Below are 40,790 nucleotides of genomic sequence, written 5' to 3'. Positions count from 1 at the left end.
GGCCGGGAGCCCGTGCGGCCGACCGGCCACCCGTGCGCGGTGGAGGGACGGGCGGTGCCCGTCCGCCGGCGGACGGGCACGACCCGCGGGCCTGGTGGGGCGGGCGGGTCCGCGCCGGCCGCCCCACCCGGTAGGAAGTCCGGCGGTGTTCCCCCGCCGGCCGGGACCGCGCCCCGCCGTGCGCCGCCGCCGTCCGCGGCCCGCCGTAGGCCGCTCGCGGCCGACGGCCGGAATCATCCGATTGTCCGGTTCGGGCGCTCTGATCACCTGATGATCACTCGCCCGCCGAAACTCCGACGCCCCCCGTACGGGGCGGGCCGGTCCAATCCCCTCCGTACACAGCCGGTGCCCCGCCGGTCCCGCCCAGCGTACGGAAGGCAGCCCAGATCCATGGCCCGCACAGACGACTTGGCCCCGCAGGACCGGCAGTTCCGGGAGGCCGCGACCCGGCTCGGGATCGGCCGCCGCCGCTTCCTGACCGTCACCTCGGCCGCCGCCGCACTGGCGTTCACCACCAACCTGCCGGGCGCCCACGCGGCCGACGCCGAGATCGCGCCCCGCACGCTGACCGAGAACCCGTTCACCCTCGGCGTCGCCTCCGGTGACGCGCTCAGCGACGCCGTGGTGCTCTGGACCCGCCTCGCCCCGCGTCCGCTGGAGCCCGGCAACGGCCTCCCGCCGGCCGGCGTGGTGAGGGTCGACTGGGAGATCGCCCGGGACGACCGGTTCCGCAAGGTGGCCCGGCGCGGCACCGCCAAGGCGTACGCCGAGTTCAACTACACGGTGCACGTCGACGCCGACGGCCTCGACGCGGACCGCGTGTACTGGTACCGCTTCAAGGTCGGCGACTGGGTCAGCCCGGCCGGCCGCACCCGCACCTCGCCGGCGCGCGGGCGCCGCGTCGACGACGTCCGCTTCGGCCTGGTCTCCTGCCAGGCCTACGAGGACGGCTACTTCACCGCCTACAAGCACCTCGCGGACGAGGAGCTCGACGCCGTCTTCCACGTCGGCGACTACATCTACGAGTACGGCGTCGACGCCGTCGGCGGCGACCGCCGGTACACCGACCGCACCCTGCCGTCGCTGTTCAACCACGAGACCACCACCCTGGAGGACTACCGCCTGCGGTACGCCCTCTACAAGGCCGACCCCGACCTCCAGGCCGCCCACGCCGCGCACGCCTGGTACGTCACCTGGGACGACCACGAGGTGGAGAACAACTACGCCGCCGGCATCCCCGAGAAGGGCCAGTCCCCGGAGGCGTTCGTCGCCCGGCGGGCCGCCGCCACCCGCGCGTACTGGGAGAACATGCCGCTGCGGATGCCCCGGCCGGAGGCCACCGACCTCAAGCTGTACCGCCGCCACCACTACGGCCGGCTGGCGCAGTTCGACATCCTCGACACCCGCCAGTACCGCTCCGACCAGGCCAACGGCGACGGCTGGCAGTTCCCCACCCCGGAGTCCCAGGACCCGGCGCGCACCCTGATGGGCGCCACCCAGGAGCGCTGGCTGATGGACGGCTTCCGCAAGTCGAAGGCGGTGTGGAACGTCGTCCCGCAGCAGGTGGTCTTCTCGCGCCGCAAGAACACCACCGCGGCGGCCTCCCGGCTGTCCATGGACGCCTGGGACGGCTACCCGGCCGCCCGCGAGCGCCTCCTGGCCGGCGCCGAGGACATCGGGGTCGAGAACCTCGTCATCCTCACCGGTGACGTGCACGTCGCCTACGCGATGGACGTCAAGCGGGACTTCGACGACCCGGACTCGCGCACCGTCGGTGTCGAGATCGTCGGCACCTCGATCGCGAGCGACGGCGACGGCGAGGAGCACCCGGGCAACTGGGCGACCCTGACCGCGGCCAACCCGCACATGAGGTTCTACGACGGGCGGCGCGGCTACACCGCGATCACGCTGAACGAGGAGCACGCGCGGGCCGACTACCGGGTGGTCTCGCACATCACCCGCCCGGGCGGCACGGTGAGCACCGCCGCCTCCTTCGTGAGCGAGGCCTACAACCCGGGCATGCAGCGCGTCTGACGCCCGGCTCCGTCCCGCCGTTCCGTCCGGCCGCTCCGTCCGGCCGTTCCCTCCCGCCGCTCCGTTTCGCCCCGCCCCCAGGCCCCCGGCCCGGTCGTACCGTTCCCCGATGCGGTGCGCCCGGGCCGGGTCGTTGCCGTTCCCGTGCCCGGCCCCCGGCCGTGCTGCCGCGCGCCCCGCTCCCCGGAGGGTGCACGGGCGGTGCGGAGCTGTCGTGAACCTGTGGTGATCGGCCGTTGATCGGCCGTAGAGCCGGGCCCTGGACCATCGGCGGCGAGGGGAACACGGTTCGAACGGTCACCACCGTCCGGCGCCGCCCGCGGCGCGCCGGACGGCCGCCCGAACCCCTGGTCCCCGGTAGTTGGCCAACCCACGGAAGGCGGACGGAGCATGGACGGCGGTCACACGCTGCAGTCGACGGCGGGCTTCGGAGAGCTGCTCAGGATCCGGCGCGAGCGCATCGGCCTGACCCAGCAGGTCCTCGCCGATCACGCGACCCTGAGCGTCCGGGCGATCCGTGACATGGAGAGCGGGCGCGTCCAGCGCCCCCGGCAGGAGACGGTCCGGCTGCTGGCCGACGCGCTGCGGCTGGACGGCCGCAGCCGCACGGTGTTCGAGGCGGCCGCGCGCCGCCAGGTGCTCGAAGGCGAGCCCCGCGACGAGCCGGCCGCCCCGCCGGTCGCCCGCGGGGCGATCGTCGGCCGGGAGGCGGAGACCGACGCGCTGACCGAGGCGCTCGCCGTGGACGGCGACCGGCTGGTCACCGTGGCCGGCCTGGGCGGGGTCGGCAAGACCCGGCTGGTGCTGGAGGTGGCCCGCCGGCTGCACCTGACCGCCCGCTGGTCGGTCCGCTGGACCGACTGGGCGTGCCGGCCCGGGATGGGCCCCGAACGCCGCACCGACCTGGTCCGGACGAGCGGCACCCACCCCACCCTGCTGGTCCTGGACGGTGCCGACGCGGGGATCGATCCGGCCCTGCTGGACGAGCTGTTCCAGCGCTGCCCCGGTCTGCGGGTGCTGATCACCGCCCGGGTGGCGCAACCGCTGCCCGGCGGCCAGGTGATCCCGCTCGCCCCGCTGCCCACCCCGGGGCCCGAACTCGACCACGACCCGGCGGCGCTCGCCGAGGTGGGGGCCGTCCGGCTGCTGCTGTCGCACCTGCGCCGGCTGCGCCCCGGCTACCGGCTGGAGCCCGAGGAGGCGCCCGCGGTGGCCGCGCTCTGCCGGCAGCTCGACGGCCTGCCGGGCGCCCTGGAGCTGGCGGCCGGCTGGTCGACGGTGCTCGCCCCGTGCCAGCTGGTGGCCCGGCTGGCGGACGGGCCGTTCCACCTGGGGCCGCCGCCGGCCGGCTCCGGCGGGCGCGGCGGCCTCGGCGAGGCGCTGGACGCCGCGCTCGACCGGCTGACGCTCGGCCAGCGGGACCTGCTGGAGCGGCTGGCGGCCGAGCCGGGGGACTGGTCGGGCGAGGACGCCGTCGAGCTGAGCGGGCGCCCGCTCCAGGAGTCGCTGGCCGCCGTGCACGAGCTGCTGGCGAGCGGGCTGATCCGCAGCGTCCCGGCCCGCGACGGCGTCCGGTTCACCGTGCTGAACCTCTGCCGGCGGCTGTTCGGCGCGGCCGGCGCCTACCCGGTGCTGGCGACGGCGAGCTGAGCGCCCCGCCCGGACGGGGGCGGGCCCGCCGATACTGCCCGTCACTTGCCGGGCGAGCTGCCGGTCCGTCCGCTGGAACCTCCCTAGCGTTCTGTCCGTCACCCACCGACCACACCGACAGCAGAGGGTTTGCGCCGTGGACCAGTTGGAGCAGCACCGCGCAGAGGCCGACCCGGCCGGGCTGGACGTCGTCGTGTCGACCATGGCCTCGGACTCGCACACCTGGAACCTGGTCTTCCTGCAACTGCTGCTGGAGGAGCTCGGCCACCGGGTCACCAACCTGGGCGCCTGCGTGCCGGACGGGCTGCTCATCTCCGAGTGCCGCCGGATCCGCCCGGACCTCATCGTGCTGAGCAGCGTCAACGGGCACGGCCACCTCGACGGTCTGCGGGTGATCGGCGCGCTGCGGGGCTGTCCCGAGCTGGCGGGCACGCCCACGGTGATCGGCGGCAAGCTCGGCATCGCGGGTGCCGGGGACCCGGGCCGGCAGCGGTCGCTGCTCGCCGCCGGGTTCGACGCGGTCTTCGAGGAGGGCCGGCCGGTCGCCGAGTTCCGCTCCTTCCTCCGGTCGCTGCCCGGGGCCGCCGCCACCGCCCTGCCGCCCGCGCCGCCGCCCGCCCGGACCGTGGCCCTCCCGCGGCCGGCTCCGCTGCCCGCCGTCCTGCCCGCGCCGGCCGCCGCGCTGCCCGTCCTGCCCGCGCCGGCCGCCGCCGGGGTGCCGCGGTGACCGGCCCCGCCGCCGTCCCGGGCGCGGACGTCCCGGCCAGAACCGGCTTCGGGTCCTTCGTGGCCCGGGCCCGGTCCGCCGGCGCCCTGGTGGTCCAGCCCCGGATGGGCATGGCCGACCCGCTGCGGATGCGCGACGGCCTGATCGCCACCCGGGACGCCGACGCCGTCACGGTCGGCACCATCACCCTGGACAGCTACACCCGCACCGGTGACCTCGCCGCCGCCCGCCGCGCCCTGACCCGGGGCGCCGGGCTGAACGGCTACCCGATCGCGGGCCACCCGGTCGACGTCACCCGGGCCGTGCTGCGCGGCGTCGCCCACCCGGGCTTCCCGGTGCAGGTCCGGCACGGCTCGGCCCAGCCGGAGCACATCGTCCGCGCGCTGCTCGCGGCCGGCCTGGACGCCACCGAGGGCGGCCCGGTCTCCTACTGCCTGCCGTACAGCCGCACCCCGCTGCGCGAGGCGGTCGAGAGCTGGCGGCGCAGCTGCGAACTGCTCGCCTCGATCCGGGAGTTCGGCGCCGAGCCGCACCTGGAGACGTTCGGCGGCTGTCTGATGGGCCAGCTCTGCCCGCCGAGCCTGCTGATCGCGGTGAGCGTGCTGGAGGCGCTGTTCTTCCGCCAGCACGGGCTGCGCAGCATCTCGCTCAGCTACGCCCAGCAGCCCGACCCCCGGCAGGACGAGGAGGCGCTGACGGTGCTCGGACGGCTCGCCGGGGAGCTGCTGCCCGACGTCGACCGGCACCTCGTGCTGTACGCCTACATGGGGGTGTTCCCGCGCACGCCCGGCGGCGCCCGGCTGCTGCTGGAGGACGCCGCCCGGCTGGCGGTGCGCACCGGGGCGGCCCGGCTGATCGTGAAGACCACCGCCGAGGCGCACCGGATCCCGACCGTCGCCGAGAACGTCCGCGCGCTGGAGACCGCCGCGGCCGCCGCCGCCGCCGAACGCACCGGCCCGCCGCCGCCCGCCGTCGCCGTCTCCGCCGCCGACACCGGCATCGAGGCGGAGGCCCGGGCGCTGATCGGCGCCGTCCTGGAGCTGGACGACGACCTCGGCCGGGCCCTCGTCCGGGCCTTCGCGGCCGGCTACCTGGACGTGCCGTACTGCCTGCACCCCGACAACGCCGGACGGGCCCGCAGCTCGCTCGGGCCGGACGGGCGGCTGCACTGGTCGGACGTCGGCTCGATGCCGATCGCCGGCCTCTCCGGCGGCCCGCGCCCGCCGATCCTCGGCTCGGCCGACCTCATCGGCGCGCTCTCGCACGTCCAGTGGACCTACGACGGCCGCGCCGCGCACGCCCCGGACCCCGACCGAACACCCGCCGCACCACGAGAGTTGGGACTCACCACGCCATGACCACCGACGGGACCACCCCCGCGACCGCCGTAGCGAAGCTCCCGGACCCCGGCCGCCACCTGACCTCCCCGAGCACCCGCGCCGCGCTGCGGATCCAGCACCACCTGCTCTCCGCCGCCCGCGAGCACCTGCGCGGCCGGGGTTTCACCGAGCTGCTCCCGCCGATCATCGGCCCGGTCACCGACCCGGGGTCGCGCGGTTCCAAGCAGGTCGACATCGACTTCTACGGTCACCGCTACAAGCTGATGACCAGCGCGATCCTCTACAAGCAGGCCTCGCTGCTGGCCTTCGACAAGATCTTCTGCATCGCCCCGAACGTGCGGCTGGAGCCGCTGGAGACCGCCGGGACCAGCCGCCACCTGGCCGAGTTCCACCAGCTGGACGTCGAGGTGGCCGGCGCCACCCGGGACGACGCCGTGCAGCTGGTCGAGGAGCTGGTGGTGCACATGGTCGGCAGCGCGGCCCGCGAACTGCCCAAGGAGTTCGCCGAACTCGGCCGGGACGTCGAGGCGTTCACCGAACTGCTGAAGGGTTCCTTCGGCCGGATGCGGCACGCCGGGGCGGTCGCCGAGCTCCAGGGGCTCGGGCACCCGCAGAGCCCCGACGCCGAACTCGACTGGGCCGGCGAGGCGCTGCTCTCGGCGCGGCGCGACCGGCCGTTCTTCGTCACCGACTACCCCAAGGGCTCGCGCGGCTTCTACGACCGCGAGGACCCCGAGCACCCGGGTCTGCTGCGCAACTTCGACCTGATCGCCGCCGAGGGCTACGGCGAGCTGTGCAGCGGCAGCCAGCGCACCAACGACTACGCCGAGATCGTCACCCGGATGCGGGAGACCGGCGAGAACCCGCAGAAGTACCGCTGGTACCTGGACCTGGTCCGGGAGGGCGTGCCCGGCAGTGCCGGGTTCGGCATCGGCGTCGAGCGGCTGACCCGCTACGTGGCCGGGCTGGACGCCGTCTGGCAGGCCAGCGCCTTCCCGAAGCTGGCGGGGGTGGTGTCGCCGTGAGCGCCCGCGGGGAGCGGGGCTCCGGCGGCGCCCGGCGGAGCGGGGCGGGAGCATGAGCGACCTCACCGCGCCCGGGTTCCCGGAGGAGGAGGTCCGGCAGCGGGCCAGGACCGGGACGGCCGCGGCCTTCCCGCCGCCCGGCTCGTACGGGCAGGTGCTGTTCGGTGCGGAGCCGCAGGCCCGGTACGGTGCGCCGGACGCGCTGGACGCGCTGCGGATCGTGCCGCCGGTGTTCGTCCCGCAGCGGCTGGCCAAGCTGATCGACCTGGGCCGCGAGCCCGACTACCGCGACGTCGAACTCACCACCGCCATCGGCGGTTTCACCTCCGCGCTGCCGGTCTACGTGTCCGCGACCGGCTCCACCCGGGCGGCCGGCGGGGACCTCGGCCTCGCGCTGAGCCGGCAGGCGGGCGCGCTCGGCCTGCCGATGGTGATCGGCGAGAACGTCGTCCCGGTGAACGGTTACGGCCGGCTCGGCGAGGCCGCCGACCGGGCCCTACTCGGCCGGCTACGCGCCTACGCGGAACGGCTCCCCGACGGGCTGGGGGGCGTGGCCGTCCAGCAGTCCACCGAGGACGCCGACGCCGAGGTGTGGAACCTCCTCTACAGTGACCCGGCGGCCCTTCCGCTGCTCGAATCCGGGCGGCTGGCCTTCGAGTTGAAGGTCGGACAGGGCGCGAAGCCGGGGCTCGGCGGGATGACCGTGCTGGACGCCGCCGCCGCGGCCCGGCTCGGCGACCGCTACGGCCTCGACCCGGTCCTCGGCGAGGACGGCCGGGTGCTGCGCGCCAGTACGCCCGGCACCTTCACGGCGGAGATCCTGCGCCAGCAGGTCCGGCTGATGCGCAACAACTTCCCGCGGGCCCGGGTGTGGGTGAAGCTGCACCCCGGCCGGGACGTCGCCGAGGCCGCCCGGGTGGCCGCCGAGGCCGGGGCGGACGCCGTCACCGTGGACGGTGCCGAGGGCGGCACCGGATGGGCGCCGGGCGTCTTCCCGGCGCAGGTCGGCCTGCCGCTGGCGGAGTGCCTGCGCCGGCTCGCGGCGGCGGGGCCGCCGCCCTGCCTGCTGGTCTCCGGGCGGATGTGGGAGGGCGGCCGGGCGGTGAAGAGCCTGGCCCTGGGCGCCCGCGCGGTGGGTCTGGGCCGCGCGGCGCTGCTGGCCGCCGCCGAGGACCCGGAGGCCGGGCTGGTCCGGTTCGCCGACTGCCTGGCGCTGGAACTGCGGCTGCTGATCAGCGCCCTGGGGAAGTACGCGCCGGGTGCGCTGGACCGGGCCGATGTGTGGTCCCCCGATTTCCCGCCGGAATCCTGAGCGGATTCCGCGTCCCGTTCCGCGGTTCTTCCGTTCCCCCGTTCCACCGATTCCCCGTTCCGCCGCGCCCCCCGCCCTGCCGTCGCACCCCCCCGCCCTGCCGTCGCACCCACCGAGCCCGTCGAGGCGCCTCAGCGCGCCCCGGCGGGCCGGTTGCGTTCGGCCAACACCTGTGTTGCAAGCGGCAGTTGAAACTGCCGATGGTCTTCCGGGAATTCTGCCGATCGGCCCCGGAAAGCCGCCCTAGTGTCGAAACCACTGCCCGCAGCGTCGTCGATTCATCGGGGTTGGATGATGGAGTTTCGAGGTTTTCCCTTCCTGTCCGTCGCGCGCCGGTTCCCGGACCGGCCGGCCGTACGGCTCGGCGTCCGGACCGTCAGCTACCGGGAGCTGGACGAGCTGAGCGGCGCGCTCGCCGCCCGGATCACCCCCGGGCGGACGGTGGCCGTCACCGGCCGCGACCGGCTGGAGCACCTGGTCGGTCTGCTCGCCGCCCTCCGGGCCGGGGCCGTCTGCCTGCCGCTGGACCGGGAGGCCCCCGAGGAGCGCAACCGCTGGATCCGCGAGGACGCCGGCGCCGTGCTGGAGCTCACCGACGGCACGCTCACCACCGCCCCCGGCGGCGCGCCCGCCGACGGCCCGCCCACCGGCCACCGGGCCGCGGGGGAGGGCGCGGCGGCCCCCGGGTACCTCGTCTACACCTCCGGCACCACCGGCCGCCCCAAGGGCGTGCACGTCCCGCTGGCCGCGCTGACCGGCCACCTCGCCGCCGCCGTCGACCGCTTCGGCCTCACCGCCGACGACGTCGTCCTGCACCTCGCCCGCCCGACCGTCGACGTCTCCCTGGAGCAGACCCTCACCGCCCTGTCCGTCGGCGCCTGCCTGGTCGTCCCGGAGCGCCGGCTGCTGGCCCCGGAGGCCCTGCTGGAGCTGCTGGACACCGAGGGCGTCACCGTCGCCAACCTGCCGGCCGGCTACTTCCAGGAGCTGGTCCCGGCCCTGCGCGACCGCGGTCCGGGGCGGGCCCCGCGCACCCTGCGGCTGATGATCTCCGGCAGCGACCGGCTCCACCCCGGGGCCGCCGCCTCCTGGTGGGCCGCCACCGGTGTGCCGCTGCTCAACGCCTACGGGCCGACCGAGACCGTGATCACCGCCACCACGCACGAACTGGCCGGCCCGTCCGCCGGGGCGGCCGTCGTCCCGATCGGCACCCCGCTCGGCGACCGCCGCGCGTACGTGCTCGACGACCGCCTCCGCCCGGTCGCCCCCGGCGCGGCCGGCGAGCTCTACCTGGGCGGTTCGCTGCTCGCCTCCGGCTACCACGGCCGCCCCGGCGAGACCGCCGCCCGGTTCCTCGCCGACCCGTTCGCCCCCGGGCCCGGAGCCCGGATGTACCGCACCGGCGACGTGGTCCGCCAGGAGTCCGCCGGAGCCGCCCTGGAGTTCGTCGGCCGCGCCGACCACCAGGTGAAGATCCGCGGCTTCCGCGTCGAGCCCGGCGAGATCGAGCAGCTCCTCGCCGCCCGCCCCGGCGTCGCCGGCGCCGTGGTCGTCGCCCACGAGGGCCGGCTCGCCGCGTACGTCACGGGCGAGGCCCCCGATCCCGACGCGCTGCGCGCCCACCTCGCCGGGCAGCTGCCCGAGCACATGGTCCCGGCCACCGTCACCCCGCTGGCCGCCTTCCCGCTGACGGCCGGCGGCAAGGTCGACCGCGCCGCCCTGCCCGCACCGCAGGCCGCGCCCGCCGCCGCCCCGGCCGGCCGCCGCCCGCCGCGCACGCCCGCCGAGCAGCTGATCGCCGCCGTCTGGGCGGACGTGCTCGGTGTGCCCGAGGTCGGCGCCGACGACAACTTCTTCCACCTGGGCGGGGACTCGCTGACCGCCGTGCGGGTGGTCGGCCGGGTCTTCGACGTCTTCGGGATGATCTCCCCGTACCTGATCTTCGACGCCCCGACCCTCGCCGGGTTCGCCGCCGCCGTCACCGCCTCCGCCGAGGGCGAGCGCCCGCCGCTGACCCGGTCCGGGGCCGGCTCCGCGCCGCTGTCCAAGTACCAGCGCGGCCTCTGGTTCCTCGACCAGTGGAACCCGGGCGCGCCGACCTACGTGGTCCCCTGGGTGTTCCGCTTCGCCGGCCCGGTCGACCCGGAGCTGCTGCACCGCGCGCTGACCGGCGTGGCGGAGCGGCACGAGGCGCTGCGCACCACCTTCGAACTCACCGAGGACGGCCCCCGGCAGCTGATCCACCCCGCCGCCGACGTGCCGTTCACCGTCACGGACACCGACCCCGACCGGGTCGGCGCCCTGGTGGCCGAGGCCGCGCTGGTGCCCTTCGACCTGGAGACCGGGCCGTTGGTCCGCGCCCACCTCTACCGCACGGGCGGCACCGCCACCCTGCTGCTGCTCTGCCACCACATCGTCTGGGACGAGGGCTCGCTGCCCGTGCTGGAGGGCGAACTCGCCGCCCTGTACGAGGCGCTGGCCGAGGGCCGGGAGGCCGGCCTGCCCGAGCCGCCGGTCCAGTACGCCGACCACAGCGCCTGGCAGTACCGGGACGAGGCCGCCGCCGAACGCCGGCTGGCCCACTGGCGCGAGCACCTGGCCGGCGCCCCGACCGAGCCCGTGCTGCCCACCGACCGGCCCCGGCCCGAGGTCCAGCGCTTCCGCGGCGACTTCCACCGCTTCGCGATGCCGCGCCCGGTCGCCGAGGCCGTCCGCGCGCTGGCCCGCAGCGAGGACGCCACCCCGTTCATGGTGCTGCTGGCCGGGCTCGCACTCACCCTGCACCGCCGCACCGGCCGGCGCGACCTGGTGCTCGGCTCCCCGGTGAGCGTCCGAGGCCGGGCCGAACTCGACGCGCTGATCGGCTACTTCGTCAACCTGCTGCCGCTGCGGGTGCGGCTCGACGAGAGCATGGACTTCCGCGAGCTGGTCCGGCACGTCCGCGAGGTGGCGATCGCCGGCTACCGCCACCAGGAGGCGCCGTTCGACGACATCGCGGCCGCCGCCTTCGAGGACCACCCGGACGACCGGGCCGAGAACCGCAACCCGCTCTGCCAGGTGCTGCTGGAGCTGCACCCGCTGGACACCCGGCCGCTGCGCATCGGCGGCACCGAGGTGACCCGGGAGCTGCACTCCAACCCGGTCTCCCGCTTCGACCTGTCGATCTCGGTCGACGACCGGGGCACCGACTTCACCGGCCGCTTCGAGTACGACTGCGACCTGTTCGACGCCGCCACCATGGCCGAGCTCTGCGAGGCCTGGCTGGGCACCCTCGCCACCGCCGTCGGGGCGCCGGTGCACGCCCTGTTCGAGGCCCGGGCGGCCGGCTCGCCGGAGGCGCTCGCGGTGGTCTCCGGCGACCGGCGCCTCTCCTACGGCGAGCTGAACACCCGGGCCAACCGCCTCGCCCACCACCTGGCCGAGGCCGGCACCGGGCGCGGCGACACCGTCGCCGTGCTGGTCGAACGCGGCCCGGACCTGGTGGTCGCGCTGCTCGCCGCGCTCAAGACCGGCGCCGCCTACACCCTGCTCGACCCGGACTTCCCGGCCGACCGGCTGGCCGGCGCGGTCGCCGACAGCTCCGCCGCCCTGCTGGTCACCCACCGCCGGACGAGTCCGCCGTTCCCGGTCGCCCGCCACCTCGACCTGGACGCCGAGGCCGCCGCGATCGGCGCCCGCCCCGGCCACGACCCGGGCCTGCCGGTCACCGGCGAGGACCTCGCCTGCGTGATGTTCACCTCCGGCTCCACCGGCCGCCCCAAGGGCGTCGCGGTGCCGCACCGCGCGCTCACCGCCACCTACCTCGGCCAGGACTACGCCCGCTTCGGGCCCGGGGAGGTCTGGCTGCAGTGCTCCCCGGTCTCCTGGGACGCCTTCGCCCTGGAGCTGTACGGCGCGCTCGCCTTCGGCGGCGTCTGCGTGCTGCAGCCCGGCCAGCGGCCCGACCCGCAGGCCATCGCCGAACTCACCCGGCGCCACGGCGTCACCCAGCTCCAGCTCTCCGCCAGCCTGTTCAACTTCCTGCTGGAGGAGTTCCCGGAGACCTACGACGGGCTCCGGGTGGCCTTCACGGCGGGTGAGCGCGCCTCCGTCACCCACGTCGGCAAGGCGCTCGACCAGTACCCGCGGATGGTCGTCGCCAACGGCTACGGCCCGGTCGAGAGCCTCGGCCTCACCACCTGCCACCGGGCGACCCGGGAGGACGCCGCGGGCAGCACCATCCCGATCGGCCGGCCGCTGCACGGCAAGGCGGTGCACGTCCTCGACGAGCTGCTGCGCCCCGTGCCGGACGGCACCACCGGCGAGCTGTACGCGGCCGGCGGCGGCCTCGCCCACGGCTACCTCGGCAGGCCCGGGCTGACCGCCGAACGCTTCGTGGCCGCCCCCTTCGGCGCCCCCGGCGAACGGTTCTACCGCACCGGCGACCTCGGCCACCGGCGGCCCGACGGGCTGCTGGAGATCACCGGCCGGATCGACGACCAGGTGAAGATCCGCGGCTTCCGGGTCGAGCCCGGCGAGATCGAGGACGCGCTGACCCGCCACCCCGCCGTGCGGGAGGCCGCCGTCACCGTCCACGAGCCCGCGCCCGGGGACCACCGGTTGGCCGCCTACGTCACCCTGGACGCCGGGGCGGACGGCACCCGCCCGGAGGCGCTGCTGGACCACCTGGCGGCACTGCTGCCCGAGCACATGGTGCCGGCGACCGTCGACGTGCTCGCCGCGCTGCCGCTCAACCCCAACGGCAAGGTCGACCGCCGGGCCCTGCCGGCCCCCGCCGGGCCCCGCTCCGAGGCCCCGGCCGACCCGCTGACCCCGCACCAGCGGCTGGTCGCCGACGCGGTGCGGGCCGTCCTGGACCTGCCGGACGACCTCGGGCCGGACACCAACTTCTTCCGCATCGGCGGGAACTCGCTGGCCGCCGTCCGGGTCGCCATGAAGCTCTCGCAGCAGACCGGCACCCGGGTCCCGCCGCACGTGGTGTTCCGCGGCCGCACCGTGGAGGCCATCGCCGAACGGCTGGCCTCCTGATGGCGGCCCGCCCGGCCGCCGGTACCGCCGCCCGCCCCGCCGCCCGCCCCGCCACCGGACCCGCCACCGGCTCCGGCCCCCGTCCGCACCCCCGACCGTACGAAGGGAGCGAGGCCGTGCGCCCCGCCGACGCCCCCGCGGCCACCGAACCGGCGCGCAGCGCGCCCGTCTCCGGCCTCCAGCGCGGACTCTGGTTCCTCGACCGCCTCGACCCGCGGGCCACCACCTACACCACCCCCTGGACGTACGAGGTCACCGGCCCGCTCGACCCCGATCTGCTGGCCCGGGCGCTGGACGCCGTCACCGCCCGGCACGAGGCGCTGCGCACCACCTTCGCGCTGCACCCCGACGGCCCCCGCCAGCACGTCCACCCCGCCCTGCGGGTGCCGCTCGCCGTCACCGACCTGCGCGCCCTCCCGGAGTCCGAACGGGCCCGGCGCGCCGAGGAGCTGATCGCCGACCGGGCCGCCGAGCCGTTCGACCTCGCGGCCGGACCGCTGCTGCGCGCCGAGGCGTTCCGGCTCGACGAGGAGCGCACCACCCTGCTGTTCGTCGTCCACCACATCATCTGGGACGGCTGGTCGGCCGACCTCTTCGAACGCGAACTCGCCTATCACTACCGGGTGTTCGCCGAGGGGAGGGCGCCGGAACTGCCGGCCCTCGCCACCCAGTACGCCGACTGGGCCGAGGAGGAGCGGCACACCTCCTACGAGGAGCACCTCGCCTACTGGAAGGACCGTCTCGACGGCGCCCCCACCCTGCTCGAACTGCCCGGCGACCGGCCCCGGCCCGCCGAACGCGGCCGGCACGGCGCCACCGAGCACTTCGGTCTCGCCCCCGGCACCGCCGCCCGGGTCCGGGCCCTCGCCGAACAGGAGGGCGTCACCCCGTTCACCGTCCAGCTCGCGGCCTTCGCGCTGCTGCTCAACCGCTGGACCGGTGCCGACGACCTGCTCGTCGGCACCCCGGTCACCACCCGGAACCGTCCCGAACTCGCCGACCTGCTCGGCTACTTCGTCAACCTGCTGCCGCTGCGCATCCGGCTCGCCCCCGGCGTGCCGTTCCGCGGGCTGGTCGCCGACATCCAGGACGGCGCCTTCGACGCCTTCGGCTACCTCGACGTCCCGTTCGACCAGCTGGTCGACCACCTCGGCACCGCCCGCACCGCGCAGCACCCGCCGCTGGTCCAGGTGGTGTTCGGCGCCCACGGCGAGGACCGCGCCCCGCTCGCCCTCGGCCCGGCCACCGCCCGGCGCACCGTCCGCTCCAACGGAACCAGCAAGTTCGACCTCACCTGGTCCGTCTTCGAGCCCACCGGCGACGACGGCGACGGGAACGGCGACGGCGGCGAGCTGCGCGGCGAGGCCGAGTACAGCGCCGACCTCTTCGACGCCGCCACCGTCCGCCGCCTCGCCGCCGACTACGCGGCCCTGCTGGACGCCGCCCTCGCCGACCCGGACGCCACCGTCCGCCGGCTCACCGCCGCCCCCGCCGGCGGCACCCGCCCCGCCCGCCCGACCGCCGGGCACTGCCTGCACCACCTCTTCGAACGGGCCGCGGACGCCCACGGCGACCGGCCCGCCGTCAGCGACGGGCAGCAGACCCTCGACTACGCCGAACTCGACCGCCGCGCCAACCGCCTGGCCCACACCCTGCGGGCCCGCGGCGTCCGCCCCGGCGACCGGGTCGGCCTGCTGCTGGAACGCACCGCCGCCGTCCCCGTCGCGATCCTCGCCGTCCTCAAGACCGGCGCCGCCTACGTGCCGGTCGACCTCGCCGCCCCCGCCGACCGGGCCGCCCTGGTCTTCGGCGACACCGCCGTCACCGCCGTCCTCACCGACCGCCCCGACCGCGCCCCCGAAGGCCCCTGGCAGACCCTCGACCTGACCGCCCGCGCCGCCGAGATCGCCGCCCACCCCGACACCCGCCCGCCCGCCGCCGGCCGCCCCGGCGACCTCGCCTACCTCATCTTCACCTCCGGCTCCACCGGCCGCCCCAAGGGCGTCGCCGTCGCCCACGAACACGTCAGCCGCCTGCTGGACTCCGGCCGCGACCACTTCGGCTTCGGTCCCGGCACCACCTGGACGCTCTTCCACAGCTACGCCTTCGACTGGACGGTGTGGGAACTCTGGGGCGCGCTGCTGCACGGCGCCCGCCTGCTCGTGGTGCCCTACCTCACCAGCCGCTCGCCCGAGGAGTTCGCCGAACTCCTCGACGAGCAGCGCGTCACCCACCTCTGCCTCACCCCCTCCGCGCTGCGCCAGCTCGAACCGGCCCTGCGCCGCCGCCCCCGCGCGCTGCCCGCACTGCGCTGGATCATGCTCGGCGGCGAGGCCCTGGACCCCGGTGTCGTCCAGCGCTGGCACGAGCTGGACCCGCTGCCGCCCGCCCGGCTCTGCAACCTCTACGGCATCACCGAGACCACCGTGCACGTCACCGTCCACGACGTCGCCGGGGGCGGCGCCGGGTTCGAACGCAGCCTGATCGGCGAACCCATGGCGCACCTGAGCGCCGCCGTCCTCGACGACTGGCTGCGCCCCTGCCCGCCCGGCGTCCCCGGCGAGCTGTACATCGGCGGCGGCAGCCTCGCCCACGGCTACTGGGGCCGCCCCGGCCTCACCGCCGGCCGCTTCGTCGCCGACCCGGCCGGCCCGCCCGGCGCCCGCCTCTACCGCACCGGCGACGTCGCCCGGCGGCTCCCGGACGGCGGCCTGGAGTACGTCGGCCGGGCCGACCTCCAGGTCAAGCTGCGCGGCTTCCGGATCGAACTCGGCGAGATCGAGAACGCCCTGGCCGCCCATCCGGACGTCGACGCCTGCGTGGTCACCGTCCACGACGACCGGCTCGCCGCCTACGTCACCGGACGCGCCCCCGACGACCTGCGCGGCTTCCTCGGCCGCTCGCTGCCCGCGTACATGGTCCCGGCGAGCGTCACCGTCCTGGACGCCCTGCCGCTCACCGTCAACGGCAAGGTCGACCGGGCCGCGCTGCCCGACCCCGGGCGCGCCGCACCCGGGCGGACCGGCCGGCCCGTCGAACCGCGCACCCCGGAGGAGGAACTGTTCGCCGGCGTCTGGACGGAGGTGCTCGGGGTACCCGGGATCGGCGTCCACGACGACTTCTTCCACCTCGGCGGCGACTCCATCCGCGCCGTCCAGCTGGCCGGCGTCCTGCACGACCGCGGCTGGCAGGTCTCCCTGCGCGACGTCTTCAACGCGCCCACCGTCGCCGCCCTGCTGCCACTGGCCCGGCCCGCCGTGACCGACCCCCGGGCCGGCCGGCCGTTCGCCCTCCTCGACGAGGACGACCGGGCCGAGCTGCCGCCCGGCATCACCGACGCCTACCCGATGGTCTCCATGCAGCTCTCCATGGTCTTCCACATGGAGGTGGCCGGCGGCACCGACAGCTACCACAACGTCAACTCCTACCGGATCGCCGGCGACCTCGACACCACCGCGTTCCACCGCTCCGTCAACGAGGCGATGGCCCGGCACGCCGTGCTCCGCACCGGCCTCGACCTCTCCGGCTACGGCGAACCGCTCCAGCTGGTGCACGGCACCCTGCCCGCCCCGGTCGAGTTCGCCGACCTGCGCGGGCGCCCGGCCGGCGAACAGGACGACGCCGTCCGCGCCGTCTTCGAGCACCACCGCGACCGGCCGTTCGACCTGGCCGCGCCCCCGCTGTTCCGGATCACCGTGCAGCGCCTCGCCGACCACGCCTTCCAGCTCACGATCTCCGAGCACCACGCGATCCTCGACGGCTGGAGCTTCACCTCCCTGCTCACCGAGATCCTCGAACGGCACACCGAACTCGCCGCCGACCCGGCCTCCGCACCCGCCCCGCCGCCGCGCACCGCGTTCCGCGACTTCGTGGCCGTCGAACGGGACGCGGCCGCCGACCCGGACTCGCTCGCCTACTGGCACCGGCGCCTCGACGGCGCCACGGGCCAGCTCTGGCCCGGCAGCGAGGACGTCCACGAGCTGCCGCGCACCGTCGAACGGGTCCTGCCGGACGCCCCCGGACAGCTGCGCGCCGTCGCCGACGCGCTCGCCGTCCCGGTCAAGTCCGTCGCCCTCGCCGCCCACCTGCACGCCCTCGCCCGGATCACCGGACGGCGCCGGGTCACCACCGGGCTGGCGATGAACGGCCGGCTGGAACGGCTCGGCGGCACCGAGGTGTACGGGTTGTTCCTCAACACCGTCCCGCTGGTCGCCGAACCGGGGGAGGACCTGGCCGCGCTGGTGCGGCACGTCCACCGCGAGGAGCTCGACATGATGCCGCACCGCCGGGTGCCGTTCGCCCGGCTCGCCCGGATGATGGCCGACACCGCGCTCGACAGCCAGTTCGGCTACCTGCGCTTCCACGCCCTCGGCCGGCTCAGCTCGGCCCGCATCGAGGACGGCCGGATCGGCACCGAACCCACCTACCGGCACGAGCCCAACAGCTTCACCTTCGGGGCCTCGCTGATCCAGGACCCGGTCACCCGGCGGGTGCTGCTCGCCGTGGACCACCAGCGGGCGCTGGTGGACGACGCCACGGCGGAGGAGTTCATCGACACCTACGCGGCGGCCCTGGCCCGCCTGGCCGCCGGGGTCTGACGGGGCCGCCGGGGTCCGGCGGCGCGCGCCGGGCCCCGGCCCCCGCCGAGGCCCCCGTCCGGCATCGGGCAGCACCGTTCCACCCCGGCCCCCGCCCTCCTTCCCCCCGCTCGCTCCCGCTCCCTCCCCATCTTCTTCCTTCCGCCTTCACCGAGGAGTGCCCCGTCATGACCACCTTCGCGGAGCCGGCCACCGCCGCGCCCTCCACCGCCGCCGCGGACCTGCTGACCCGGCTGCGCGCCGCCGTCGCCGCCCACCCCGACCGCCCCGCCGTGCACGCCGCCGACGGCAGCCTCGACTTCGCCGCCCTGGACCGCCGCACCGCCGCCCTCGCCGCCGCCCTGCGCGCCCGCGGCGTACGGCGCGGCGACCGGGTCGGCGTCCACCTCGCCCGCACCCTCGACCTGCCGGTCGCGCTGCTCGCCGTCTGGCGGGCGGGCGCCGCGTACGTCCCCCTCGACCCCGCCTACCCCGCCGAGCGCACCGCCTCCACCGCCGCCGACGCCCGCCTCACCGCCGTGGTCAGCGCCGACCCGGCCCCGCCCGTCCCCGCCGGGGTCGAGGTGCTGCGCCCGGACGCCGCCGCACCCGGGGCACCCGCCGCCGACCCGGCCGCCCCGCACCCGCTGGACCCCGCCTACGTCATCTTCACCTCCGGCTCCACCGGCCGCCCCAAGGGCGTCGAGGTGCCGCACGGCGCCGTCGCCGACCTCGCCGCCGGTCTGGAGGCGATCGGCGTCTACCGGCCCGGACCGTCCGTCGTCGCCTGGAACGCCAGCGTCTCCTTCGACGCCTCCGTCCAGCAGTGGATCCGGATCTGCCGGGGCGACACCCTCGTCCTCGTCGACGACGCCCGGCGCGCCGACCCGGTCCGGCTGGCCGCGCTGCTCGCCGAGCACGCCGTCACCGACCTCGACCTGACGCCCTCCCACTGGCAGCTGCTGCGCGAGCCGCTGCTCGGCGCCGGCGCGGCCGTCCCGCGGCTCCTCATGGGCGGCGAGCCCGTCCCCGAGCGCACCTGGCGCGAGCTCGCCGACGGCGGCATCGACGCCTTCAACCTCTACGGGCCGACCGAGTGCACCGTCGACGCCGTCGCCACCCCGATCACCGGACCCGGCCCGCACCTGGGCGACCCGCTGCCCGGCATGCGCGTCCACCTCCTGGACGAGCGGCTCGCCCCGGTCACCGGACCCGGCACGGTCGGCGAGCTCTACCTCGCCGGCCCCCGGGTGGCGCACGGCTACGCCGGACAGCCCGGGCTGACGGCCGGCCGCTTCGTCGCCGACCCGTTCGCCCCGGAGCCCGGCACCCGGATGTACCGCACCGGCGACCAGGCCCGCCGCTCCCCGGAGGGCCTGCTGGAGTACGTCGGCCGGGTGGACCGGCAGGTCAAGCTGCGGGGCTTCCGGGTCGAACTCGGCGAGGTCGAGCACGCCGTGGCGGCACTCGACGGCGTCACCGCCGCCGCCGTGACCGTGCACGAGCCCGCGCCCGGGGACACCCGGCTGGCCGCCTACGTCACCGGCCCGGCGGCGACCGCCCCCGCCGACCTGCTGGCCGCCCTGCGCCGCACCCTGCCCGCGCACCTCGTCCCGGCCACGCTCACCGTCCTGGACGCGATGCCGCTCACCCCCAACGGCAAGACCGACCACCGCGCCCTGCCCGCACCCGCCGCCGGGGCGGCACCGGCCGACGCGGGCGGGGGAGTGGAGGAGCAGGTCGCCGAGGTGTGGCGCACCGTGCTCGGCGTCCCCGAGGTGCTGCCCACCGACGACTTCCTCACCCTCGGCGGCCACTCGCTCGCCGCCCTGCGCGTCGTCCACCTGCTGCGCCGCAAGCTCGACGTCGAACTCCAGCTGCGCCACCTGCTGGACGCCGCCGACCTGGCCGCGTTCACGGCGGCCGTCCGGCAGGCCGCGGCCGCCGGCCCGGCCGCCGCCCGCCCCGCCCTCACCGCCCGCCGCCCGGCCGTCCGATGACCGGCCGTTCGGTGGCCGGCCGTCCGGGGACCGGCCCGTTCCCGCGATCCGCGGGCCCCGGCGGCGGGGGTTCGACGCCGGCGGTGGCGGACTCCGCGGCCCGGTCGTCGGCCGCGCCGGCCGTGGACGTGGCTGTTCCGGTGGCGGCCGACGGGGTGTCCGGGGCCGCGGCCGCCCGGTCGCGGGCCGGTTCGTTCCCGCCCGTGCGCCCGCCGGCCTCCGCCCGGCCGTCGGCCGCGCCGGCGGTGGACGTCGCCCCGCACCGCTCGCCCGTCGCCCCGGTGGGCCGGGCGCCGGCCACCCGGGCCGGCGGGGCAGCCTCGGGCAGGCCGGAGAATCCGTCCGTCGGCGACGCCCCGCGTCCGCCGCTGCCGTCCGCCGCCGGTCCGGCGGTCGCCGGCGGCCCGGATGCGCCGGTGGCTCCGTTGGCTCCGGAGGAGGCCGGGTCGGTGGGTTCGTCCGGGGCCGTGCGGCCGGCCGTCACCGCCCGGACCCGCCCGGGCGCGACCGCGCCGGACCGGGCGCCCACCGGGGCCACCGCGGCCTCCCGTCCGCCGATCACCTCCCGTCCGCCGATCACCCCCCGGCCGCGTCCGGCCGCCGCGGAGGCCCCGCTCCGCAGCCCGGCCCCCGCCGCCGCTGCCTCCGTACCCGCCCCCGCCCCGGCCCGGGCCGTTCCCGTCACGCGGCCCCGGACCGAGGGCGACTGGTTCCTCCTCCCGGCCCCCCGGCCCGCCAGCCCCGTGCGGCTGTTCTGCTTCCCGCACGCCGGCGGTGACGCCACCGCCTTCACCCCGCTGGCGCGGGCGATCGCGCCCGCCGCCGAGGTGTGGGCGCTGCGCCCGCCCGCCCGGGGCGGTCGCAGCCGCGAGCCGATGCCGGCCGACTTCGACACCCTGACCGCCGCCGTCACCGAGGCCGTCGCCCCGCACCTGGGACCCGGCCGGCGGGCCGCCTTCTACGGGCAGAGCTTCGGTGCCCTGCTCGCCTACGAGGTGGCCCGGGCGCTGCCCGCCGACCGCCGGCCCGAGCTGGTGGTGGTGGCCGGAGCACCCTGCCCGGCGGAGTGGACCGAGCGCGAGTCCAAGGACCTCGACGCCGTCGAACTCCTGCGGATGACAGGCCTGGAGGAGCTGGTCCAGGCCGACCCGGAGCTCGTCGACCTCGTGCTCGGCGGCATCCGCACCGACCTCGCGGTGAGCGGCACCTACCGGTTCCGCCCGCACGCGCCGATCGGCTCCGCGATCCACGCCCTGGCCGGCGCGGAGGACCCGATGCTCGCCACCACCGACCTCACCGGCTGGGCGGCCCACACCCGGGGCACCTTCGGCCACCGTGTCCTGCCGGGCGGGCACCTGCTGGCCACCGTCGACCAGCCCGGCCCGGTGGACCTGCTGGCCTCGCTCCTGTCGGCGGGGGCGAGTACGCCCGCGGCGCCGGCGCCTGGCTCGGCGCCGGGGGACGGGCGCGGGAGGCCGTCGTGGTGAGTGCGGCGGGTGCGGCTGCGCGCCGCCGCCCGCCGGACGCGGAGCGGCACCGGCCTGCGGCCAGGAGCCGCGTTGGTGAGCGCCGTTCCGGTCCCGGGCCCCGTCCGGGACGCCGGCGCCCGACCGCCCTGCCGGGTGGCCGCCCGGATCCCCGTTCGTTCCCGCCTTCGTACGGCGGTCGCGGGCCCGCTCCGCCGGGTGGGCGGGGGACCGCCGCGGTGAGCGCCGTTCCGGTCCCGGGCTCCGTCCGGCTCGGCGAGGGGTCGGTGCGTCGCTTGCCAGGCTGCCCTGCTCCGGGCTGCCGCCAGGGTCTCCCGTCCGCCCGGCGGTCGCCGGCCGGATCCGCCCGGCGGGCGGACGGGTTCGCCGCCACGGGCGTCGTTCCCGCAGCACCACCGCGGGCGCCGGCCCGGCCGACGAGCCGCAGCGGCGGTCACCGGCCCGGTCGAGGGCCGTCCCCGGGGCGAGTGCCGGCCGGACGGACCTTCCCGTGGCGCGCCGGGCCTCGCGGCGCCCGGGCCCTCCGTCCCGCTCCGCCCGTCCGCGACGGAGGCCGGACCGTTCCGCTCCGCGCCTGACGCGGTCGTGGTGAGCGCCGTTCCCGTCGCTCCCGTCCTGCCGTTCCCGTCCTGTCGCCCCCGTCCCGGGCGCCGGCCCGGCCGGCGCGCCGAGCAGCCGTCACCGGCCCTCCCGGGCCCGCGCGGCAGGGGCCGTCGCCCGGGCCGCTGCCGAGGCCCGGCGCCCGGTCTCCCCGGCCGCGCATCCACCCCTGCACCACCCGGATCCGCCCGCCGCTGTGCGTCCGTCGGGGCGCACGTGGGTGTCCTTCTCCGTTCGTCCGCCCGATCTCCCGGCCGCCGAGCACCCGTCCGGACGCCCGGCCGCGCCCCGCCTCGCTCTCCCCCTTCCCTCCGCCCCCGAACGGCCGCCGACCGGCCGACCCCACCACCTCACCGAGGAGCAGCCGTCATGGTCACCACCACTTCCGTCGACCTCAGCGACCCCGCCCTGTGGGCCCGTCCGGACACCCCGGCGCTGGTCGCCGAGCTGCGGGCCGAGGCGCCCGTGCACCGCACCGACACCGTCGACGACGGGCCGATCTGGTCGGTGATGACCTACCGGGAGTCGGCCGACGTGCTGCGCAACGCGGCCGTCTTCAGCTCGGAGTCCGGCTCGCTGCTCGGCGCCGGCGTCGGCAACGTCCCGGTCGGCTCGGGCCGGATGATGGCCCTCACCGACCCGCCGCGCCACCGCGAACTGCGCGCCCCCGCGAACCCGTTCTTCTCCAAGGGCGGCGTGCGCGGCGCCTCCCGCTCGATCGCCGAGCGGGCCGGCGAGCTCTTCGACCGGGCCGTCGAGCAGGGCGAGGCGGACCTCGTCGACGTGGTCTCCGCGCTGCCGCTGGCCGTCATGTGCGACCTGCTGGACGTCCCGGAGGAGGACCGCGACATGGTGGTCCGGGTCTGCGACGTGGCGTTCCTCGGCGAGACCCCGGAGGAACGCCGGGCCGGGCACCAGCAGTTGATCCCCTACCTCCTGCACCAGGTGATGCTGCGCCGCACCGACCCGCGCGACGACCTGATCTCGATGATGGCCACCTACAGGGTGAACGGCCGGCTGCTGCCGGTCGAGGACGTCGTGCTCAACCTCGACAACATCGTGGTCGGCGGCGTCCAGACGGTCCGCCACACCGCCGCGATGGGGCTGCACACCCTGGTCCACCGGCCGGACCTGTGGCGGCAGTTGCAGCGCGGGGAGGTGGACATGGACTCCGCCGTGGACGAGCTGCTGCGCTGGACGTCGGTGGGGCTGCACACGCTGCGCACCGCCACCCGGGACATCGAGCTGGCCGGGCGGCGGATCCGCCGCGGGGACCGGGTCGCGGTCTGGGTGTGGTCGGCGAACCGGGACCCGGAGGCCTTCGAGGCGCCCGAGGAGATCCGTCTGGACCGCTCGCCCAACAAGCACCTGGCGCTCGGTCTGGGCGCCCACTACTGCATCGGTGCGCCGCTGGCCAAGGCCGAGCTGAGCGCGCTGTTCTCGGCGGCGCTGGAGCGGGCGGCGGTGATCGAGCCGACCGGTCCGGCGGAGTACAACCGCTCGATCATCAACTTCGGCCTGGACCGCTTCCCGGTCCGCCTGACGCCGCGCTGAAAGGCCCCCGGCCCGCGCGTTCGGCCCGCGCGTTCGACCCCCGCGCCCGCTCCACCCGTCACCCCCGCTCACCCCCGCTCACCCCCCTGCGCACCGAGGCCCGCGCAGGAGAACGGCAGTCCGTTAACTGCCGCTCTCCTGCCGGGCCTCGTGCCGCTTCCGGCGCCGGCCCGCCCCTACCTTCGAATCACCGCACCGCGCCACCACCTCACCGAGGAGAGCACCGTGAGCAACCCCTTCGAGGACGACAACGCCGGCTACCTGGTCCTGGTCAACGACGAGAACCAGCACTCGCTGTGGCCGGTCTGGATCGACGTGCCGGCCGGCTGGACCACCGTCCACGGCGAGGCGCCCCGCCAGGAGTGCCTGGACTGGATCGAGACCAACTGGACCGACATCCGCCCGGCCTCGCTGGTCGCCGGCCTCGACCGCCGGTGAGCGCCGACGTGATCACCTGGGAGCTGAACCCCGGCCGTCCGGCCCTCGTCCGGGTGCCGGCCTTCGCCGGCCTCGCCGAGGGCTGCGACTGGCTGCGCGCGCACGAGCGGGAGCTGACCGAGGCGCTGCACCGGCACGGCACGATCTTCCTGCGCGGGCTGCCGGTCGCGGCCGCCGAGGACGTCGCCGCCGTGCGCGACGTGCTGATCCCCGAGCCCACCCCGTACCGGGAGAAGGCCACCCCGCGCAGCGACTTCGGCAACGGCGTCTTCTCGTCGACCGACCTCGCCGCCGCCCTGCCGATCCGGATGCACAACGAGAACAGCTACACGCTGACCTTCCCCGGCCGGCTGCTGTTCGCGTGCCTGATCGCCCCGGAGGAGGGCGGCGCGACGCCGACCGCGGACGTCCGCAAGGTCCTCGCCGGACTGCCCGCCCACCTGGCCGAGCGCGGCCGGACCTCCGGCTGGACGCTCGGCCGCAGCTACTCGGACTACGTGTCGCTGCCGTGGCGGACCGCCTTCGCCACCGAGGACCCCGCCGAGGTCGAGCGGTACTGCCGGGAGAACGGCATCACCTGGGAGTGGCTGGAGGACGGCAACCTGCGCACCAGCCAGCTGCGCCCGGCGATCATCCGCCACCCGCACACCGGCGAGGAGGCCTGGTTCAACCACCTGGCCTTCTGGAGCGAGTGGTCGCTGGACCCGGACATCCGGGAGGCCATGGTCGACGAGTTCGGTCCGGACGGCCTGCCGTTCAGCACCGGGTTCGGCGACGGCGAGCCGCTCACCCGCGAGGACGTCGACGCGCTGAACACCGCCTACGAGGCCGCCACCGTCCGTGAGACCTGGCAGGCCGGCGACGTGATGCTGGTCGACAACGTGCTCTGCGCGCACGGCCGCGACCCGTACCGCGGCGACCGGAGGATCGCCGTCGCGATGGGCCGCCCGGTCGACGTCCTCGACTGCCGGCCGACCGTCCTGCCGACCACCGCCGTCGCCGCGTGACGGCGCCGCCCACCCGCCCGTGACGTGAGCAGAGGAAGCACCGTGATCCCGGTTTCGTACGCACAACAGCGTCTCTGGCTGATCGACCAGATCGAAGGGCCGACCGCGCTCTACAACCTGCCGTTCGCGGTCCGCCTGCGCGGCCCGCTCGACACCGCCGCGCTGCGCGCCGCGACGGCCGACGTGGTCGCCCGGCACGAGGCCCTGCGCACGGTGTTCCCGGTGGACGGGGAGGGCGTGCCGGTGCAGCACATCCTGCCGTCGGCGGAGGCGGGGATCGCCTTCGCGACGGTGGAGTGCGCGCCGGCCGACTACCCGGTCCTGCGGGACCGGGAGGCCGCGCACACCTTCGACCTGAGTGCCGAACCGCCCATCCGGGTCACGGTCTTCTCGCTCGCACCGCCCGCGGCGGGAACCCACGCGGACGCCCCCCGTACGGGCGCCCCGGTCACCGCCGAGGACGGCACCCCCGAGCACGTCCTGCTCGTGGTGCTCCACCACATCGCCGGCGACGGCTGGTCGCTCGGCCCGCTGCTGCGCGACCTCGCCGCCGCCTACACCGCCCGGCTCGCGGCCGCCGCGCCGGACTGGGAGCCGCTGCCCGTCCAGTACGCCGACTACGCCCTGTGGCAGCGCGACCTGCTCGGCGACGAGGCCGACCCGGACAGCCTGATGAGCCGCCAGCTCGACCACTGGAGAGGAGTCCTGTCCGGCCTGCCGGAGGAGCTGGAACTGCCGGCCGACCGCCCCCGCCCGGCCGCGCCGACCGGCGCCGCCGACGCCGTGCCGTTCACCCTCGCGCCCGGGCTGCACGCCGCGCTCGCGGACCTCGCCCGCCGGCACCGCTCGACCCTGTTCGCCGTGCTCCAGGCCGGTCTGGCCGCGTTGTTCACCCGGCTCGGCGCCGGCACCGACATCCCGCTCGGCACCGGTGTCGCCGGCCGCTCCGACGAGGCGCTGAACGACCTGGTCGGCTTCTTCGTCAACACCCTGGTGCTGCGCACCGACACCTCCGGCGACCCGTCCTTCGCCGAACTCCTGGGCCGGGTCCGGGAGTCCCAGCTGGACGCGTTCGCCCACCAGGACGTGCCGTTCGAGCGGCTGGTCGAGGAGGTCAACCCGGCCCGTGCGCTGGGCCGCCACCCGCTGTTCCAGACCCTGCTGGTGCTCCAGAACCACGAGGAGGGCGAACTCGGCCTCCCCGGGCTGGAGTCGGCGCCCGAGCCGCTCGGACTGCGGGTCGCCAAGTTCGACCTCAACATCGGGATCACCGAGCGCCACGCCCCGGACGGCGCCCCGGCCGGGCTGGAGGGCTCGGTCGAGTTCGCGGCCGACCTCTGGGACGGCGCCACCGTCCGCACCCTCTTCGAGCGCTTCGGCCGCCTGCTCGCCGCCGCGGCCGCCGACCCCGGGGCGCCGATCGGCACCCTGGAGCTGCTCGCGCCGGAGGAGCACGCCCGCCTCGCCGGGGACTGGAACGCCACCGCCGCGCCCGCGCGCACCGGTTCGCTGCCGGCCCTGTTCGAGGCGCGGGCGGCCCGCACCCCCGACGCGGTCGCCCTCGCCCACGACGGCGGCACCGTCGACTACGCCGAGCTGAACACCCGCGCCAACCGCCTCGCCCACCACCTGATCGCCGCGGGCGTCGGCCCCGAGTCACCGGTCGCCCTGCTGATGGAGCGCTCGGTGGACCTCGTGGTCGCCACCCTCGCGGTGCTCAAGGCCGGCGGCTGCTACGTGCCGATGCACGCGAGCCTGCCGCCCGAGCGGATGACCGCGCTGCTCGCCGACACCGGCGCGCCCGTGCTGCTCACCGACCGCGCCGACCCCGGCTTCGCGCACACCGCGGCCGTGGTGCGCCCCGGCGACGAGGCCGGCCGCCCCGCCCACGACCCCGGTGCGCCCGTCCACCCCGACCGGCTCGCCTACGTGATGTTCACCTCCGGCTCCACCGGCACCCCCAAGGGCGTCGCGGTCCGCCACCGCGACGTGGTGGACCTCGCCGACGACCGCCGCTGGCGCGACGGCCGGCACGAGCGGGTCCTGCTGCACTCCCCGCACGCCTTCGACGCCGCCACCTACGAGCTGTGGGCGCCGCTGCTGCACGGCGGCACCGTCGTGGTCGCCCCGCCCGGCACCCTGGACGCCGACGCCCTGCGCGCCCTCGCCGCCCGGCACGGCGTCACCGCGGTGTTCCTCACCAAGGCGCTGTTCGACCTGGTCGCCGAGCAGGCCCCGGAGACCTTCCGGTCGCTGCGCACGGTCTGCACCGGCGGCGAGGCGGCCTCCGGCACCCTGATGCGCCGCGTCCTCGACCACTGCCCGGACCTGCTGCTCGCCCACGTCTACGGGCCCACCGAGGCCACCACCTTCGCCACCCACCACCCGCTGGTCCCCGCCGACCTGGACGGCCCCCGGGCACCGATCGGCCTGCCGCTGGACAACATGCGCGCCCACGTCCTGGACGCCCGGCTGCGCCCGGTGCCGCCCGGCGTGCCCGGCGAGCTGTACGTCGCCGGCGCGGGCCTGGCCCGCGGCTACTGGCGCCGCGCCGCGCTGACCGCGGAGCGCTTCGTCGCCGACCCGTTCGACCGGGGCGGCCGGATGTACCGCACCGGGGACCTGGTGCGCCGCCGGCCCGCCGACGGGGCGGTCGAGTTCCTCGGCCGGATCGACGGCCAGGTGAAGCTGCGCGGCTTCCGGATCGAGCTCGGCGAGGTCGAGGCGGCGCTCGCCCCGCACCCCGCCGTCCGCCAGGTCATCGTCGTCCCCCGCGAGGACCGCCCCGGGGACACCCGGCTGGTCGGCTACTGTGCCGTCCCCGCCGGCGCGGCGCCCGACGACGCCGCGCGCGCCGAACTCGCCGCCGAGCTCAAGCGGTTCGCCGCCGGCACGCTCCCCGGCTACATGGTCCCGTCCGCCGTCGTCGTACTGCCCGCGCTGCCGCTGAACGCCAACGGCAAGGTCGACCGGCGCGCCCTGCCCGCCCCCGGCCCCGGCACCGACGGCGCCGGCCGCGCCCCGCGGGACGAGCGCGAACGCGCGCTGTGCGCCCTGTTCGGCGAAGTCCTCGGGATCGACGGCCTCACCGTCGACGACGACTTCTTCGCCCTCGGCGGCCACTCCCTGCTCGCCACCCGCCTGGTCGGCCGGGTCCGCGCCGAACTCGGCGCCGAGCTCGCCATCGGCGACCTCTTCCGGGCCCCGACCGTCGCCGCCCTGGCCGCCCGGATCGCCGGCGAGCCGGCCCGGCCCGCGCTGCGCCCCGAGCCGCGGCCGGACCTGCTGCCGCTCTCCTTCGCCCAGCGCCGCCTCTGGTTCCTCGGCCGGACCGAGGGCCCGACCGCCACCTACAACGTCACCCTCGCCCTGCGGCTGACCGGTCCGCTCGACGCCGGCGCCCTCGAAAGCGCCCTCGGCGACGTGGTCGCCCGCCACGAGAGCCTGCGCACCGTCTTCACCGAACACGACGGCGTGCCCCACCAGCACGTCCTCGACGCGCCGCCCGCGCCGCTGCTCACCGTCACCGACCGGCCCGCGCAGGAACTCGTCGGCCACACCTTCGACCTGGCGGCGGACGTCCCGCTGCACGCCTACCTCACCCCCGAGCGCTCCGGCCGTGCCGCCGACCCCGAGGAGCACGTGCTCACCCTGGTGATGCACCACATCGCCAGTGACGGCTGGTCGCTGCGCCCGCTCTTCCGCGACCTCGCCGAGGCCTACACCCTGCGGCTGGGCGGCGAGGCGCCCGTGTTCGACCCGCTGCCCGTCCAGTACGCCGACTACACCCTGTGGCAGTACCGCCTGCTCGGCGACGACACCGATCCGGAGTCCCTGCTCGCCCGCCAGCTCGCCCACTGGCGGGAGGCCCTGGCCGGCCTGCCCGACGAGCTGCCGCTGCCGCTGGACCGCCCGCGTCCGCCGGTGCCCACCCACCGCGGCGACGTCGTCGAACTCGCCCTCGACGCGGGCCTGCACGCCCGGCTCGCCGCGCTGGCCGCCGGGCACGGCGTCACCCTGTTCATGGTGCTCCAGGCCGCCTGGGCCACCCTGCTGCACCGCTTCGGCGCCGGCGACGACCTGCCGATCGGCACCCCGCTGGCCGGCCGCCTCGACAGCGCCCTCGACGACCTGGTCGGCTTCTTCGCCAACACCCTGGTGCTGCGCACCGACCTCTCCGGCGCGCCCACCTTCGGCGACCTGCTGGCCCGGGTCCGGGAGGCCGACCTGGCCGCCTACGCCCACCAGGACGTGCCGTTCGAGCGGCTGGTCGAGGAGCTCAACCCGGCCCGCACCCTGGCCCGGCACCCGCTGTTCCAGGTGATGATCGCCTTCGACAACACCGCCGGCGGCGGCCCCGGCCTCCCCGGCACCCGCGCCGCCTACGAGCCGCTCGGCCTGCCCAGCACGCCCTTCGACCTCACGCTCAACCTCTCCGAGCACCAGCACCCGGACGGCGCCCCGGCCGGACTCACCGGCGGCCTGGAGTTCGCCGTCGACCTCTTCGACCGCGACACCGCCGAACGGCTCGCCGCGGCCCTGGGCCGGCTGCTCGTCCAGGTCGCCGAGCGGCCCGGGCTCCCGGTCGCCGAGCTGGACGTGCTCGGCGAGGACGGCCGCGCCGCGCTCGCCCGCTGGCACGACACCGACCGGGCCGGCGACACCGCCCTCGTCCCGGCCGTCCTCGCCGCGCAGGCCGCCGCCACCCCGGAGGCCACCGCGCTGGTCTTCGGCGGACAGCGGCTGAGCTTCGCGGAGCTGAACGCCCGCGCCAACCGCCTCGCGCACGGCCTGACCGCCGCCGGCATCGGCCCCGAGTCGCTGGTCGCGCTCGCCCTGCCCCGCTCCGCCGAGTCCGTCGTCTCCCTGCTCGCCGTGCTCAAGGCCGGCGCCGCCTTCCTGCCGCTGGACTCCGACTACCCGCGCGACCGGCTCGCCCACATGCTCGCCGACGCCCGCCCGGCCGCCGTGCTCAGCACCGCGGGCTGGCCGCTGCCGGAGGTGCTGGACGGCCTGACCGTGCTGCCCGCCGACCCGGGGCACTGGGCGGACCGGCCCGCCGTCGACCCGCCGGTGCGGGTCGGCCCCGAGCACGCCGCCTACGTCATCTACACCTCCGGCTCCACCGGCCGCCCCAAGGGCGTCGTGGTGCGCCACGGCGGCCTCGCCAACCTGCTCGCCAGCCACCGCGACGGGCACCTCCCGCTGGCCCGCCGGGCCCACCCGGGACGGCGGTTCACCTTCGCGTCGACCGCCTCGCTGTCCTTCGACACCTCGCTGGAGTCGATCCTGTGGCTGGTCCTCGGCCAGGAGCTCCACCTGCTCGACGACGACGTGCGGCGCGACGCCGCCGCCATCGTCCGCCACCTGGCCCGCACCGGCGCCGACGTCCTGGACGTCACCCCCGGCCAGGCCGAGCGGCTGGTCGAGGAGGGCCTGCTCACCACCTGCCCGCCGGCCGTGCTGATGATCGGCGGCGAGGCCTGCGGCCAGCACCTGTGGACCGCCCTGTCCGCCGCCCCCGACACCGTCGTCCTCAACCTCTACGGGCCCACCGAGTGCACCGTCGACGCCCTGCAGCACCGGCTCGACGCCGCGGTGACCCGCCCGGTGATCGGCCGCCCGCTGCCCAACCTGCGCGCCCACCTGCTGGACGGGCGGCTGCGTCCGGTGCCCGTCGGCGTCCCCGGCGAGCTGTACCTGAGCGGCGTGAGCCTGGCCCGCGGCTACCTCGGCCGCCCGGCGCTCACCGCCGAGCGCTTCGTCGCCGACCCGTTCGACGCGGGCGCCCGGATGTACCGCACCGGCGACCTCGCCCGCCGCCGCGCCGACGGCACCGTGGAGTTCCTCGGCCGCACCGACCACCAGGTCAAGGTCCGCGGCTTCCGGATCGAGCCCGGCGAGATCGAGACCGTGCTCGCCGCCCACCCCGACGTGCGGCAGGCCGCCGTGCTCCCGCACCGGGACGGCACCGCCGGCACCCGTCTGGTCGCCTACCTGGTCACCGGCGCCGACCCGGCCGAGGTGCGCGCCCACGCCGCCGCCGCGCTGCCCGACTACATGGTCCCGGCCGCCTTCGTGGTGCTGGACGCGCTGCCGCTCAACGTCAACGGCAAGCTCGACCGGACCGCCCTGCCCGCCCCCGACTTCACCGCCGGGGCCGGCGGCCGGGCCGCCCGCACCCCCCGCGAGGAGATCCTCTGCGGCCTGTTCGCCGACGTCCTCGGCCTGTCCGGCGCCGTCTCGATCGACGACGACTTCTTCGCCCTCGGCGGCCACTCGCTGCTCGCCACCCGGCTGCTCAGCCGGGTCCGGGCGACGCTCGGCGCCGAACTCGGCATCCGGGACGTCTTCGAGGCGCCCACCGTGGCCGGCCTCGCCGACCGCTGCGACACCGCCGGCGCCCGGCCCGCGCTCACCGCGGCCCGCCGCCCCGAACGGCTGCCGCTCTCCTTCGCCCAGCAGCGGCTCTGGCTGCTCGACCGGATGGAGGGTCCCGGCGCCCTGTACAACATGCCGCTCGCCCTGCGCCTCACCGGCGAGCTCGACCGGGCCGCGCTCACCGCCGCCCTGGGCGACCTGACCGCCCGGCACGAGAGCCTGCGCACCGTCGTCGCCGAGCACGAGGGCGAGCCCCACCAGCGCGTCCTGGCCCCCGGCGAGGCCGTCCTGTCCGTCGAACTCCTCGACTGCGCGGCGGAGTCCGTCGAGGCGGAGGTCGACCGGCTGGGCCGGCTGCCCTTCGACCTGGCGGCCGAACCGCCCGTCCGGGCCACCCTGCTGCGCGTCACCGGGGACGAGCACGTCCTGGTCCTCGCCCTGCACCACATCGCCGGTGACGGCTGGTCGATGGCCCCGCTGCTGCGGGACCTCGCCGAGGCCTACACGGTGCGCCTGGGCGGCGAGGAGCCGGTGGCCGACCCGCTGCCCGTCCAGTACGCCGACTACGCGCTGTGGCAGCGCGAACTGCTCGGCGACGAGGCCGACCCGGAGAGCGTCGCCGCCCGCCAGCTCGCCTACTGGCGCGAGACCCTGGCCGGCCTGCCGGAGGAGACCGCGCTGCCGGCCGACCGCCCGCGCGGCGCCCGCGCCGACCACCGCGGCGACCGGGTCGCCCTGCCGATCGGCGCCGAACTCCACCGGGCGCTGGTCGCGCTCTCCCGCGAGCACCGGGTCACCCTCTTCATGACCTGCCAGGCCGCGCTGGCCGCGCTGCTCACCCGGCTCGGGGCGGGCACCGACGTGCCGATCGGCTCGGTCGTCGCGGGCCGCTCGGACGAGGCGCTGGACGACCTGGTCGGCTTCTTCGTCAACACCCTGGTGCTGCGCACCGACACCTCCGGCGACCCGTCCTTCGGCGAACTCCTGGGGCGCGTCCGGGAGACCGGCCTCGGTGCCTACGCCCACCAGGACGTGCCGTTCGAGCGGCTGGTCGAGGAGCTCAACCCGGCCCGCTCGCTGGCCCGGCACCCGCTCTTCCAGGTCGCGATGGTCCTCCAGTCCACCGGTAACGGCGAGCTGGAACTGCCGGGCCTGGCCGTCGAGGCGCTGCCCTCCGACACCGGGGTCGCCAAGTTCGACCTCAATGTCACCCTGGAGGAGTTCCTCGGCCCCGACGGCGCGCCCGCCGGCCTGGACTGCGCGATCGACTACGCCACCGACCTGTTCGACCGGGAGACGGTGGAGGCCGTCGCGGCCCGGTTCGGCCGGCTGCTGGCCGCCGTCGCCGCCGACCCGGCGGTGCCGATCGGCCGCATCGACCTGCTGGACGAACGCGAGCGCGCCGAACTCCTCGCCCCCGCAGCGGCCCCGCCCGCCGACACCCCGCTCGTCCCGGCCGCCTTCGCCGCGCAGGCCGCCGCCACCCCGGAGGCCACCGCGCTGGTCTTCGGCGGACAGCGGCTGAGCTTCGCGGAGCTGGACGCCCGTGCCAACCGCCTCGCGCACGGCCTGACCGCCGCGGGCATCGGCCCCGAGTCGCTGGTCGCGCTCGCCCTGCCCCGCTCGGCGGAGACCGTCGTCGCCCAACTCGCCGTGCTCAAGGCCGGCGCCGCCTTCCTGCCGCTGGACGCCGAGTACCCGCGCGACCGGCTCGCCCACATGCTCGCCGACGCCCGCCCGGCCGTCGTCCTGACCAACGGCGGCTGGCCGCTGCCGGAGGTGCTGGACGGTCTGACCGTGCTGCCCGCCGACGCCGCCCACTGGGCGGACCGGCCCGCCGGGGCCCCGCCCGTGCGGACCGGCCCCGCGGACGCGGCGTACGTCATCCACACCTCGGGCTCCACCGGCCGGCCCAAGGGCGTGGTGGTGAGCCACGGCTCGCTCGCCGCGCTGCTCGCCCACCACCGCGCCGAGACCTTCGGAGGGCCCGCGCGCCGGCTGGGCCGGCGGCTGAGCGTGGCACTGACCGCCTCGCTCTGCTTCGACGCCTCCTGGGACGGCCTGCTCTGGATGGTGGCCGGCCACGAGCTCCACCTGATCGGCGACGACCTGCGCCGGGACGCCGCCGCGCTGGTCCGCCACGTCCGCGAGGCCCGGATCGACGGCGTCAACGTCACGCCCAGCTACGCCGAACAGCTGCTCGCCGAGGGTCTGCTGGCCGACGACGGGCACGTGCCGTCGGTGCTGCTGCTCGGCGGCGAGGCCGTCGGCCAGGCCCTGTGGACCCGGCTCCGCGAGGCGGCCCCGCACACCACCGGCCACAACCTCTACGGCCCGACCGAGGCGACCGTCGACACCCTGTTCCAGGACTTCGCCGGCACCGACCGCCCCTCCCTGGGCCGCACCGTGCCCGGCACCCGCGCCCACGTGCTCGACGAGCACCTGAACCCCGTGCCGGCCGGCGTCCCCGGCGAGCTGTACCTGAGCGGCGTGAGCCTGGCCCGCGGCTACCTCGGCCGCCCGGCGCTCACCGCCGAGCGTTTCGTCGCCGACCCGTTCACCCCGGGCGCCCGGATGTACCGCACCGGCGACCTCGTCCGGCGCGACCGCGACGGCGGGCTCGACTACCTCGGCCGCACCGACGACCAGGTCAAGGTGCGCGGCTTCCGGATCGAACTCGGCGAGATCGAGCAGGCGCTGGCCCGGCACGGGAGCGTCCGGCAGGCCGTGGTGACCCTGCACGAGAGCGCCGACGGCGACCGCCGGCTGGTCGCCCACTGCGCCACCGCCGCCGCGCCGGGGCCCGAACTCGCCCAGGAGCTGCGCCGGTTCGCCGCCGAATGGCTGCCCGCCCACATGGTGCCCGCCGCCGTCGTCCCGCTCGCGGCCCTGCCGCTGACCGGCAGCGGCAAGGTCGACCGACGCGCCCTGCCCGCCCCCGACTTCACGCTCTTCGCCGGCGGCCGGGCGCCCCGCACCCCCCGCGAGGAGATCCTCTGCGGCCTGTTCGCCGACGTCCTCGCCCTGCCCGGCGCCGTCTCCGTCGACGACGACTTCTTCGCCCTCGGCGGCCACTCCCTGCTCGCCATGAAACTGGCCGGCCGGGTCCGCTCGGTGCTCGGCGCCGAACTCGGCATCCGGGACGTCTTCGAGGCCCCCACCGTCGCCGGCCTCGCCCAGCGGCTGGACGGCGGCGCCGAGGCCGGGCCCGCGCCGGCCGCGGGCCCGCGCCCCGAGCGGCTGCCGCTCTCCTCCGTCCAGCGGCGGCTCTGGCTGCTCGACCGGATGGAGGGCCCCGGCGACCTCTACAACCTGCCGCTCGCCCTGCGCCTCGCGGGCCCGCCGGACCCCGCGGTGCTGGCCGCCGCCCTCGGCGACCTCGTCGCCCGGCACGAGAGCCTGCGCACCGTCGTCACCGAGCACGACGGCGAGCCCCACCAGCGGATCGTCCCCGCCGACGAGGCCCGCGTCCCCTTCGACCACCGCACCACCGCACCGGCCGACCCGGCCGCCGCGGTCGCCGAGTGCGCCGCGATCCCCTTCGACCTCACCGCCGACCTGCCGCTGCGCGTCCACCTGTTCCCGGCCGGCGCCGGGACGCAGGAGCACCTGCTGGTCCTCGTCCTGCACCACCTCGCCGGGGACGGCCGCTCGATGGAGCCGCTGCTGCGCGACCTCGCCACCGCCTGTGCCGCCCGCCTCGACGGCACCGCGCCCGACTGGCACCCGCTGCCCCTCCAGTACGCCGACTACACGCTGTGGCAGCGCGCGCTGCTCGGCGACGAGGCCGACCCGGACAGCGCGATCAGCCGTCAGCTCGCCCACTGGCGCGAGGCCCTGGCCGGCCTGCCGGAGGAGACCGCGCTGCCGGTCGACCGCCCCCGGCGCGCCGACAGCGGCCACGCCGGCGACCGCGTCGTGCTCCCGCTCGGCGCCGGGCTCCACCGGGCGCTGGTCGCGCTCTCCCGAGAGCACCGGGTGACGATGTTCATGACCCTGCAGGCCGCGCTGGCCGCGCTGCTCACCCGGCTCGGGGCGGGCACCGACGTGCCGATCGGCTCGGTCGTGGCCGGCCGCTCGGACGAGGCACTGGACGACCTGGTCGGCTTCTTCGTCAACACCCTGGTGCTGCGCACCGACACCTCCGGGGACCCGGACTTCACCGAGCTGCTGCGCCGCGTCCGGGAGACCCAGCTGGACGCGCACGCCCACCAGGACGTGCCGTTCGAGCGGCTGGTGGAGGAGCTCAACCCGGCCCGCTCGCTGGCCCGGCACCCGCTCTTCCAGGTGATGCTGACGCTGGAGGGCACCCGCCGGGACGCCGCCGGCGGCGACGCCCCGCTCGACCTCGCCGGACTTCCGGCCGTGCCGGAACCGGTCGGCGGGTACGCCGCCAAGTTCGACCTGTCCGTCGCCATGGGCGAGACCTTCGACGCCACCGGAGCCCCGGCCGGTCTGGAGTGCGCGATCGAGTACGCCACCGACCTGTTCGACCGGGAGACGGTGGAGGCCGTCGCGGCGCGGTTCGGCCGGCTGCTGGCCGCCGTCGCCGCCGACCCGGGGGTGCCGATCGGCCGCGCCGACCTGCTGGACGGGCGCGAGCGCGCCGAACTCCTCGCCCCCGCCAGGGCGCTGCCCGCCGAGGTCCCGCTGCTGCCGGCCGCCTTCGCGGCGCAGGCCGCCGCCACCCCCGGCGCCACCGCCCTGGTGCACGACGGGGTCCGGCTCGACTACGCCGAGCTGGACGCCCGCGCCGAGCACCTCGCCGCCCGGCTGCGCGCGGCCGGCGCCGGTCCGGACACCGTGGTCGCGCTGGCCCTGCCGCGTTCGGCCGCGACGGTGACCGCCCTGCTCGCCGTCCTCAAGTCCGGCGCCGCCTCGCTCCCGCTGGACGCCGAGTACCCGGCCGAGCGGACGGCGGCGATGCTCGCCGACGCCGCGCCGGCCCTCGTCGTCACCGACGACGGCTGGCCGCTGCCGGAGCTGCTCGCCGGCCGGACCGTCCTCCCGGTGCACGGCCCCGGCCCGGCGGCCGGGGCCGCGGTCCCGGCCGCCGCCCCCGATCCCGCCGACGCGGCGTACGTCGTCTACACCTCGGGCTCCACCGGCCGCCCCAAGGGCGTGGTGGTGAGCCACGGATCGATCGCCGCACTGCTCGCCCACCACCGGGCCGAGACCTTCGCCGACACGTTCCCCGGCCGCTTCGCCGGAGCCTTCCCCGCTCCTGCCGGCGGCCCCGGAGACCGCCCGGGCCGGCGGCCGAGCGTGGCACTGACCGCCTCACTCGGGTTCGACGCCTCCTGGGACGGCCTGCTCTGGATGATCGCCGGCCACGAGCTCCACCTGATCGGCGACGACCTGCGCCGGGACGCCGCCGCGCTGGTCCGCCACGTCCGCGAGGCCCGGATCGACACCGTCAACGTCACCCCCGGCTACGCCGAACAGCTGCTCGCCGAGGGTCTGCTGGCCGGCGGCGGCCACGTGCCGTCGCTGCTGCTGCTCGGCGGCGAGGCCGTCGGCCAGGCCCTGTGGAGCCGGCTGCGCGAGGCCCCGCGCACGGCCGCCCGCAACCTCTACGGCCCCACCGAGTCCACCGTCGACGCCCTCACCCAGCCCCTGGTCACCGAGCGCCCCTCGCTGGGCCGCCCCGTGCGGGGCACCCGCGCCCACGTGCTCGACGAGCACCTGAACCCCGTGCCGCCCGGCGTCCCCGGCGAGCTGTACCTGTCCGGTGCCGGACTCGCCCGCGGCTACCTCGGCCGCCCGGCCCTGACCGCCGAGCGTTTCGTCGCCGACCCGTTCACCCCGGGCGCCCGGATGTACCGCACCGGCGACCTCGTCCGGCGCGACCGCGACGGCGGGCTCGACTACCTCGGCCGCACCGACCACCAGGTCAAGATCCGCGGCTTCCGGATCGAACTCGGCGAGATCGAGCACGTCCTCACCCGCCACCCCGCGGTCCGCGCCGCCACCGTGACCGCCCGCGAGGACGGCGCCGCAGGCCCCCGCCTGGTCGCCTACGTCGTCACCGGCGGACCGGCGGCCCCCGTCGAGCCGGCCGACCTGCGGGCCTTCGCGGCCGGGTCGCTGCCCGGCTGGATGGTCCCGGCCGCGGTCGTCCCGCTCGACGCCTTCCCGCTGACCGCGAGCGGCAAGGTGGACCGGCGCGCCCTGCCCGCCCCCGACCTCACCGCCGCACCCACCGGCCGAGCTCCCCGCACCCCGCACGAGGAGGTCCTCTGCCGGCTCTTCGCGGAGGTCCTGGACGTGCCGACGGTCTCGATCGACGACGGCTTCTTCGACCTCGGCGGCCACTCCCTGCTCGCCATGAAGCTGCTCGCCCGGATCCGCTCCGAACTCGGCGCCGACCTCGGCATCCGGGCCCTGTTCGAGGCCCCCACCGCGGTGGCCCTGGCCCGCCGCCTCGGCACCGGCGCGGACACCGGAACCGGCCCGGACGGCGCGGCCGGCGCCCTCGACACCCTCCTCCCGCTGCGCGCGGCCGGCCCCCGGGCCCCGCTGTTCTGCGTCCACCCCGCCGCCGGCATCAGCTGGGTCTACGCGGGCCTGCTGCGCCACCTCGACCCCGGGCGCCCGCTCTACGGCCTCCAGGCCCGCGGCCTGCGCGGCGGCTCCCCGGCCTCCGTCACCGAGATCGCCGAGGACTACGTGCGGGAGATCCGCGCCGTCCGCCCGCAGGGCCCGTACCACCTGCTCGGCTGGTCCTTCGGCGCGGTGGTCGCCCAGGAGATGGCGGTCCTGCTCCAGGCGGACGGCCAGGAGGTCGGCCTGCTCGCCCTCCTCGACGGCGTCCCGGCCGGCTCCGCGGACGAGCACCCCGACGCCGCCCCGCCGTCCGACGACCCCGTGGAGACCCTGGCCGAGCTGCTCGTCTCGCTCGGCCACGACCCCGCCGACGGGCGCGGCGAGGCCGAGCTCACCGCCCTGCTCGGCGAGGCCGCGGGCGTCCTGCCCGACGTCTTCGAACTCCACCGCAAGCTGATGGCCGAGCACGTGCCCGGCCACTACCGGGGGCCCGCCGTCTTCGTCGGCGCCACCGCGGACAAGCCGGCCGGCTGGCCCTACGAGGCCGCCTGGGCCCCGTACGTCGGCGGCCCCGTCACCGCGCACCGCCTCGACTGCGAGCACGGTGCCCTCACCCAGCCGGAGCCCCTCGCACGGATCGCCGCCGTGCTGGCCGACACGCTTGGAGACTGACCCGCCATGACCACGAGCGCCACGACGAGCACGAGCACCGGGAGCCCGGAGGACGCCGCCCCGGGCACCCCGTCCGAACGGCCCGCCCCGTTCGACCGGTCCCCGGAGCCCGAACGGGCGGACCGGGCCGACCGGCCGCGCCGCAGCCGCTGGGGCCTGTGGGCCCAGGGGAACTTCCGCAAGCTGTGGGTCGGCGAGACCACCAGCGGCCTGGGCACCGCCGTCGGCAACGTCGCCCTCGCCCTGGTGGCGGTGGTCACCCTGGACGCCTCGCCGTTCATGGTCGGCGTGCTCACCGCCGCCGCCTGGGTCCCCTGGCTGTTCCTCGGCCTGCTGGCGGGCGCCTGGGTGGACCGCTGGCCCCGGCTGAAGGTGATGCTGGTCTGCGACCTGCTGCTGCTGGTGCTCTTCGGCAGCGTGCCGGTGGCGGGCTGGTTCGACGCCCTGACGATGGCCCAGCTGATCGCGGTGGCCCTGCTGGCCGGGGCGGCGAAGGTCTTCTTCTCCACCGCGTACGGCGCCGTGCTGCCCTCGCTGGTCGCCAAGGAGGACCTGCTGGAGGCCAACGTCAAACTGCGCTCCGGGGACTCCGCGGCGGAGATCGCCGGCCCCGGCGTGGCCGGTCTGCTCTCCCAGACGTTCGGCGCGGCCAGCGGCCTGCTCGGGGACGCCGTCACCTACCTGGTCTCGGCGATCTGCCTGGGCACGATCCGGGTGAAGGAGACCCCGCCGCCGGTCTCCGAGCGGCGCGGCATCCTCCGCGAGATCGGCGAGGGCGTCCGCTTCCTGGCCGGCGACCGGTACCTGCGCACCCTGGCCGTCTTCGGGACGGTCGGCAACCTCGGCCTCAACGGCATCCAGGCCGTGCAGACCGTCTTCCTGGTCCGCGACGTCGGGGTCTCGCCCGGCGGCATCGGCGCCGTCTTCGCGGTGGTCTCCGTCGGCGGCCTGGCCGGCGCGGCCCTCGCCGGCCGGATCGCCCGCCGGTTCGGCACCGCCCGCGGGACGCTGCTCTGCGAACTGGTCGCCGCCCCGTTCCTGCTGCTGCTCCCGCTCGCCGGCACCCGGCTGCCGCTCGCGGTGAGCGCGGTCGCCTGGTCGGTCGCGGTCTGCGGGGTGGTCGCCGGCAACGTGCTGGCCGGCAGCTTCTACCAGTCCTACTGCCCGCCCGCGATGATCGGCCGGATCCGGGCCAGCGCCTCCACCGTCAACTTCGGTGCCATTCCGGTCGGGGCCCTGCTCGGCGGCTGGCTGGGCGAGGTCCTCGGGGCCCGCACCACGATCTGGATCATGGCCGGCGTGCTGCTGGCGGCCGGTGCCGTCCTGCTGGTGAGCCCGCTGCGCCCGCTGCGGGACTTCCCCGAGCGCCCCGCCGCCGCCTGAACCGTCCTCCTCCGCCCGTCCCCACCCTCACGGAGCCCGTCATGACCAGCACCGTTCCGGCCGGCACCGCCCCGGTCCGCACCGCCCGCCCGCGCCGCTACCTGATGTGCCGCCCGGAGCACTTCGAGGTCAGCTACGCCATCAACCCCTGGATGGACCCGGCCAAGCCGGTCGACACCGCGCTCGCGGTGGCCCAGTGGGAGCGCCTGTACGCGCTGTACCTGAGCCTCGGCCACCGCGTCGACCTGATCGACCCGCTGCCGGGCCTGCCCGACATGGTGTACGCGGCCAACGGTGCCACCGTCGTCGACGGCCGGGCGCTCGGCGCCCGGTTCCGCAACGCCGAGCGGGCCGCCGAGGGCCCGGCCTACCTGGAGTGGTTCCGGGCCCGGGGCTTCGCGACCCACGACCCGGCGCACGTCAACGAGGGCGAGGGCGACCTGCTGCTGACGGACGGTCACCTGCTGGCCGGCCGGGGCTTCCGCAGCGTCTCCGCCGGGCACGCGGAGGCCCAGGAGTTCCTCGGCCGCCCGGTGATCGGCCTGGACCTCGTCGACCCGCGTTTCTACCACCTGGACACCGCGCTCAGCGTGCTCGACGGCGACCGGATCATGTACTACCCGGGCGCGTTCTCGGCGGGCAGCCGGGCGGTGCTGGCCCGGCTCTTCCCGGACGCGGTACTGGTGGGGGAGGAGGACGCGGTGGCGTTCGGGCTCAACGTGGTCAGCGACGGCCTGAACGTGGTCCTCCCGGAGGCGGCGGCCGGGGTCGCGGCCCGGCTCCGCGACCACGGCTTCCGCCCGATCGGCGTGGACCTCTCCGAACTCCTCAAGGGCGGCGGCAGCGTCAAGTGCTGCACCCTGGAGATCCGCGAGGCCGCCTGACAGCACCCTGCCCCCACCAGGAGGACCGTGCGGTTCCCCCTGCTCCGCCGCCCGTAGCCCCGGCTCGGGGCGGCCGTCGCCCTCGCGGTGCCGGGCGCCGGAGTCCTGCCGGGGAGGGATTCAGCCGAACGGGGCAGGGCCCGGC

Annotated in this window: 15 protein-coding genes and 1 pseudogene; all 16 read left to right on the top strand. The window is 76.7% G+C overall.

Translation table 11 applies throughout. From position 1 onward, the window contains the following. Positions 1–390: 390 nt before the first annotated feature. Positions 391–2,034, top strand: a complete 1,644-nt coding sequence (locus tag ACFCX4_RS07845; RefSeq protein ID WP_376139743.1) for an alkaline phosphatase D family protein — start codon at positions 391–393, stop codon at positions 2,032–2,034. A 390-nt stretch (positions 2,035–2,424) separates the two neighbouring features. Further along, a complete protein-coding gene (locus tag ACFCX4_RS07840; protein ID WP_376139742.1) occupies positions 2,425–3,684 on the top strand; it encodes a helix-turn-helix domain-containing protein in 1,260 nt (419 codons plus the stop codon). A gap of 145 nt (positions 3,685–3,829) precedes the next feature. Continuing rightward, positions 3,830–4,282, top strand: a pseudogene (locus ACFCX4_RS07835) (cobalamin B12-binding domain-containing protein); the annotation flags it as partial. A 125-nt stretch (positions 4,283–4,407) separates the two neighbouring features. Then, complete coding sequence (locus ACFCX4_RS07830; protein ID WP_376139741.1) at positions 4,408–5,769, top strand: methylaspartate mutase; 1,362 nt, start codon at positions 4,408–4,410, stop codon at positions 5,767–5,769. After that, the gene (locus ACFCX4_RS07825) at positions 5,766–6,776 is read left to right on the top strand and encodes an asparagine synthetase A (protein ID WP_376139740.1); all 1,011 of its coding nucleotides are present in this window, start codon (positions 5,766–5,768) and stop codon (positions 6,774–6,776) included. The genes ACFCX4_RS07830 and ACFCX4_RS07825 overlap by 4 nt, the downstream gene beginning before the upstream one ends. A gap of 52 nt (positions 6,777–6,828) precedes the next feature. After that, positions 6,829–8,088: a glutamate synthase-related protein gene (locus tag ACFCX4_RS07820; protein WP_376139739.1), complete on the top strand. Its 1,260-nt coding sequence runs from the start codon at positions 6,829–6,831 to the stop codon at positions 8,086–8,088. 291 nt (positions 8,089–8,379) lie between these two features. Beyond that, a complete protein-coding gene (locus ACFCX4_RS07815; RefSeq protein ID WP_376139738.1) occupies positions 8,380–13,116 on the top strand; it encodes an amino acid adenylation domain-containing protein in 4,737 nt (1,578 codons plus the stop codon). Between the two features lie 116 nt (positions 13,117–13,232). Further along, the gene (locus tag ACFCX4_RS07810; protein ID WP_376139737.1) at positions 13,233–17,714 is read left to right on the top strand and encodes an amino acid adenylation domain-containing protein; all 4,482 of its coding nucleotides are present in this window, start codon (positions 13,233–13,235) and stop codon (positions 17,712–17,714) included. A gap of 167 nt (positions 17,715–17,881) precedes the next feature. Beyond that, entirely contained in the window at positions 17,882–19,693 is a 1,812-nt protein-coding gene (locus ACFCX4_RS07805; RefSeq protein ID WP_376139736.1) for a non-ribosomal peptide synthetase, read from the top strand. A 449-nt stretch (positions 19,694–20,142) separates the two neighbouring features. Then, the gene (locus ACFCX4_RS07800; protein ID WP_376139735.1) at positions 20,143–21,180 is read left to right on the top strand and encodes a thioesterase II family protein; all 1,038 of its coding nucleotides are present in this window, start codon (positions 20,143–20,145) and stop codon (positions 21,178–21,180) included. Positions 21,181–22,149: 969 nt separating this feature from the next. Then, positions 22,150–23,334, top strand: coding sequence for a cytochrome P450 (locus ACFCX4_RS07795; protein ID WP_376139734.1), 1,185 nt, complete (start codon positions 22,150–22,152; stop codon positions 23,332–23,334). Between the two features lie 225 nt (positions 23,335–23,559). Beyond that, a complete protein-coding gene (locus tag ACFCX4_RS07790) occupies positions 23,560–23,772 on the top strand; it encodes an MbtH family protein (RefSeq protein ID WP_376139733.1) in 213 nt (70 codons plus the stop codon). Further along, entirely contained in the window at positions 23,769–24,779 is a 1,011-nt protein-coding gene (locus tag ACFCX4_RS07785) for a TauD/TfdA family dioxygenase (RefSeq protein ID WP_376139732.1), read from the top strand. Before ACFCX4_RS07790 ends, ACFCX4_RS07785 begins: the two co-directional genes overlap by 4 nt. A 42-nt stretch (positions 24,780–24,821) precedes the next feature. Then, the gene (locus tag ACFCX4_RS07780; RefSeq protein WP_376139731.1) at positions 24,822–38,378 is read left to right on the top strand and encodes an amino acid adenylation domain-containing protein; all 13,557 of its coding nucleotides are present in this window, start codon (positions 24,822–24,824) and stop codon (positions 38,376–38,378) included. Positions 38,379–38,384: 6 nt separating this feature from the next. Continuing rightward, positions 38,385–39,761, top strand: a complete 1,377-nt coding sequence (locus ACFCX4_RS07775) for an MFS transporter (protein WP_376139730.1) — start codon at positions 38,385–38,387, stop codon at positions 39,759–39,761. 41 nt (positions 39,762–39,802) lie between these two features. After that, on the top strand, positions 39,803–40,645 hold the full coding sequence (gene ddaH / locus ACFCX4_RS07770; RefSeq protein ID WP_376139729.1) for a dimethylargininase: 843 nt from the start codon (positions 39,803–39,805) through the stop codon (positions 40,643–40,645). Positions 40,646–40,790: the final 145 nt, after the last annotated feature.

The sequence above is a fragment of the Kitasatospora sp. NPDC056327 genome (assembly GCF_042261735.1).
Classification (GTDB): domain Bacteria; phylum Actinomycetota; class Actinomycetes; order Streptomycetales; family Streptomycetaceae; genus Kitasatospora.
This window is presented reverse-complemented; position numbering and strand designations above follow the sequence as displayed.

Coding starts and splice junctions, on each gene's coding strand:
- ACFCX4_RS07845 (WP_376139743.1), top strand. CDS start 391: ATGGCCCGCACAGACGACTTGGCCCCGCAGGACCGGCAGTTCCGGGAG.
- ACFCX4_RS07840 (WP_376139742.1), top strand. CDS start 2,425: ATGGACGGCGGTCACACGCTGCAGTCGACGGCGGGCTTCGGAGAGCTG.
- ACFCX4_RS07825 (WP_376139740.1), top strand. CDS start 5,766: ATGACCACCGACGGGACCACCCCCGCGACCGCCGTAGCGAAGCTCCCG.
- ACFCX4_RS07820 (WP_376139739.1), top strand. CDS start 6,829: ATGAGCGACCTCACCGCGCCCGGGTTCCCGGAGGAGGAGGTCCGGCAG.
- ACFCX4_RS07815 (WP_376139738.1), top strand. CDS start 8,380: ATGATGGAGTTTCGAGGTTTTCCCTTCCTGTCCGTCGCGCGCCGGTTC.
- ACFCX4_RS07805 (WP_376139736.1), top strand. CDS start 17,882: ATGACCACCTTCGCGGAGCCGGCCACCGCCGCGCCCTCCACCGCCGCC.
- ACFCX4_RS07795 (WP_376139734.1), top strand. CDS start 22,150: ATGGTCACCACCACTTCCGTCGACCTCAGCGACCCCGCCCTGTGGGCC.
- ACFCX4_RS07775 (WP_376139730.1), top strand. CDS start 38,385: ATGACCACGAGCGCCACGACGAGCACGAGCACCGGGAGCCCGGAGGAC.
- ddaH (WP_376139729.1), top strand. CDS start 39,803: ATGACCAGCACCGTTCCGGCCGGCACCGCCCCGGTCCGCACCGCCCGC.